The sequence below is a fragment of the Dietzia maris genome, assembly GCF_036287335.1.
In the GTDB taxonomy this organism is placed as follows: Bacteria; Actinomycetota; Actinomycetes; order Mycobacteriales; family Mycobacteriaceae; genus Dietzia; species Dietzia cinnamea.
Genome location: NZ_CP143053.1, coordinates 633,289 through 690,065, shown reverse-complemented (window position 1 = coordinate 690,065; position 56,777 = coordinate 633,289). Strand labels below are relative to the sequence as shown.

51 protein-coding genes and 2 pseudogenes (2 of these 53 only partly in view) are annotated in these 56,777 nt (G+C 71.8%); 20 read left to right on the top strand and 33 right to left on the bottom strand.

Features of this window, described 5'->3' with window-relative positions:
• On the top strand, nt 1–754 hold the 3' portion of the coding sequence (locus VYL96_RS03130) for a maltokinase N-terminal cap-like domain-containing protein (protein WP_131885696.1). Its footprint begins 638 nt before the window's first position; 754 of the gene's 1,392 nt are visible here — the last part of the coding sequence; its start codon lies off the left edge, out of view; it ends in the stop codon at nt 752–754.
• 105 nt (nt 755–859) lie between these two features.
• Here VYL96_RS03130 and VYL96_RS03125 read toward each other — a convergent pair whose 3' ends face one another.
• The gene (locus VYL96_RS03125) at nt 860–2,512 is read right to left on the bottom strand and encodes an AMP-binding protein (protein ID WP_061227435.1); all 1,653 of its coding nucleotides are present in this window, start codon (nt 2,510–2,512) and stop codon (nt 860–862) included.
• Nucleotides 2,513–2,698: 186 nt separating this feature from the next.
• Between VYL96_RS03125 and VYL96_RS03120 the strand changes: the two genes are divergently transcribed.
• The gene (locus tag VYL96_RS03120; RefSeq protein WP_061227436.1) at nt 2,699–3,778 is read left to right on the top strand and encodes an alpha/beta hydrolase; all 1,080 of its coding nucleotides are present in this window, start codon (nt 2,699–2,701) and stop codon (nt 3,776–3,778) included.
• A gap of 20 nt (nt 3,779–3,798) precedes the next feature.
• Here VYL96_RS03120 and VYL96_RS03115 read toward each other — a convergent pair whose 3' ends face one another.
• The 6 genes and pseudogenes from VYL96_RS03115 to VYL96_RS03090 form a co-directional block, all read right to left on the bottom strand.
• Nucleotides 3,799–4,977, bottom strand: coding sequence for a lipid-transfer protein (locus VYL96_RS03115; protein WP_061227437.1), 1,179 nt, complete (start codon nt 4,975–4,977; stop codon nt 3,799–3,801).
• Nucleotides 4,974–5,423 carry a MaoC family dehydratase gene (locus VYL96_RS03110; protein ID WP_061227438.1) on the bottom strand — a complete coding sequence of 150 codons (450 nt, stop codon included), beginning with the start codon at nt 5,421–5,423 and terminating at the stop codon, nt 4,974–4,976. The genes VYL96_RS03115 and VYL96_RS03110 overlap by 4 nt, the downstream gene beginning before the upstream one ends.
• Complete coding sequence (locus VYL96_RS03105; protein WP_131885695.1) at nt 5,420–6,532, bottom strand: bifunctional MaoC family dehydratase N-terminal/OB-fold nucleic acid binding domain-containing protein; 1,113 nt, start codon at nt 6,530–6,532, stop codon at nt 5,420–5,422. The genes VYL96_RS03110 and VYL96_RS03105 overlap by 4 nt, the downstream gene beginning before the upstream one ends.
• 60 nt (nt 6,533–6,592) lie before the next feature.
• Complete coding sequence (locus tag VYL96_RS03100; protein WP_311201439.1) at nt 6,593–7,807, bottom strand: acyl-CoA dehydrogenase family protein; 1,215 nt, start codon at nt 7,805–7,807, stop codon at nt 6,593–6,595.
• Between the two features lie 45 nt (nt 7,808–7,852).
• Nucleotides 7,853–8,896, bottom strand: a pseudogene (locus VYL96_RS03095) (acyl-CoA dehydrogenase family protein); the annotation flags it as partial.
• Nucleotides 8,897–8,998: 102 nt separating this feature from the next.
• A complete protein-coding gene (locus tag VYL96_RS03090; protein WP_131885693.1) occupies nt 8,999–11,170 on the bottom strand; it encodes an acyl-CoA dehydrogenase family protein in 2,172 nt (723 codons plus the stop codon).
• A gap of 215 nt (nt 11,171–11,385) precedes the next feature.
• Between VYL96_RS03090 and kstR the strand changes: the two genes are divergently transcribed.
• Complete coding sequence (gene kstR, locus VYL96_RS03085; protein WP_131885692.1) at nt 11,386–12,105, top strand: cholesterol catabolism transcriptional regulator KstR; 720 nt, start codon at nt 11,386–11,388, stop codon at nt 12,103–12,105.
• Between the two features lie 467 nt (nt 12,106–12,572).
• On the opposite strand, the gene VYL96_RS03080 is transcribed toward kstR, so the two are convergent.
• Nucleotides 12,573–13,946 carry a Glu/Leu/Phe/Val dehydrogenase dimerization domain-containing protein gene (locus VYL96_RS03080; protein WP_243699671.1) on the bottom strand — a complete coding sequence of 458 codons (1,374 nt, stop codon included), beginning with the start codon at nt 13,944–13,946 and terminating at the stop codon, nt 12,573–12,575.
• 94 nt (nt 13,947–14,040) lie between these two features.
• Here VYL96_RS03080 and VYL96_RS03075 point away from each other — a divergent pair, with 94 nt between their 5' ends.
• The gene (locus VYL96_RS03075) at nt 14,041–14,961 is read left to right on the top strand and encodes a LysR substrate-binding domain-containing protein (RefSeq protein WP_131885691.1); all 921 of its coding nucleotides are present in this window, start codon (nt 14,041–14,043) and stop codon (nt 14,959–14,961) included.
• 4 nt (nt 14,962–14,965) lie between these two features.
• Here VYL96_RS03075 and thpD read toward each other — a convergent pair whose 3' ends face one another.
• Both thpD and VYL96_RS03065 read right to left on the bottom strand, forming a co-directional pair.
• The gene (gene thpD, locus VYL96_RS03070) at nt 14,966–15,829 is read right to left on the bottom strand and encodes an ectoine hydroxylase (protein ID WP_131885690.1); all 864 of its coding nucleotides are present in this window, start codon (nt 15,827–15,829) and stop codon (nt 14,966–14,968) included.
• Nucleotides 15,830–15,937: 108 nt separating this feature from the next.
• Nucleotides 15,938–16,930, bottom strand: a complete 993-nt coding sequence (locus tag VYL96_RS03065) for a D-2-hydroxyacid dehydrogenase (protein WP_061227445.1) — start codon at nt 16,928–16,930, stop codon at nt 15,938–15,940.
• 86 nt (nt 16,931–17,016) lie between these two features.
• Between VYL96_RS03065 and VYL96_RS03060 the strand changes: the two genes are divergently transcribed.
• The 3 genes from VYL96_RS03060 to VYL96_RS03050 all read left to right on the top strand — a co-directional run bounded on the left by VYL96_RS03060 (nt 17,017) and on the right by VYL96_RS03050 (nt 22,927).
• Nucleotides 17,017–18,306, top strand: coding sequence for an aspartate aminotransferase family protein (locus tag VYL96_RS03060; RefSeq protein ID WP_061916478.1), 1,290 nt, complete (start codon nt 17,017–17,019; stop codon nt 18,304–18,306).
• Between the two features lie 83 nt (nt 18,307–18,389).
• Nucleotides 18,390–21,467: an FAD-binding and (Fe-S)-binding domain-containing protein gene (locus VYL96_RS03055; protein WP_061916517.1), complete on the top strand. Its 3,078-nt coding sequence runs from the start codon at nt 18,390–18,392 to the stop codon at nt 21,465–21,467.
• Entirely contained in the window at nt 21,464–22,927 is a 1,464-nt protein-coding gene (locus tag VYL96_RS03050; protein ID WP_061916475.1) for an NAD-dependent succinate-semialdehyde dehydrogenase, read from the top strand. Before VYL96_RS03055 ends, VYL96_RS03050 begins: the two co-directional genes overlap by 4 nt.
• A gap of 126 nt (nt 22,928–23,053) precedes the next feature.
• Here the strand turns inward: VYL96_RS03050 and VYL96_RS03045 are convergent, their stop codons facing one another.
• The 7 genes from VYL96_RS03045 to ehuB all read right to left on the bottom strand — a co-directional run bounded on the left by VYL96_RS03045 (nt 23,054) and on the right by ehuB (nt 28,941).
• A complete protein-coding gene (locus VYL96_RS03045; RefSeq protein WP_063935329.1) occupies nt 23,054–23,329 on the bottom strand; it encodes a WhiB family transcriptional regulator in 276 nt (91 codons plus the stop codon).
• Between the two features lie 185 nt (nt 23,330–23,514).
• A complete protein-coding gene (locus tag VYL96_RS03040; protein WP_083961711.1) occupies nt 23,515–24,264 on the bottom strand; it encodes a GntR family transcriptional regulator in 750 nt (249 codons plus the stop codon).
• Nucleotides 24,261–25,733: an amidase gene (locus VYL96_RS03035; protein WP_070722974.1), complete on the bottom strand. Its 1,473-nt coding sequence runs from the start codon at nt 25,731–25,733 to the stop codon at nt 24,261–24,263. Before VYL96_RS03035 ends, VYL96_RS03040 begins: the two co-directional genes overlap by 4 nt.
• A gap of 85 nt (nt 25,734–25,818) precedes the next feature.
• Nucleotides 25,819–26,580 (bottom strand): ectoine/hydroxyectoine ABC transporter ATP-binding protein EhuA, encoded by a 762-nt coding sequence (gene ehuA / locus VYL96_RS03030; RefSeq protein ID WP_061916514.1) that lies wholly within the window; start codon nt 26,578–26,580, stop codon nt 25,819–25,821.
• Nucleotides 26,581–26,665: 85 nt separating this feature from the next.
• Nucleotides 26,666–27,310, bottom strand: coding sequence for an ectoine/hydroxyectoine ABC transporter permease subunit EhuD (ehuD, locus tag VYL96_RS03025; RefSeq protein WP_007628425.1), 645 nt, complete (start codon nt 27,308–27,310; stop codon nt 26,666–26,668).
• The gene (gene ehuC, locus VYL96_RS03020; RefSeq protein WP_007628426.1) at nt 27,307–28,038 is read right to left on the bottom strand and encodes an ectoine/hydroxyectoine ABC transporter permease subunit EhuC; all 732 of its coding nucleotides are present in this window, start codon (nt 28,036–28,038) and stop codon (nt 27,307–27,309) included. The genes ehuD and ehuC overlap by 4 nt, the downstream gene beginning before the upstream one ends.
• A 6-nt stretch (nt 28,039–28,044) precedes the next feature.
• Entirely contained in the window at nt 28,045–28,941 is an 897-nt protein-coding gene (gene ehuB / locus VYL96_RS03015; RefSeq protein WP_063935327.1) for an ectoine/hydroxyectoine ABC transporter substrate-binding protein EhuB, read from the bottom strand.
• 182 nt (nt 28,942–29,123) lie between these two features.
• Between ehuB and otsB the strand changes: the two genes are divergently transcribed.
• The 5 genes and pseudogenes from otsB (at nt 29,124) to VYL96_RS02990 (ending at nt 33,912) form a co-directional block, all read left to right on the top strand.
• Nucleotides 29,124–29,882 carry a trehalose-phosphatase gene (gene otsB / locus VYL96_RS03010; RefSeq protein ID WP_061227453.1) on the top strand — a complete coding sequence of 253 codons (759 nt, stop codon included), beginning with the start codon at nt 29,124–29,126 and terminating at the stop codon, nt 29,880–29,882.
• A gap of 155 nt (nt 29,883–30,037) precedes the next feature.
• Nucleotides 30,038–31,114, top strand: a complete 1,077-nt coding sequence (locus VYL96_RS03005) for a metal ABC transporter solute-binding protein, Zn/Mn family (RefSeq protein ID WP_232303122.1) — start codon at nt 30,038–30,040, stop codon at nt 31,112–31,114.
• A 148-nt stretch (nt 31,115–31,262) separates the two neighbouring features.
• Nucleotides 31,263–32,024: pseudogene (locus tag VYL96_RS03000) on the top strand (metal ABC transporter ATP-binding protein); the annotation flags it as partial.
• On the top strand, nt 32,024–32,872 hold the full coding sequence (locus VYL96_RS02995) for a metal ABC transporter permease (protein ID WP_061227456.1): 849 nt from the start codon (nt 32,024–32,026) through the stop codon (nt 32,870–32,872). The pseudogene VYL96_RS03000 and the gene VYL96_RS02995, both read left to right, overlap by 1 nt.
• A gap of 23 nt (nt 32,873–32,895) precedes the next feature.
• On the top strand, nt 32,896–33,912 hold the full coding sequence (locus VYL96_RS02990) for an aminoglycoside phosphotransferase family protein (protein ID WP_232303121.1): 1,017 nt from the start codon (nt 32,896–32,898) through the stop codon (nt 33,910–33,912).
• Nucleotides 33,913–34,254: 342 nt separating this feature from the next.
• Here VYL96_RS02990 and rlmB read toward each other — a convergent pair whose 3' ends face one another.
• From rlmB to VYL96_RS02965, 5 genes are read right to left on the bottom strand one after another with little or no spacing between them, the layout of a single operon-like run.
• The gene (rlmB, locus tag VYL96_RS02985; protein WP_063935326.1) at nt 34,255–35,223 is read right to left on the bottom strand and encodes a 23S rRNA (guanosine(2251)-2'-O)-methyltransferase RlmB; all 969 of its coding nucleotides are present in this window, start codon (nt 35,221–35,223) and stop codon (nt 34,255–34,257) included.
• Between the two features lies 1 nt (nt 35,224).
• Complete coding sequence (gene cysS / locus VYL96_RS02980; protein WP_061916529.1) at nt 35,225–36,661, bottom strand: cysteine--tRNA ligase; 1,437 nt, start codon at nt 36,659–36,661, stop codon at nt 35,225–35,227.
• 28 nt (nt 36,662–36,689) lie between these two features.
• Nucleotides 36,690–37,172 (bottom strand): 2-C-methyl-D-erythritol 2,4-cyclodiphosphate synthase, encoded by a 483-nt coding sequence (gene ispF, locus VYL96_RS02975; RefSeq protein ID WP_061227459.1) that lies wholly within the window; start codon nt 37,170–37,172, stop codon nt 36,690–36,692.
• A complete protein-coding gene (ispD, locus tag VYL96_RS02970; RefSeq protein WP_232303124.1) occupies nt 37,169–37,987 on the bottom strand; it encodes a 2-C-methyl-D-erythritol 4-phosphate cytidylyltransferase in 819 nt (272 codons plus the stop codon). Before ispD ends, ispF begins: the two co-directional genes overlap by 4 nt.
• A 22-nt stretch (nt 37,988–38,009) precedes the next feature.
• Entirely contained in the window at nt 38,010–38,504 is a 495-nt protein-coding gene (locus tag VYL96_RS02965) for a CarD family transcriptional regulator (protein WP_061916532.1), read from the bottom strand.
• A 197-nt stretch (nt 38,505–38,701) separates the two neighbouring features.
• Between VYL96_RS02965 and VYL96_RS02960 the strand changes: the two genes are divergently transcribed.
• Both VYL96_RS02960 and disA read left to right on the top strand, forming a co-directional pair.
• Nucleotides 38,702–39,271, top strand: a complete 570-nt coding sequence (locus tag VYL96_RS02960; protein WP_061916536.1) for a hypothetical protein — start codon at nt 38,702–38,704, stop codon at nt 39,269–39,271.
• Between the two features lie 52 nt (nt 39,272–39,323).
• The gene (gene disA, locus VYL96_RS02955; RefSeq protein ID WP_061227462.1) at nt 39,324–40,382 is read left to right on the top strand and encodes a DNA integrity scanning diadenylate cyclase DisA; all 1,059 of its coding nucleotides are present in this window, start codon (nt 39,324–39,326) and stop codon (nt 40,380–40,382) included.
• A gap of 12 nt (nt 40,383–40,394) precedes the next feature.
• On the opposite strand, the gene VYL96_RS02950 is transcribed toward disA, so the two are convergent.
• Complete coding sequence (locus VYL96_RS02950) at nt 40,395–41,051, bottom strand: hypothetical protein (RefSeq protein ID WP_061227463.1); 657 nt, start codon at nt 41,049–41,051, stop codon at nt 40,395–40,397.
• Nucleotides 41,052–41,135: 84 nt separating this feature from the next.
• Complete coding sequence (locus VYL96_RS02945; protein ID WP_061916542.1) at nt 41,136–41,789, bottom strand: carbonic anhydrase; 654 nt, start codon at nt 41,787–41,789, stop codon at nt 41,136–41,138.
• Nucleotides 41,790–41,827: 38 nt separating this feature from the next.
• Here VYL96_RS02945 and VYL96_RS02940 point away from each other — a divergent pair, with 38 nt between their 5' ends.
• The 3 genes from VYL96_RS02940 to VYL96_RS02930 are packed head-to-tail and all read left to right on the top strand — an operon-like array spanning nt 41,828 to nt 43,486.
• Nucleotides 41,828–42,712 (top strand): iron-sulfur binding domain-containing protein, encoded by an 885-nt coding sequence (locus VYL96_RS02940; protein WP_131885688.1) that lies wholly within the window; start codon nt 41,828–41,830, stop codon nt 42,710–42,712.
• A 24-nt stretch (nt 42,713–42,736) separates the two neighbouring features.
• Complete coding sequence (locus VYL96_RS02935; protein ID WP_061227465.1) at nt 42,737–43,051, top strand: antibiotic biosynthesis monooxygenase family protein; 315 nt, start codon at nt 42,737–42,739, stop codon at nt 43,049–43,051.
• 42 nt (nt 43,052–43,093) lie between these two features.
• A complete protein-coding gene (locus VYL96_RS02930) occupies nt 43,094–43,486 on the top strand; it encodes a DedA family protein (RefSeq protein ID WP_061916548.1) in 393 nt (130 codons plus the stop codon).
• A gap of 49 nt (nt 43,487–43,535) precedes the next feature.
• Here VYL96_RS02930 and VYL96_RS02925 read toward each other — a convergent pair whose 3' ends face one another.
• Nucleotides 43,536–44,108 carry a type 2 periplasmic-binding domain-containing protein gene (locus tag VYL96_RS02925; protein WP_232303125.1) on the bottom strand — a complete coding sequence of 191 codons (573 nt, stop codon included), beginning with the start codon at nt 44,106–44,108 and terminating at the stop codon, nt 43,536–43,538.
• 174 nt (nt 44,109–44,282) lie between these two features.
• Entirely contained in the window at nt 44,283–46,934 is a 2,652-nt protein-coding gene (locus VYL96_RS02920) for an ATP-dependent Clp protease ATP-binding subunit (protein WP_061227467.1), read from the bottom strand.
• Nucleotides 46,935–47,151: 217 nt separating this feature from the next.
• Between VYL96_RS02920 and hrpB the strand changes: the two genes are divergently transcribed.
• Together hrpB and VYL96_RS02910 are read left to right on the top strand one after the other, a co-directional pair.
• A complete protein-coding gene (gene hrpB / locus VYL96_RS02915; protein WP_061916551.1) occupies nt 47,152–49,731 on the top strand; it encodes an ATP-dependent helicase HrpB in 2,580 nt (859 codons plus the stop codon).
• Nucleotides 49,732–49,898: 167 nt separating this feature from the next.
• On the top strand, nt 49,899–50,381 hold the full coding sequence (locus VYL96_RS02910; protein WP_082767559.1) for a hypothetical protein: 483 nt from the start codon (nt 49,899–49,901) through the stop codon (nt 50,379–50,381).
• A 16-nt stretch (nt 50,382–50,397) separates the two neighbouring features.
• Here VYL96_RS02910 and lysS read toward each other — a convergent pair whose 3' ends face one another.
• Genes lysS through VYL96_RS02895 form a run of 3 tightly spaced genes read right to left on the bottom strand, consistent with a single transcriptional unit; the run spans nt 50,398 to nt 53,484 of the window.
• Nucleotides 50,398–52,032 carry a lysine--tRNA ligase gene (gene lysS, locus VYL96_RS02905; RefSeq protein ID WP_061227470.1) on the bottom strand — a complete coding sequence of 545 codons (1,635 nt, stop codon included), beginning with the start codon at nt 52,030–52,032 and terminating at the stop codon, nt 50,398–50,400.
• 21 nt (nt 52,033–52,053) lie between these two features.
• Complete coding sequence (glsA, locus tag VYL96_RS02900; RefSeq protein ID WP_063935324.1) at nt 52,054–53,013, bottom strand: glutaminase A; 960 nt, start codon at nt 53,011–53,013, stop codon at nt 52,054–52,056.
• Nucleotides 53,014–53,052: 39 nt separating this feature from the next.
• Nucleotides 53,053–53,484 (bottom strand): rhodanese-like domain-containing protein, encoded by a 432-nt coding sequence (locus VYL96_RS02895; protein ID WP_061227472.1) that lies wholly within the window; start codon nt 53,482–53,484, stop codon nt 53,053–53,055.
• Nucleotides 53,485–53,719: 235 nt separating this feature from the next.
• Between VYL96_RS02895 and ygiD the strand changes: the two genes are divergently transcribed.
• On the top strand, nt 53,720–54,511 hold the full coding sequence (gene ygiD / locus VYL96_RS02890) for a 4,5-DOPA-extradiol-dioxygenase (protein WP_061916556.1): 792 nt from the start codon (nt 53,720–53,722) through the stop codon (nt 54,509–54,511).
• A 33-nt stretch (nt 54,512–54,544) separates the two neighbouring features.
• Here the strand turns inward: ygiD and VYL96_RS02885 are convergent, their stop codons facing one another.
• The 4 genes in view from VYL96_RS02885 to VYL96_RS02870 are tightly spaced (at most 17 nt apart) and all read right to left on the bottom strand, a layout consistent with a single transcriptional unit that may run on beyond the window.
• Entirely contained in the window at nt 54,545–55,315 is a 771-nt protein-coding gene (locus tag VYL96_RS02885) for a type III pantothenate kinase (RefSeq protein WP_061227474.1), read from the bottom strand.
• 17 nt (nt 55,316–55,332) lie between these two features.
• Nucleotides 55,333–55,758 (bottom strand): aspartate 1-decarboxylase, encoded by a 426-nt coding sequence (gene panD / locus VYL96_RS02880; protein ID WP_007630228.1) that lies wholly within the window; start codon nt 55,756–55,758, stop codon nt 55,333–55,335.
• The gene (gene panC / locus VYL96_RS02875) at nt 55,759–56,745 is read right to left on the bottom strand and encodes a pantoate--beta-alanine ligase (protein ID WP_061227475.1); all 987 of its coding nucleotides are present in this window, start codon (nt 56,743–56,745) and stop codon (nt 55,759–55,761) included.
• On the bottom strand, nt 56,742–56,777 hold the 3' portion of the coding sequence (locus VYL96_RS02870; protein WP_061227476.1) for a Rossmann-like and DUF2520 domain-containing protein. It continues 918 nt past the right edge of the window; only the last 36 of its 954 coding nucleotides appear in the window; its start codon lies off the right edge, out of view — the gene reads right to left on this strand; it ends in the stop codon at nt 56,742–56,744. Before VYL96_RS02870 ends, panC begins: the two co-directional genes overlap by 4 nt.

The window sequence follows — 56,777 nt, the reverse complement described above, 5'->3', positions numbered from 1 at the left end:
GGCGATGGCCCAGGAGTTCATGGCGGGCGCGGCCGACGGGTGGGCGATGGCCACGGCGAGCGTCCGAGACCTGTTCGCCGAGGCCGATCTGCTGGCCGAGGAGGTGGGCACCGACTTCGCCGACGAGGCCGGCCGGCTCGGGGCGGCCGTGGCGCAGGTGCACGAGGACCTGGCGGCCGCGACCGGAGTGGCGACGCGCGACGGTACGGACCTCGTGGCGTCGATGCGGGCGCGGCTGGACGCGGCGGTGGCCGAGGTACCGGCGCTGGCGGAGTTCGCGGACGCCGCGCGGGCGGTGTTCGACGAGGTCGCCGGCTCCGGCCCGGTACGCGTGCACCGCATCCACGGCGACCTGCACCTCGGCCAGACCCTCCGGGCACCGGACCGCTGGATCGTCATCGACTTCGAGGGGGAGCCGGCCGCACCCCTCGCCGAGCGCCGGGTGCCGGACTCGCCTGCCCGCGACGTGGCGGGCATCCTGCGCAGTCTCGACTACGCGGCCCAGCACACGCTCGTCGGCGTGGAGGACCGGCAGCTGCGCTTCCGGGCCCGCGAGTGGCGTGACCGCAACGTCGACGCCTTCTGCTCGGGGTACGCCGAGGTCAGCGACGCCGATCCTCGCGACTCCGGAGCGCTGCTGCGGGCGTACACACTGGACAAGGCCCTGTACGAGGTGGTCTACGAGTCACGTAATCGACCCGGGTGGGTCCCGGTGCCGATGGGTGCGGTCGAGCGGATCCTCGCCGCCGGCTGACCGGCTACGCACCCCGCGAAGCACGCTCCATGCGACGCACCGCGGCCCGGCCGCTGGTACGGGCCCGGCCGGGGTGGTCACTGCTCGTGCGTCACTGCTCGTGCGTCACTTGGTGGAGATCTGCTCCTTGGCCCACTTGTAGTCGGCTTTGCCCGCGGGCGAGCGGCGGATCTCGGGCACGACGACGATCACCTTGGGCACTTTGTAGTTGGCCAGGGACTCACGCAGGAATGCGGAGAGCTCCTCCGGCTCGGCCGACGTGCCCTCGCGGAAGGACACGACTGCGGCGACCTTCTGTCCGAAGCGCGGGTCGGGGGCGCCGGCGACCAGCGCGTCGTGCACGGCCGGGTGGGCCTTGAGCGCCTGCTCGACCTCCTCGGGGAAGACCTTCTCCCCGCCCGTGTTGATGCAGCCCGAGCCGCGGCCCAGGAACACGATGGAGCCGTCCTCGCGGATCCGGCCCATGTCGCCGAGCACCGCGACCCGCTGACCGTCGACCACGGGGAAGGTTTTGGCGGTCTTCTCCGGGTCGTTCCAGTAGCCGAGCGGGACGTGACCGCGGCGCACGATGTAGCCCACCACGTCTGATCCGGGGGCGACCGGCTGGTTGGACTCGTCGATCAGCCCGAGGCGCGGGGTCGGCGCCAGGACCATCTCGCCGTCCTCGTTGAGGTTCAGCTCGCCGTCGTTGCCGGTCTCGGAGGCGCCGAAGTTGTCGCGGATTATGACGTTCGGGAACTCTTCGTGCAGGCGGTCACGCGAGGACTTGGACCAGATGCCGCCGCCGGAGGCGACCATGAACATCGAGCTGAAGTCCTTGGTTTTCTTGGCCTCGAGCAGGGCGTCGGTGATCGGCACGGCCATGCCGTCGCCGACGAACATCAACAGGCCGGCCTTGTGCTCGGCGGTCGCGTCCACGATGACCTCCGCGTCGAAGTCGCGGAACAGGATCAGGTGGCCACCCATGTTGACGAAGGTCAGCAGCGTGAACAGTCCGGCGCCGTGCATGAGCGGGGCTGAGATGACGACGCGGAATCCGCCGTCGGGCGAGACGTTGTCCGCGACCTCCTGCGGGCTGTGCCGCTTGTCTCCGTAGGGGTTACCGCCGGACAGGCAGGCGTAGTAGTAGTCCGACATCGTCCACTGGACGCCCTTGGGGAACCCGGTGGTGCCGCCGGTGTAGACGATCCAGTGGTCGTCACCGCGGGCCGGCTCGAACCCGCGCTCCGCCGATTGCTGGGGCAGCTCGGCGTCGACGTCGACCAGGGTGAGGCCGGCGGCAGCACACGCGTCCGCGAGGACCTGAGGCGTCCCGCCGACGGCGAGGATCGTGCGCGTGCTGGTCAGTTGCGGCACCGCGGCGGCCATCGTCTCGGCGAACTCGGCGTCGACCATCACGGCGACCGACTGCGAGTCGTTGAACAGGTAGACGAGCTCGGCCGGGGTGTAGCGGTAGTTGACGTTGATCCCGGCCACGCGGATCTTCATGGACGCCACGATGGCGGCCATGTGCTCGGCGCTGTTCTTCATGTACAGCGCGACGTGGCTGAGCGGCTCCGCACCGTGGGCCTTCAGGAGGTGACCCATTCGGTTGGCGAGCTCATCGATCTGCCGGTACGTGTAGTCGACACCGTCCATGGTGAGCAGCGGGTTGTCCGGGATCCTGTCGGCCACGGCCTCGAACACGGCGGCTTCGTTCATGTCCGGGTTGGTTCCGGCGAGGGGATCGGTGGACTGATCGGCAACTGCGTCGGTCATCGGGGCAGGTCCTTAAGAGCGGGGGCTGTGTGTCTTCTCTCACATTGTGGCCTGAACTTGTTCTCATGTCCAGACCCGGTACTGAGCAGCGACAATCGGGCATTACTGCAACAGGTTCCACCTCGCGACGAACCTCCGGGCATGGTTACGGGTGACCACCGTCAGTCGAGCGTCTACATTGCGCACATGAGCGGATCACGGCCCCGACATCCCGGCCCGCCGTACGACGGCGGCCTCCGACTGCCACGCTCGACCGGGTCCGGCGACGTCCCCCAGGACGGCCGCCGTTCGTCCGACCGCGAGGCCGACCGGCCGTCCCGACGCGGGCCCGTCCTCCAGGGGCCCGCCGAACAGGGGACGCTCCGCTCGCGGGGCCTCGCCGAGGCCCTGCGCCTGATCGTGCGCCCCGCCCTGGACCGGATGCCCGCGACCGACGCCTCGCTCGGGCGGCTGCGGGCCCTCACCTCGGGAGCGGGCCGCGCCGCCGCGCTGGAGAGCACCAACGACTGGTCGTGGGACGGGCCGGTGCCCGGCCTGTGGGTGGGCCGCAAGCGGTTCTTCGACTCCGACAAGGTGATCTACCACGTCCACGGTGGCGGCTTCGCGTTCGGATCCCCGTGGTCACACAAGGCGCTCGCGTCCCGGATCGCCAGCGAGACCGGCGTCCCGGTCTTCCTACCGGATTACCGGCTCGCGCCCGAACATCCGCACCCGGCGGCCACCGAGGACACCATCGCCGGCTGGGAGTGGCTGATCGAGATGGGGTTCCCGGCCGCGAACATCGTGGTCGCCGGCGACTCGGCCGGAGGCAACCTCGCCCTGCAGCTGGTGGCCCACCTCGAGAGGACGCGGGCGCCGATGCCTGCAGGCGTCGTGCTGCTCTCCCCCTGGGTCGACCTGGACTTCACGGACATGACCGAGCGGGACCGGGCGCGCAAGGACCCGTTCCTCGCCCTGGGGCTCGCCGAACTGTGCCGACGGCAGTACGCGCCCGGGGTGGACCCGGACGATCCGGCCATCTCCCCGATCAACTACGAGCCGTCCCCGGACTGGCCGCCGTTCCTCATCCAGGCCGGCGGCCAGGAGATCTTCCGGGGCGGGATCGAGCGCATGGCAGAGAACTTCGCCGAGCACGGCGTGCGCCACGAGTTCCAGCTGTGGCCGGACCAGTTCCACGTGTTCCAGGTCTTCCACCCGCTCGTCCCGGAGGCGCGGGTCGCGGTCCGCGACATCGGCTCGTTCGTCCGGGGGTGCCTGCGCCGCTGAGCCGGCGGCGCTGGCGCGTGTCAGGGCTGCGCGGTGAGGACGAGTCCCGAGGTGGGCACGCCGGTCCCTGCGGTGACGACGAGCTTCTCGGCGCCGGCGACCTGGTTGACCGACTCCCCGCGGAGTTGACGCACGCCCTCGGCGATGCCGTTCATACCGTGGATGTACGCCTCGCCGAGCTGGCCGCCGTGGGTGTTGAGCGGCAGCCGGCCGCCCACTTCGAGGGCACCCGGCTCGCGGACGAAGTCCTTGGCCTCGCCGCGCCCGCAGAAGCCGAGCTCCTCGAGCTGCATGAGCACGTACGGCGTGAAGTGGTCGTACAGCACCGCCATGTCCATGTCCTCGGGCCGCAGGCCCGACTGGGACCACAGCTGGTCGCCGACGATCCCCATCTCGGGCAGACCCGCGAGCTCGGGGCGGTAATACGAGGTCATGATGTATTGGTCCGGCCCGGAGCCCGAGGCCGCCGCCGCGATCGAGACCGGCTCGTGCGGCAGGTCGCGGGCCCGCTCGGGCGTGGTCACGACGATCGCCTGGCCGCCGTCCGACTCCTGGCAGCAGTCCAGCAGGTGCAGGGGCTCGGCGATGTAGCGCGAGGCCTGGTGCTCCTCCAGCGTGATGGGCTTGCCATAGAAGAACGCCGCCGGGTTGGCCGCGGCGTGCTTGCGGTCCACCACCGCGACCCGGCCGAAATCCTCGCTCGTGGCGCCGTACTCGTGCATGTAGCGCTGCGCGACCATCGCGACGAACCCGGCCGGGGTGGACAGCCCGTGCGGGTAGGAGAACGCGTTGTCCGTGCCCGAGGAGTTCACCTGGTGCACGAGCGCCGAGTTGACCTGGCCGAAGCGCATCCCCGAGCGCTCGTTGAACGCGCGGTAGCAGACCACGACCTCCGCGACGCCGGTCGCCACGGCCATCGCCGCCTGCTGGACCGTTGCGCACGCCGCGCCGCCGCCGTAGTGGATGCGCGAGAAGAAGTTGAGACCGCCGATACCGGCGGCGCGGGCCACGGCGATCTCGGTGTTGGTGTCCATCGTGAACGACACCAGGCCGTCGACGTCCGACGGCTGCAGACCGGCGTCGGCCACCGCCGCGCGGACGGCCTCGGCGGCCAGCCGGAGCTCGGACCGGCCGGAGTCCTTGGAGAAATCGGTCGCGCCGATGCCGACGATCGACGCCTTGTCCGCGAGGGAGCTCACTGCGGGCCTCCGTTCATGTAGAGGGTCGCGGTCGAGGTGACATGCGCGCCCAGCGAGTCCGTGCCGACGATCTTCAGCGTGACCAGCCCGTCGCCATCGATCCCCGTGACCTCACCCGTGAGGGTCAGGGAGTCGTACGCGTACCAGGGCACGCCGAGGCGCAGCTTGATCGAGGTGATGCGCGCGCGCTGGCCCGCCCAGTCCGTCACGTACCGCTGCACGAGGCCGGTGTCGGTGAGGATGTTGACGAAGATGTCCTTCGAGCCCTTGGCGTGGGCCAGGTCGCGGTCGTGGTGCACGTCCTGGAAGTCCCGCGTCGCCAGGGCGGAGGCCACGATGAACGTCGGCGTCCCCTCGATGGTCAGCTCGGGCAGCCGGTCCCCCACCGTGGCGGCGGGCGGTTCGGCGGGGCAGATCACGTCGGTCACCGCACTGTTCTCGCTCATTTGCCGCCACCTTCCTTGACCTCGGGCATCTGACGGTCGATCGGCGCAGTGCCAGCGGGGCGCCACGCGTAGAGGGTCCACGGCTCGGTGCCGAAGGCCGCGTCCTCGGACTCATCTCCCGGCATGTCGAGGAACTCCACCTCGACCTCCATGCCGATGCGGACCTCCGCCGGGTCGACGTCACGCAGCTCGCCGAGCATGCGCACGCCCTCCTCCAGCTCCACCAGCGCGATGACGAACGGGAACTTGGTGCGGCCCGGCACGCGCGGCGCGTGGTGGACCACGAAGCTGAACACCGTGCCGCGGCCGGAGGACACGACGTAGTCGGTCTGCTCGGACCTCTCCTTCCACAGCGCCGGCACGGGCGGGTGCTGCAGGGAGCCGTCCTCGCGCTTCTGGATGCGCAGCTCGCGGGCGGCGACGCCGTCCCAGAAGAACCGCGTGTCGTGGGAGACCGACGGGCGCAGGACCTCGCCCACCACCAGGTCGTCGGTGGCCGAGCCGGAGCTGGCGACGATCCGCTCCTCCGACGAAGCCGAGCCGGCCGGCTCCGCGGTCTTGGCCGGCGGCCGGAACTTGAGGATCCGGAAGTCCATCTCGGCCACGACCTCATCGCCGACGCGCCAGTAGTTGCGGGTGGTGAAGAACCAGCCCTCGCCCAGGCCCGTGGTCTTGGGGCCCACCACGTCCACCAGCACGGACTCGATGGTCACCTCCTCGCCCGGGCGGGTGTAGCGGTGGTAGACCGAGTCGCAGTTGGTCGCGACGACCGAGGTGAAGCCCTCGGCGTCGAGGATGTCGGTCATGCGGCCCAGCGGGTCGTCGGCCTCGCGGGTCTTGCCGAGCCCGCGCATGGTCCACACCTGCGCCATCGCGGGCGGGGCGACGAGTCCGCCGTGGCCGGCCGCGACGGCCGCCTCCTCGGACTCGTAGATCGGGTTGGTGTCGCCGATCGCCTCGGTCCAGTTGCGGATCATCGGCAGGTTGATGGGGTCGCGGCCCGCGCGGCGGGCGCTGCCGCCGGAGGCCTTGACCTCGTCGGCCGCGGCGAGGATGCGCGAGGTGCGCTCGTCGGTCACTGTGTCGTTGAACACCGTGTCGTCACTCATGGGTGCCTTCTCGTCGGGTTGGGGTGCGCAGCGGGGCTGCGCTGGCGGACGGGGTCGGTGTCAGCGCGCCGTGCGGGGCATGCCGAGGCCGCCCATGCAGACCAGCTCGCGCATGACCTCGTTGACGCCGCCGCCGAAGGTGATCACGACGTTGCGCTTGTTCATCATGTCGAACCAGCGCTGCAGCGCCGCCGTGTCGGGATCGGTGGGGTCGCCGAAGCGGCCGAGCAGCTCCTCGACGATCCGGCCGACGTGCTGGATCTTCTCCGTGGAGAACACCTTCGACGCGGCGGAGTCGCCCATCGACGGATTGTCCCCCGTCGACGAGACCTGCCAGTTGAGCAGCTCGTTGAGTCGGACGATCGCGAAGATCTCCGCGAGACCGCGCCGTACCTCGCGCCGGTCCAGGTGGCGGACGCCGTCGACGCCGGTGCCGCGGGCCCAGGCGGCGAGCTCGTCGTAGTACCCGCCCGGGCGTCCGGACGGCGCGAGCATGACGCGCTCGTGGTTGAGCTGCGTGGTGAGCATCTTCCAGCCCCCGTCGACCTCACCGACCACCATGTCCGCCGGCACGCGCACGTCCGAGTAGTAGGTCGCGTTGACGTGGTGGGCGCCGTCGCAGGTGATGATCGGCGTGAACGAGAAGCCGGGATCGGTGGTGTCCACGATGAAGATCGTCAGCCCGCGGTGCCGGGAATCGGGGGTGCCGGTGCGGGCCGCGAGCCAGATGTAGTCGGCGTGGTGGCCGCCGGTGGTCCACATCTTCTGCCCGTTGATGATCCAGTCGCCGGTCGCCTCGTCCCTGCGCGCCGTGGTGCGCAGCGCGGCGAGGTCGGTGCCGGCGTCGGGCTCGGAGTACCCGATCGCGAAGTGCACGGTCCCGTCGAGGATGCCCGGGAGGAACTTCTCCTTCTGCTTCTCGGTGCCGTACTTCTGCAGCGTCGGGCCGACGGTCTGCAGCGTCACCGACGGCAGCGGCACGTCGGCGCGGGTGGCCTCGTTGGTGAAGATCTGCTGCTCGATGTGGCCGAAGCCCTTGCCGCCGTACTCGGTGGGCCAGCCCACGCCCAGCCAGCCGTCGCGGCCCATCCGCGTGATGATCTGCGCGTAGGTGTCGCCGTGGCGGGTGGTCGAGATGTCGGCGGCCTCCTCCGGCGAGATGAGGGTGGAGAAGTACTCGCGTAGCTCGGCCTGCAGCGCGCGCTGCTCGGCGGTGAGGTCGATGAACGCGCCCTCGGCGTCGGCGGCGTCCGCGTCGCCCGAGGCGGGGGCCACCTGCTCCACCGGGTCGGCGGCGATCGCCGCGCCCAGCGCGTCGAGGTGCAGCTGCGCGCCGCCGACGAAGCGGGCGAGGTCCTTGACCGCCGACGAGTACCTGAACATCGGGTACGTGACATCCACACCGACGCCGCCGTGCAGGTGGTGCAGGAGTTGCACGGCGCGCGGGCCCTCGGTCGCCAGCCAGTACGCGCCGATCGTGGGATCGGTCTCGTAGCGGTCACCGGGCCCGGTCAGCCCCTCGGAGATCCGCCACGCCACCGACTGCGCGATCACGTGCAGCGTCTGCGAGACGATGTAGACGTCCGCCAGCTCCTGCTGCACCGCCTGGAACGAGCCGAGCGGCTTACCGAACTGCACCCGCTCCTTGAGGTAGCCGGCCGTCATGTCCAGCGCGCCGGCCACGAGACCGTCACCGTGGGCGATACAGGCGGCCAGGACGAGACGCCGGAACTCCTCGGGGACCGACCCCGCTCCCGAGCCGCGGAGCACGTCGTCGTCGTCGACCTCGGTGGCCCCGAACCGCATCGCGTACTCGGGCACGCCCAGGGAGCCGAGGGTGGGGGTCAGGGTGACGCCGGGGGCGTCGGGGGCGACGACGACGAGGACGGCACCCTCTGGCGTGGTCGCCGGCACGAGCACGTGACGTGCCTGGGCCGCGTACCGCACCGACGTCGCGGTCCCGGTGAGCTTCCCGCCCTCGAGCCGCACGGTGGGCTCGAGCGGCAGGGGGCTGCCGGGCTCGGCGACGGCGGCGGTGAGGATACGGCCGTCCTCGATGCCGGAGAGCAGTCGCTTCTGCTGGTCCGCGGTGCCGAGGGTGACGATCGGCAGCACGCCCAGGCCCAGCGTCTCCAGGGCGGGGATCACCACGCCCGCACGGCCGACCTCCTCGAGAACCACGGCGATGTCGGCGGGCGTGAGGTCGTCGCCGCCGAGTGCTGCGGGCAGGCCCAGCGAGAGCAACCCGGAGGTGGCGAACGCCGACCAGAGGCGCTCGTCGTAGCCGGCGTCGTCGACACTGCGGCTGGGCAGCGCGGTGAGCAGTTCCTCGGCCGGGGCGGCCGTCGACAGCGCGCCGGCCACCGCCTCGGCGACGGCGGCCTGGGTCTCGGTACGCGTGAAGTCCACGATCAGTCCTGTTCGGATACGGGGGCGGAGAACGGGGCGGGGTGTGGCAGGCGGTGGTCAGTCTCGGGGCAGGCCGAGGATGCGCTCGCCGACCACGTTGAGCAGCACCTGCTCGGTGCCGCCCGCGATCGACAGGCAGCGGACCATGAGGAACTTGCGGCCCTGCTCGGTGAACTCGACGCCGCCGGTGCCGGTGAGCTCCAGGCCGAACTCGGCGATGTCCTGGCGATGGCGCACGCCGACGATCTTGCGGACGCTCGACTCGGCGCCCGGCCCGGAACCGGCGAGGCTGCGCAGCGCGGTGCGCAGGTCCAGCAGGTTGCCCACGACGCCGTCGGCGACGTGCTTGCCGAACTCGTCCAGAACCAGCGCGTCGCCTGAGACCCCGGCCGCGTTGATGAGGCCGATGATCTCCTCCGCGGCGTCACCGAGGGAGGAGCCGCCGCCCATGGCCACGCGCTCGTTGGCGAGTGTCGTGCGGGCGATCTTCCAGCCGTCGTTGACCGTCCCGATCTGGAACTCGTCGGGCACGAACAGGTCCTCGAGGTAGACCTCGTTGAACAGGGCCTCGCCGGTGATCTCGCGCAGCGGCCGGGTCCGGATGCCCTCTGAGCGCATGTCCACCAGGAAGTAGGTGATGCCCTTGTGCTTGGGCGCGCCGGAGTCCGTACGGGCCAGGCACATGGCCCAGTCGGCCTCGCGGGCAAGCGACGTCCACACCTTCTGGCCGTTGAGCTTCCAGCCGCCGTCGACCTTCTCGGCGGTGGTGCGCAGAGCGGCGAGGTCGGAGCCGGCGCCGGGCTCGGAGAACAGCTGGCACCACCTGATTTTCCCGGCCATGGTGTCGCGCACCAGCAGATCGGCGTGCTGGGGGGCGGCCTGCAGGATGGTGGGTACGGCCCAGCCGCCGATCGTGATGTCGTGGCGGGTGACGCCGGCGGCCTCGAGTTCGGAGTCGATGAGCAGCTGCTCGGCCGGGCCGGCGCCCAGGCCCCACGGCTCGGGCAGGTGCGGCATGAACAGGCCGGTGTCGGCCAGGGCCTGCTTGCGCTCGTCGCCCTCCGCGGCGGCGACCTTCGCCACGAGTGCGCGGATCTCCTCGCGCGTGGCGTCCAGCCCGTCGATCTCGGACAGGTCGATGTCGAGGTGGCGGCGCCTGCCGGCGAGGGTGAGCTCGGCCAGGCTGCGTCGCCAGCGGGCGGACCCACCGATGATCTGGCGCAGCGCGCTCGCGCGCCGCATGTAGAAGTGGGCCTCGTGCTCGAAGGTGAAGCCGATGCCGCCGAGGATCTGGATGCAGTCCTGGGAGTTGCGCACGGCGTTGTCGAAGGCCAGCGCCCCGGCGACCGCGGCGGCGACGGGCAGCTCGGAGTCGGAGTCGGTGAGGTCCTCCGCAGCGACGGCGGCGTCCCACGCCAGCGCGCGGACCTGCTCGGTGCGGCAGAGCATGTCGGCGGCGAGGTGCTTGATGGACTGGAACGAGCCGATGGTGCGGCCGAACTGTTCGCGGATCTTTGCGTAGTCCACGGCGGTGGCGAGCGTGTAGTCGGCGACGCCCGCAGCCTCCGCCGCGGCCAGCGTGACGAACAGCTGGTGGACGTGCTCGGTGGTGATGCCCTTGAGGATCCGGTCGGCCGGGATCGTCACGCCCTCCAGGCGAACGCGGCCGATCGAGGCCGAGATGTCGTACGGCGTCGACGGGGTGACCGTCACGCCCGCGGTGCCCGCCTCGAGCAGCGCCCAGCGCGTGGCGCCGTCGATCTCGACGGGCAAGAGCAGTCCTCCGTCGGGGGTGCCGCCGTAGGCGATGCCGGGGTCGCCGGTGACCTCACCCGAGCCGTCCAGCGTCGCGGTGCCGATGCCCAGGCACACGCCCACCGGCAGGCCACCCTCGGCGATGGTCTCCCCCAGCGCCTGCGCCACGGCCCCGCCCGCACGGGAGACCAGCACCCCGGTCAGGGCGGTGGACAGCACCGGGCCCGGCGCCATGTGGGCGGCTGCGGTCTCGAGCATGCAGGCCAGGTCGACGATCTCCGCGCCGGCACCGCCGTGCTCTTCGGCGATCGCGACACCGAACAGCCCCAGCTCGGCGAGTCGGGGCCACACCGCCTTCCAGGCTTCCGGATCCTCCTCCTGAACGCGTACCGTAGCCACGGGATCGGCGGACTTCGCCCAGGCCTTGATCGAACTCTGGATCTCGGTCTGGTCCGGTGTGGTGGCGATACTCACTGCAGGCTCCTCGACTCGGGCGGGGGACGCGTACCCGGCGCGGGACTCGAGGGCCCGCGCGTACACGCCTACAATAGAACGTGTTCTAGGTAACGTGTTCTAGAATGCACCAGTAGGGTCCGATCGGTACACCCGGGTCCCCGCCCGGTACGCCAACCCGAGACCGCCAGCCCGATCAGCAGTCCCGATCCGACCAGCGCAGAAGGTTCGTTGCCATGACCAAGAGCTCGACCGAGACCGGCTCCGCCGCCGCGTCCGCCGCCGCCGCTACCAGAGCCGACGAGCCCAGTACGTCGTCGCAACGCGAGCGCCGTCGCCGGATCCTCGACGCCACGTTGGCCCTGGCCGCCAAGGGCGGGTACGAGGCCGTGCAGATGCGCGCCGTGGCAGAGAAGGCCGAGGTCGCCGTGGGCACCCTCTACCGGTACTTCCCGTCGAAGGTGCACCTGCTCGTCTCGGCGCTCGCCCGCGAGTTCCGCCGGCTCGATCAGCGCACCGAGCGTTCGGCCCCGCCCGGCGACACCGCGCAGGAGCGGATGAAGGTCGTGGTGGAAATGATCACCAAGTCGATGCAGCGCGACCCGAACCTCACCGAGGCCATGACGCGGGCCTTCATGTTCGCCGACGCCACTGTGGCCAACGAGGTCGAGGAGGTCGGCTTCCTCATGGACCGCATCATCGCCCGCGCGCTGGCACAGGGCGAACCGGACGAACTCCAGCTCTCGATCGCGCGCGTGGTCTCGGACGTGTGGATGTCCAACCTTGTCTCGTGGCTCACCCGGCGGTCGTCGGCCGCGGACGTCGCCACCCGGCTGGCGCTGACGATCGACCTGCTGCTGGGCACCGACGATTCGCCCCGCCGCGCGCGCCTACACACGGCGATCGGAAACGGGAACGGCAACGAGGCCGGTGAAGCCGACTCCGCCACCGGATAGGGCCGCACAGTCTGACAGCGCGTTATGTGGCGGGGCCCGTACGCGTTTCCACGCAGCCGCTCCTGACGATGGCGTCTCGCTCCTGTGCGTGTCTGCCCAGCCGCTCCCCCGCCCGGCGGCCCGCTCCTCAACTTGGAGTCTCGCTCCTGCGCCTGGCGTCGCGCTCCCGCGCGTGTCCACGCAGCCGCTCCCGCTCTTGGCGTCTCGCTCCCGCGCCTGTACGCCTGAACCGCAGCCGCGCCTGACGATGGCGTCTCGCCCACCCTTCGGGGCGAGCGAGACGCCATAGAGACGTGCGGCTGTGCGGGCTGCGGCGAGTGCGCTGCGGCGGTCGCGGGAACCGGGAGCCTGGCCGTGCGGGCTGCGGCGGGTGCGCTGCGGGGGTCCCGGGAACGGGGAGCCTGGCCGTGCGGGCTGCGGCGGGTGCGGGGCCCGGGCGCCTCGGGGGCGGGAGCCCGGGCCCGCGGTCAGGGCACGACGACCGGCGGCACCGTCCGGATCGCGCCGGAGACGTCGGCCGCCCACCGCAGCGGGCCGCTGGTCGGGTCCCAGCCGGCGAGTAGGTCCGCCACCTTCGCCGTCATCTCCCGTCCGAGACGTAGGAACGACGTCTCGGGCCGATCGTCGACCTCGCCGAGGATGAGCCACCACGCCCAGGCGACGGCGCCGGCGTTGGCCATGAAGTCCGGCAGCACCGCGATACCGCGGGTCGTGAGGTCGAGCTCCGCATCGGCGGTCGTGGCGGCGTTCGCGGCCTCCACGACGATCGGTGCCGTGACCTGCGCGCAGTTCTCGGCGGTGATCGCGTACGACACGGCGGCGGGAACCAGGACGTCGACGTCCATGCCGAGAATGCTGTCGCGGTCCAGACGCTGCACCCGGGCGGGTACGGCGGCGCGGTCGATCTCGCCGAAGCGGTCGCGGGTCGCCAGCAGCGCCGGGACGTCGAGGCCGGCGGGGTCGTAGAGTGTGCCGGCGGCGTCGGCGAGCGCGACCACCCGCATCCCGGCCTCGTGCAGATACCAGGCGGCGCCACCGCCCATGGTGCCGACGCCCTGGATCGCGACCGACGTGCGCTCGATGTCCCAGCTGCGCACGTGCGCTGCCGCGAGGCACGCCTGCGCGACGCCGTAGCCACCGATCACGTCGCCCAGGAGCCCACCCGGGACCTCGGCGTTGAGCCCGCGGAAGATCCGATCGGCCGTGGCCGCGGGGTCAGCGGACCGCTCGATCGCCGCGTGGTACGACTGCCTCATGCCGAGGCGGCCGAAGACCTCGTCGATGAGGTGCTGCGGCACGCCCAGGTCCTCGGCGGTCACCCAGTGCCGGTCGAGGAACGGGCGCATCGCCTCGCAGAAGCGGCCGAGCACCTCGACGGCTCGCGGGTCCTTGGGGTCGAAGTCGATTCCGCCCTTGGCCCCACCGACGGGTAAGTCGAAGGCCGCGGTCTTGCGGGTCATTCCGCGCGCCAGGTCCTCTACCTCGCGGAGGGTGCATCCGGCGCGCATGCGGGTGCCGCCGGTGGCCAGGCCGCCGACGAGCGTGTCCACGACGAGATAGCCGCGGGCGCAGGTCTGATCGTCCTCCCAGTGCAGGCGCAAGTAGGGTTCGCGGCGGGTACTCGACGTCTCGGCCGGGGCCGTGGCCGGGGTCAGGGCCGGCGCCGTGGCCGGGGTCAGGGCCGGAGCCGTGGCCGGTGCGCAGACGGCCTGTGCGGCGGGCCCGGTCTGCGGGCCGGCCCCCGTGTTGCCGGTCGTGCCCGGGATCTCGATGGATGTCATGGTGCTCGCCTCCTCGGCGACCTCGTCCGTCGGCGGGTCCGGCGGGGGTGTCCCCAGCATGGGTCCGCGTCCCCGGGCGGGTCCAGCGAGACTTCGTGGACCCGACCGTTCACTTTTCCTGCACGTTCGACCCGGGGGCTCCTACTCTCGGGGCATGGAGCCGTCCCTGCACCGCCTGCGGTTGCTCCACGAACTGGAGCGACGGGGCACCGTCACCGCGGTCGCCGCGGGCCTGGGGTACACCGTCTCGGCCGTGTCGCAGCAGCTCTCGCTGCTCGAGCGCGAGGCGGGGACGCCCCTGTTCGAGAAGCGGGGTCGTGGTCTCGCGTTGACGGAGGCGGGACTCGTGTTGGCGGAGCACGCGCGCACGATCCTGTCCGCGGTGGAGGACGCGGGCCACGCGATGGAGTCGGCGAGGGCGGGCGTCGGGACGACGCTCACGGCCGGGGTATGGGCGTCGGTGGCCACCACGCTGCTGCCGGCCGGGATCGCGATCCTGGCCCGCGACCATCCGGGAATCGTCGTGCGCAGCCACGAACTGGCCCCGGAGGACACGGCGGGCGCGGTCCGCGACGGCTCGCTGGACCTGTCGTTCGTGCTGGACTACTCGAGCTACGCGATGGCGGACGTGCCGGACCTCGTGCGGTTGCCGATCGCGCGGGAGGCCCTGCACGCGGTGGTGCCGCGCGGGTCGATGCCGACCGCGCAGGTGTCGTTGTCCGACCTCGCGGGGGCGCCGTGGGTGGTCGCGCACCCGCGCTCGCACTTCGGCCGGGCGGTGCGGATCGCGTGCCGGGAAGCGGGCTTCGAGCCGGAGGTGCGCCACGAGGCGGGTGAGCAGTCCACGGCATTGGCCCTGGTCGCCGCCGGCCTCGGCGTCACGCTCGCCTCCGATCTCGGCCTGACCACGTTCGCTGCCGACGTGGACGTTCTGCCGCTGAGGGACGGGCTCACCAGGACGGTGTCGATCACCCATCGTCGCCGCGACGCCCGGAGGCGCCCGCTCCAGGCGTTCGTCGCGGCGTTCACGGCCGCCGCCCGGGAGGTCGGCCTGGACCCCCCGGGCGGGGCGTGAGACCTCAGGGCCGACGCGCGAGGAAGTCCGGGCGCGGCGGCGTGCCCGCGAACGGCTCGGCGAGCTCGTTCTCGACGCTGTTGAACACGATGAACACGTTGGCGCGCGGCAGCGGGGTGATGTTGCCACCCGAGGCGTGCAGCGCGTTGCAGTCGAACATCGTCATGGAGCCCGCGCCGCCGGTGAGGACGTCGAGTCCGTGCTCGCGGTACATCTCGGTGATGTGCTCCTCGGACGGAACGCCCACCTTCGGCGCGGTCGTCACGAGCGACTCCTTGTAGTAGTCCTCGGGCGTCTCACCGGCGCACTGGACGTAGTACTTGTGCGTGCCCGGCATGATCATCAGCGGACCGTTGTAGGTCTCGTTGGGCGTGAGCGCGATCGAGGCGCTGCAGGCGCGCGGCTTGGGCATGCCGTCCTCGGCGTGCCACGTCTCGAAGTCCGAGTGCCAGTAGAACGCGCCGCCGGCGAAGCCGGGCTTGTAGTTGAGCCGGCTCTGGTGAACGTACACATCGGATCCGAGGATCTGGCGGGCCAGATCGATCGCGCCGGACCGCTCGACGGCCTCCCACACGACCTCACTGAGCTCGTGCACGTCGAAGATCGACCGGACGGCCCGGCCGCCCTCCTCGCGGATGATGCGGGGATCGTCCTTCATCGCGGGGTCGTCCCCGAACCGTCGGAGCTCCTCCCAGCAGGCGTCGATCCGGCTCTGGTCCAGGGCGCCCTCGCGCTGGACGTATCCCTTCTCCTCGAACTCGAGCACCTCGGGATCCTGGCTGCTCCCCCAGATGACGGGGTCCCGGCGCTCGACGATCTCCGGGCGCCCGGTCACGCGGGTCTGGTAGTCATCAACGGCAATGGTCACTACGACTCCTTTCTCTCCTCAGCCTGAAAACCCCGGCTGACTCGGGAAAACGAGGGGTGCCGCCCTCGTGGGGCCGACCGTATCCGTGGCGACGATCTCGGACAACTCTCAGCCGCTGACGTATCCTCGACTCTTGTCCACCGCGGGACCTGGCTCGCCGCCGGCGAGCCACGTGCGCAGGTGATCGCGGAATTGTGCGGAGAGCGTGTCGCGCCAGCCCACGACGTCGCCGGACATGTGCGGGCTGATGTGCACGCCCCCCAACGTCCAGAGCGGGTCGCCCTCGGGGAGAGGTTCGACGACGAGGACGTCCAGATGCGCGGAGAGCCTGCCCGACACGATCTCGGCCGTGAGAGCGTCCTGATCGACCAGCTGTCCGCGACCCACGTTCACCACGTGTGCGCCGTCGGGAAGGGCGGCCAGCTCCGCGGGCCCGAGCATCCCCCGGGTCGCCTCCGTCAGCGGCGCCACCATGACGAGATGGTCCACGTCGCCGAGATGGTCGACCAGGCGGGCCGAGTCCAGGACGCGGCCGAAGTCCTCGTCGTCGTCGCGTGGTCGACGTCCCGCCCCGGCCACGTCGAGCCCGACCGCCCGGAGGAGCCGCGCGGTGGCCCGGCCGATCCCGCCGGTGCCCACGACCAGGGCGCGCCGGCCCGCCACTCGCGTGGTCTCCCGGCGGTGCCACACCCCCGAGCGCTGCAGGGCCTCGGTCTGGTGCAGGAGCTTGTCGTGCGCCAGGACGCAGGCCAGGACGTACTCGGCGATCGGCTCGTCGAACACTCCGCGGGCGTTGGTGACCAGCACGTCCGAGTCGCGGAGTTCGTCGAAGAGCAGCTTGTCGACGCCGGCGGCGGCCACGTGCACCCAGCGCAGCGAGTCGGCGGCGTGCCAGGCGGAGGCCAGCGCCTCCGAGAAGAAGTCCCACAGGAGTAACACCTCGGCGCCCGGGAGCGCGTCGGCGAGGGTGTCGGCCGTGCACTCGCGCACGTCGGCGAGGTCGCGGATCTCCTCGAGGGTGGAGGGCGGGGCGACGCCGTTGGCGGTGAGGACGACGACGGTCGGGCGGGCGGCGCGGTCGGGATCGGGATGCGGCGTCATGGGGACACCGTAACGCGGCCGCGCGGCGGGAATCCGCAATCGTCGGATTGTTGACAATCGACCGGGCGCGGCCACACACTGACCGCATGACCGCGCACCTGTCGCCCCTTCTCAAGCAGGCCACGCCCGTCGTCGTGGACCACGCCCTCGGCTCGTGGATCCACGGCACCGACGGCCGCGACTACCTGGACTTCACCACCGGCATCGGCGTGACCAGCACCGGCCACTGCCACCCCGACGTCGTGGCGGCCGCGCGGGAGCAGTGCGGGAAGATCATCCACGCGCAGTACACGACCGTCATGCACCAGCCGCTGCTCGAGCTCACCGCCAAGCTCGGCGAGCACCTGCCGGCCGGCATCGACTCGGTGTTCTACGCCAACTCGGGTTCCGAGGCCGTCGAGGCCGCCGTGCGGCTGGCGCGGATGGCCACGGGCCGGCCGAACATCGTCACCGTCCAGGGCGGCTTCCACGGCCGCACGGTGGCCGCCGCGAGCCTCACCACCGCCGGGACCCGCTTCTCCGCCGGCTTCTCCCCGCTCATGGGCGGCGTGGTGATGACCCCGTTCCCCCACGCGCTGCGCCACGGGTGGACCACCGACGAGGCCGTGGACTTCGCGCTGGCCGAGCTCGACTACCTCATGGCCACCCGCGTCGATGCCCGCGAGATCGCGGCGTTCCTCATCGAGCCCGTCCTGGGCGACGGCGGGTACATGGCCACTCCCCCGCGCTACCTGCAGGGACTGCGCGAGCGCGCCGACCGGATCGGCGCGCTGCTCGTGCTGGACGAGGTCCAGGCAGGCATCGGGCGCACCGGCCGTTTCTGGGGCCACCAGCACACCGAGGGCCTGGTCCCGGACGTCATCATCACCGCCAAGGGCATCGCCTCCGGCTTCCCCATCTCCGCGATCGCGGCACCCACCGAGCTCATGGCCAAGGCCTGGCCCGGCTCCCAGGGCGGCACCTACGGCGGCAACGCCGTGGCGGCCGCGGCCGGGGTGGCGACGCTCGGCGTGGTCGAGCGCGAGAGCCTCGTGCAGTGCGCGGCCGAGCGCGGAGCCCAGCTCCTCGACGGACTGCGGCGTAGCCTGGCGGACGTGAGCGAGATCTGCGACATCCGCGGTACCGGGCTCATGCTGGGCGTCGAGTTCGGCGACCCGACCGCGCCCGCCGGCAGCGCCGGCGCGCTCGAGGCCGCGCGCCTGGCGACGGCCGTCCAGCAGGCGTGCGTGGACGAGGACCTGCTCACCCTGACGTGTGGGCCGACCGGGTCGGTGGTGCGCCTCATCCCGGCTCTGGTGGTGACCTCCGAGGAAGTCGACGCCGGCGTCGAGCGCTTCACCCAGGCCGTGCACCGGGTGCGCGACGGGGCGGCGTGACCGCCCGCGTCGACGCGACCGCGCCCGGCCGCGCCGGCGGGTCCGGCGGGTCCGGCGGGTCCGGCGGGTCCGGCGGGTCCACGGTGACGGTTGACGAGCTGGTCGACGCGCTCACCGCCGCGGGTTTGGCCCCGGAGGCCGATCGCCGCCGGGTCGCCGAGTACTCCTACGACGCCTCCAACTACCGGGTCACCCCGGCCGCGGTGCTCTTCCCCCGCTCGGAGGCCGAGGTCGCCACCGCGCTCGCCGTGTGCCACCGCCTCGGCGTACCCGCGACCGCCCGCGGCGGCGGTACCTCGATGGCCGGCAACTCCGTCGGCACCGGGCTGGTGCTGGACCTGTCGCGGCACATGCACCGGGTGCTGGCCGTAGACGAGGCTGCGCGGACGGTCACCGCCGAGGCCGGCACCGTCCTCACCGCCCTGCGCGCCGCGGTTCACGCCGCGACCGACTCGCGACTGACCTTCGCCCCCGATCCCTCGAGCCAGTCGCGGGCGTGCCTGGGCGGGGCGATCGGCAACGACGCGTGCGGGAACCACTCCGTGCGTCACGGCCGGACCGCCGACCACGTCGAGGCGCTGCGCCTGGTCACCGCCGACGGCCTGCGCCTCACCGCCACGCGCCGAGGCGTCGAGGCCACCGACGCCGGGGACGCGGCCGCCGCCGCGCGCGCCGAGTACCTCACGGCCGAGCTGCGCGACCTGGCCGCCGCTCATCTGGCCGCGATCCGCACCGAGCTCGGCCGCATCCCCCGCCAGGTCTCCGGCTACCACCTGCGGCACCTGCTGCCGGAGGAGGGCTTCGACGTGGCCCGCGCGCTGGTCGGCTCCGAGGGCACATGCGCGATCGTCACCGCCGCGACCATGCGCGCCGTGCCCCGGGCCGCGCGCACCGGCCTGCTGGTAGTGGGGTACGCCGACGTCGTGGACGCCGCCCGCGACGTCCCGGCGATCCTGCGCCACCGCCCCACGGCGGTGGAGGGGATCGACGAGGTGATCGTGGCGACCATGCGGCAGCGCCGCGGCGCCGACGCCGTGGCCGATCTGCCCTCCGGGCGCGCGTGGCTTTTCGTGGAACTCGACGACGACGGGAACGACGACGAGCACGACGACGAGGCGGGCGGCGCCGGTGGTGGGCTCGGGGCCCGGATGACGCGCGTGGCCGACGAGCTGGCCGGGGACGGTCACGCCCTCGAGGCCCTCGTCGTGACGGATCCGGTGACCCGCGCCGACCTGTGGCGGGTCCGCGAGGACGGCGCCGGCCTGAGCTCCCGGCTCACCGATCCCGCCACCGGCGCCACCATCGAGTCCTGGCCCGGCTGGGAGGACTCGGCCGTGCCGCCCGAGAGGCTGGCCGACTACCTGGCCGAGTTCCGCGAACTGCTCGCACGGCACGGGCTCGCCGGCGTGATGTACGGCCATTTCGGCGCCGGATGCATGCACATCCGGATCACCTTCGACCTGCGCTCGGACGCCGGGCGGGCGGTCTTCCGCGCCTTCTGCACCGACGCCGCCCACCTCGCCGTGCGCCACGGCGGCTCCCTGTCCGGTGAACACGGGGACGGCCGCGCCCGTTCGGAACTGCTGCCGCTGATGTACTCGCCGGAGATGCTGGGCGCGTTCGAGGGTTTCGCGCGCATCTGGGACCCCGCGGGGCTGCTCGCACCCGGTGGCCTCACCGCCACCCGGCCGGTCGACGCCGACCTCGCCCTGGCCGGCGTCGGGCCCGGGATCGGCCGGCGTGACCTGGGACTGCTCACCTCCGCCGACGGTGCTCACCCCGTGCAGGCCTGCATCGGGGTCGGCCGCTGCCGCACGTCGACCGGCGGCGTGATGTGTCCGTCCTTCCGCGCGACCGGCGACGAGAAGGACTCCACCCGCGGTCGGGCCCGCGTCCTGCAGGAGGTCGTGCGTGGCACGATCGGCGTGGACGACCCGGCTGTCGAGGAGTCGCTCGAGCTGTGTCTGGCCTGCAAGGCGTGCTCCTCGGACTGCCCCACCGGCGTCGACATGGCCACGTTCAAGGCCGAGGCGCTGCACCGCCGCTATCGCCGACGCGTCCGGCCGCGCGTCCACTACTCCCTCGGCCTGCTCCCGCTGTGGCTGCGCGGGACCACCCGCGCCGCGGGGCCGCTCAACGCCCTGCTCGCCACCCCGCTCGGGCGGGCCGGCGCCCGGCTCGGGGGGATCACCGGCGAGCGCGCGCTGCCGCGGTTCGCCTCGGCCCGGCAGCTCCGCGACGAGCTCGCCCGGGTCCCGGCCAGCGTGTGGCACGTGCGCGACCTGGCCCGGCGATCGGGCAAGGGATCCGCTGCCGGTACGGGCGCGGTCGCCGGTTCGGGCGGCCGGGCGGTTGCGCGGACCTCGGCCGAGGTCGTGCTGTTCCTCGACTCGTTCACCCGGGGACTGCGCCCGCACGTCGCCGGCGCCGCCGCCCGCGTCCTGGGCGGCTCGCACACCTCCGTCGCCTGCTCGGCCGGCCACTGCTGCGGCCTCACCCACGTCACGACCGGCCGACTGGACGCCGCCCGACGCACCATGCGCGCGACCACGCGTCACCTCGACGCGATCCGCGGGCCGGACGGGGCGGAAGTGCCCGTCGTCGTCGTCGAACCGTCCTGCGCGGCCACGCTGCGCGGCGACCTCCCCCACCTCCTCGCCGACACCCCCGACGCCGACGCGGCCCGGCGCGTCGCGGCGCGGATCCGCTCCTCGGCCGACCACCTCGGCCGCCTCGCCTCCGAGGGCCGGGCGCCCGCCTGGCCCGGCGGCACCGCGCCCGACCGCGTCACCGTGCAGACCCACTGCCACGAATACGCGACGTTCGGCAACCGCGTGCAACGCGCGACGCTCACCGCCCTCGGCGTGGGCTCGGTCCGCGAGGCCACCGGCTGCTGCGGCGTCGCCGGCGACTTCGGCTTCACCGCCGGCCACGAGGCCGTCACCGCCGCCGTCGCCGAACAGGCCCTCGCACCCGCCCTGCGCGCCGACCCCGACGCGCCGGTCCTCACCGACGGGTTCTCGTGCGCCACCCAGACCGGTGAACTCGGCCGTACCGGGCGACACCTCTTCGAACTCCTCGATCCCGATCCCGCCGATTCCGACCCCTCCAGCCCCGATCCCGACGCCACCGTCCCGCCCACCACCAGGAGGCCCCAATGACCCGCTCCGTCACCGACATCATCGCCGGACTCGGCACCGGCGTGTACGTGGACGGGCAGTGGCGCGACGCCGCCTCCGGCGCCACGTTCGACGTGGTCAACCCGGCCACCGGCGAGGCCATCGCCACCCTCGCCGACGGCGGGGCCGACGACGCCACCGCCGCGATCGCCGCTGCCGGGCGGGCGCAGGAGAGCTGGGCCGCCGTCCCCGCGCGCGAGCGCGCCGAGATCCTGCGCCGGGCCTACGAGCTGCTGGTGTACCGCGCCGACGAGATCGCCCTCCTCATGACCACCGAGATGGGCAAGCCGCTGGCCGAGGCGCGCGGCGAGGTCAGCTACGGCGCCGAATTCTTCCGCTGGTTCTCCGAGGAGGCCTCCCGCATCCACGGCGACGCCCGCCGCTCCCCCGACGGCAAGACCCGACTCATGGTGACGCAGGAGCCGGTGGGCCCGTCCATCCTCATCACCCCGTGGAACTTCCCTCTGGCCATGGCCACCCGCAAGATCGGCCCGGCCGTGGCCGCCGGCTGCACCATGGTGTTCAAACCCGCCAACCTCACGCCGCTGACCTCCCTGTACGTGGTGGACGTCCTGCGCGAGGCCGGTCTGCCCGAGGGCGTGCTCAACGTGGTGTGCACGACCGACGCCGGCGGCGTGGTGGAGCCGTGGATCGACTCCGGGATCGCCCGCAAGCTCTCCTTCACCGGCTCCACACCCGTAGGCCGGAAGCTGCTCGAGCAGTGCTCGCGCGGCGTGCTGCGCACCTCCATGGAGCTCGGCGGGAACGCCCCGTTCGTGGTCTGCGAGGACGCGGACATGGACACCGCCGTCGACGCCGCCATGGCCGCCAAGATGCGCAACATGGGCGAGGCGTGCACGTCCGCCAACCGGATCCTCGTGCACCGGTCGGTGCTGGACGAGTTCGGTCGCCGACTGACCGAGCGGATGGCCTCCCTCACCGTGGGCGACGGCACCGCCGAGGGCACCGACGTGGGACCGCTGGTCGAGGAAAAGGCCGTCGACAAGGTCGCCGAGCTGGTCGACGACGCCGTGAGCCGCGGTGCCGCGGTGCTTACCGGCGGCACCCGCGGCGAGGGCCCCGGCTTCTTCTACCCGCCCACCGTCCTCACCGGCGTCACCCCGGACGCCAGGTTGATGTCCACCGAGATCTTCGGCCCCGTCGCCGCGCTCGTGCCGTTCGACACCGATGACGAGGCCGTCGCGCTGGCCAACGACACCGAGTACGGGCTGGTCTCGTACGTCATGACCGAGAATCTCGACCGCGCGATGACGATGTCCGAGCGGCTCCAGGCCGGCATGGTCGGCATCAACGTGGGCGTCGTCTCCAACCCGGCAGCGCCGTTCGGCGGGATCAAGCAGTCCGGGCTCGGCCGCGAGGGCGGGACGACGGGGATCGAGGAATTCCTCGAGACCAAGCTCGTCGCGATCCCCGTGCGCTGACAGGGCGACCGGGGGCGAGAGCGAAGAAAATCCGCTACCCCGGCACCGGATCCGCTACCTCCACAGGGGTAGCGGATCAGGCGTCCGAGTAGCGAATTTCGGGTGTCGCGCGAACACAGGGAGGGTCTAGCCGGTGCGCACCCGGCCGGCCTGGCGGTGGCGCTCGGCCTCGGTCATCCCGCCCCACACGCCGTACAGCTCACGGTTGTACGTGGCGTGGCGGCGGCAGGCGTCGATGACGGGGCATTGCGCGCAGAGCTTCTTGGCCGCGGTCTCCTTGCGGCGCCGCGTCGCCTTGGCCTCATCCTCCCCGTTGTAGAACAGGTCCGGAATGTCCCGACACCGACCGAGATCTGCCCACGCCCACTGCTCGTCGGTCTTGGTCAACACGCTGTGCTGCATCTTTCCCTCCCACCGTCCGTTCCAGCTTCCGTCACATCGGAGGTGATTCGGCACACCCCCACGGGTGGGATGGGTCGGCACCGCTAAAGTTCCTTCATGCGCGTGACGATCACGGCCATCAACGCCTTTCCGCTGGTCATCGCCGGTGTCGAGGTGCGCGTCAGACGGCCGCGCGCCGGGGGTGGTCAGACGGCCGGGCCGGATCCGAGGACCCGCGCGAGACCGTCCCTCATGTGGTCGACCAGCAGCGCGCGGGCCGGGCCCGGGTTGGCCGCGCGTACCGCGTCGGCGATCGCGCGATGCTCGGCGAGCCGCGACGCGGCGTCCGAATAGGTACCCCGCATGGCGTGTAGGCACATGCTCGTCTCGACCAGCACCGTCTCGTGCACGCGCGACAGTCGCGGGCTCCGCGCGGCCTCGACGAGGGCGTGGTGGAAGTCCAGATCCGCCGCGACCATGGCCGCCGATCGCGGCTCGGCGGCGAGGGCGGCCATCGCGTCGACGGCGGCGTCGAGCGCGTCGGCCGTGTCGGCCCCCAGTCCCAGGTCGAGTACGCGGTCGAGGGCGGCCGTCTCCACCGTCGTGCGCAGCAGGTACATGTCCTCGACGGCCTCGGGGGTCAGGTCGGCGACGAACAGCCCGCGGTTGCGGTGGGAGACCAGGAGGCCCTCCTGCGTCAACCGCTGCATGGCCTCGCGCAGGGGGCCGCGGCTCACGCCGAGCGAACGCGCCAACGCGGCCTCGCCGAGCTGGGTGCCCGGGCCGAACGTGCCGTCGGAGATCGCACGACGGAGCGTGCGCGCGATGAGCGACGGAGTCGACTCGCGGACGACGGGGGCCAGGCCCGGGGCGGACTCCGCGGCGGGTGCTGCGGCCGGCCCGGTGGCGGATGCTGCGGCCGGCCCGGTGGCCGACTCCGGGACGGGTGTCGTCATCGGTCATCGCCCCCGGCACCGCCGGCGTGGACCCGGGGCGTGGGCACCACCCTGCCCAGCGCGACCTCGAGGGCGGCGCCGACCCGGACGACGAGCCGGTCCTCGAAGCGGGCCCCCACCACCTGCAGACCCACCGGCAGCCCGGAGTCGGTCGTCCCGCACGGAACGCTCAGCGCCGGCTGCTGGGTCATGTTGAACGGATAGGTGTAGGGCGTCCACGAGGTCCAGTCCGGGCTGTGCCAACCCGGCGGCACGTCCGACCCCACGTCGAAGGCCGGGATCGGGGTGGTGGGCGTGATGAGGATGTCGTACCGCTGGTGGAAATCGGCCATCCTCGCCCCCAGCGCCATGCGGACGGCGACCGCGTCGAGGTAGTCGGCGGCGGAGTAGTCGTGATACCGGCCCAGGGCCTCGCGCATCGACGGGTCAACGCGCTCGATCGCGTCCGGCCCGTGCGGCGCGAGGACCGCGGCCAGGCCCGCGAACCACAGGACGTGGAACGCGTCGACGGGGTCGGTCACGCCCGGGTCGGCGGTGTCGACGTGCGCCCCGAGCTCGGAGAGGACGCCGACCGCGCGGGTGACCTCGCGCTCGACGTCGGCATCGTTCCGACCGAAGCCCAGCGTGGGACTGTAGGCGACCCGCAGGCCCTCGAGCGGGCGGTCGCCCCGCGTCCCCTCGGTCGCCGCGGCCAGATACCCGCCCGGGCCGGGCGTGGTGGCGCGCGCGGGGACGGCGGACCAGTCCCGCGGGTCGGGGCGCAGCAGAGCGTCCATGAACGCGGCGGCGTCGGACACCGTGCGGGTCATCGGCCCGGCGTGCGCGAGCGTGCCGAACGGGCTCGACGGGAACATCGGGATGACCCCGTAGGTGGGCTTGAGCGCGACGATCGCGCAGAACGCGGCGGGGATCCGGACCGAGCCGCCGCCGTCGGTGCCCAGTGCGAGCTGCCCGAGCCCGGCGGCGACCGCCGACGCCGCCCCACCGCTCGAACCGCCCGGGGTCAGGGCCGGGTCATGCGGGTTGCGGGTGATCCCGGTGAGCGTGTTGTCGGTGACGCCCTTCCACGCGAACTCCGGGGTCGTGGTCTTGCCGATCACCACGCATCCGGCCTCGTGGACCGCGGAGGTCACCGGGGCGTCGTCGGGCCAGGACGCCGGATCGGTGGCGCCCGGTTTGTCGGCCAGCAGGTGGGAGCCCCGCAGGGTCGGGACGCCCCGGGTGTAGAAAATGTCCTTGATCGACGTGGGTACCCCGTCGAGCGGACCGAGCGGCGCGCCGCTCCTGTACCGCTCCTCGGAACGCCCGGCCTCGGCGAGGGTCGCCTCGCGGTCGACGTGGCAGAAGGCGTTGATCCTCCCGTCCACCCGCTCGATGGCGTCGAGCGCCTCCTCGGCCGACTCCACCGGGGAGTACGCGCCGTCCCGGAAACACTCGGCGAGCTCAAGCGCCGTCAGGGTGACTGTCATGCGGGCACCTTCCACCGAACCGTCTGATTGTCGACAATCGTACAGTGCGGCGGCGCCCGGTCAAGGTCCGGTCGGCCCGCGGGACTCAGCGGTCGAGGACGGCCTTGAGGAACGTGCGGGTCCGCTCCTGCTGCGGGTCCGTGAAGATCGCCTCCGGCGTCCCCTCCTCGACGATCTTGCCCTTGTCGAACACGAGGACGCGGTCGGCGACGTCGCGGGCGAAGCCCATCTCGTGGGTGACGATGAGCATCGTGATGTCGGTGGACTCGGCGATCATCCGGAGGACCCCGAGCACGTCCGCGACCAGCTCCGGGTCGAGGGCCGAGGTGACCTCGTCGAGCAACAGGATGTCCGGGTCCATCGCGAGCGCGCGGGCGATGGCGACCCGCTGCTGCTGGCCGCCCGAGAGCGTGGTGGGGTGGGCGTTCTCCTTGTCCGAGAGCCCCACGGTGGCCAGGAGTTCCCGCGCCCGCGCCTCCGCCTCCTCCTTCGATCTGCCCAGGACGTGGATGGGCGCCTCGGTGATGTTCCTCAGCACCGTCATGTTGGGGAACAGGTTGAACTGCTGGAACACCATGCCGATCTTCGATCGGACGGCGCGCAGATGCTTCTGAGAGGGCTTGACCAGCTTGCCGTCCCTGAGCTGGTGGGTCAGCGGCTCGCCCTCCACCCAGATCACGCCGTCGTCCACCGACTCGATCGTCATCAGCAGCCGCAGGATCGTCGTCTTGCCCGATCCGCTCGGTCCGATCAGTGCCACGCGCTCGCCGCGCCGCACGGTGAAGTCGAGGTGGTCCAGGACGGTGTGGTCGCCGAACTTCTTGACCACCTTCTCGAACACCACCATCGGGGCGTCGTCGGCGCCCGTGGACCCCGGCCCGGCCGATGGCGTGTGACCGGCGGGGGCGGCGTCGCCGGCCGGGGTGGTGTCGTCAGTAGGCAAGGGACTTCTCCAGTCTCCGGATGAGAATCGATGTCGGGTAGCTCGCGAGCAGGAAGATCACGCCGGCGAGCGTGATCGGCTCGAGGTACTGGAAGTTCCGGGCGCCGTACTGCTGCGCTGCCGTGACCATCTCCACCACGGTGATGGCGAAGAGGAACGGGGTGTCCTTGAACAGCGAGATCGCATAGTTGCCGAGCGCCGGGACGGTGTTGCGGATCGCCTGCGGGAGCACGACCGCCCGCCACGTCCGGCCCGCGGGCAGGGACAGCGCCTGCGCGGCCTCCCACTGCCCCCGCGGCACGGCGTCGATGCCCGCGCGGTACACCTCGGCCATGTAGGTCGCGTAATGCACGCCGATCACGCCGATGCCGATCTGCAGCGCGGTGAACTGTGGGAGCAGGAAGTAGGCGAACAGCAGCTGAACCACGAGCGGGGTGAGCCGGATGAACTCGGTCACCATCCGCAGGGGCACCGTGATCACCGCGGGCGCGGCCCGACGGAGCACCGCCACGACCAGTCCCAGTGCGGCGGCGATGAGGAATCCGACCACGGTGGCGAGCAGCGTGATCCTGAAGCCCTCGAGCAGGACGGGCACGGCCTCGGCGGCGCGTTCCCAACTCCAGTCGACACTCATCGTCCGACCCCCACTGCCTCGTCGACCCGTTCGGGACGCAGACTCAGGACCTCACGCATCGACGGCCCGACACCGAGTCGGGACTTCGCGCCGACCTCCAGCATGTTCATGAACAGGGTGAGCACGTAGGCGATGAGGAAGTACAGCACCAGCCCGATCCCGAAGGCGAAGACGGTGTCACCGGTGACCCGCCGCAGCTCGCCGATGTGGAAGGTCAGATCCTGGAGCAGGATGAAGCTGGCCAGTGCGCTGCCCTTGAGCAGCTGGATCAGCAGATTGTTGAGCGGCGGGATCATCTGCACCCACGCCTGCGGGAAGACGATCCGGTACAGGCGCTGCCACGACGTGAAGTTGAGGGCCAGCGCGGCCTCCCACTGCGGGGCCGGCACGGCCGCCAGCGACCCGCGCACCACCTCGGCCGCATACGCCCCGTAGTTGAGCCCCAACGCGAGGATCCCGCAGAAGAGCGGGTCGAGCTCGTAGCCGAGCAGCGGCAGGACGAAGAACAGCCAGAACAGCTGCACCAGGAGGGAGGTCCCGCGGAAGAACTCGACGATCGTCCTCGACACCCCGCGGATGAGCATGGAGCGGGAGCCCGCCGCGACACCCAACACGAGCGCCAACGCGAACGCCAGGGCCGCGCCACCGAGAGTGAGGTAGATGGTGGTGACGATGCCTTCCTGGAAACGCGGCCACGCCTCCAGGAAGGCATCGATATTACTGTCCACCGCCGGCTACTCGACCCCGGCGCACAGGTCGGCGGTCGTCAGTTCGGGATCGGGCAGCTCCTCTTCAGTGAACCCGAACTCGCCCACGATGGAGAGGTACTTCTCCGGGTCGGAGGTGATCTTCGCCAGTTCCTCGTTGTAGGCGTCCAGCAGTTCCTTGTCGTCGGTACGGAACACGGTGCCGCCGGCCCCGACCTGCGGCACCCCGTTGATCTCGGCGACGAACGACTGGGTGACCTCGACGGGCGCGTCGGGGTTGTTGTTCTTCATCCAGTTGAGCGAGATCCCGGTCAGCGCGAAGACGTCGGCGCGCCCGGACGTCACCGCGTCCATCCCGTCCTGCGGCGTGGCGACCTGCATCGAGTCGATGCCCAGCTCGGTCGCGTAGTCGGACTCGATCGCGCCCGTCATGGTCGCCAGCCGCGCCCCGCTGTCCGCCACCGACTGCATGTCGGTGAGGTTCATCGGGTTGCCCTCCTCGACCATGAGCGCGGTGGTGTAGTTGAACTCCGGCTCGCTGAACGCGGCCTGCTCGCAGCGCTCCGGCAGGATCGACATCCCCGCGCTGACCACGTCGAAGCGGTTGGCCTGCAGGCCGGGGATCAGGGCGCCGAAGTCGGCGTTCACGCCCTCGACGGTCTCGATGCCCAGGTTGCCGAAGATCTCCCGGTGCAGCGCGACGGTGGCGCCGGTCAGCTCTCCGTTCTCCATGAACGAGTACGGTGCCTCCCCTGCGAAGCCGACGGTCACGCTGCCGCGCTCCTGCAGCGTCTGCAGCAGGCTGGAGTCGTCATCGGTGTTCGTCGAGGTACACCCCGTGAGCGCCAGCCCGGCCACCACGACGGCGGCGACCACGCCCTTCGAACGACGGCGGACGGATGTTCTCAGCGCTGATGGTGCCATGGTCTTCAACCTTCCGATCGCGGTCGGACACCAGGCTCACCCGTGTGCCCGAATCCTCGTGCGCTCTCCGGTGCGTGATCGCCACGCCCGACTGGTGGTTCCTATGGGTTTTCTTAACGTAGCACGCGTCACATCGCCAGTAGAGGGTTTTTCGCTTCGCCACCGCGCCTATCCTGAGCCACATGACGCCACCCGAGACGCTCGACGAGGCCCTCCGACGCGCTGCCGCGGCGCCCACCCTGGTGGTGGCGTGCGACTACGACGGCACGCTCGCGCCGTTCGTCGACGACCCCACCAGCGCTGTGCCCGCGCCCGGTGCCGTGGACGCGCTGGCGCGCCTCGCGGACCTGCCCCGCACGACGGTGGCGCTGCTGTCGGGCCGCAACCGCGCCGCACTGTCCGAGGTGAGCGGCGCGGGCGCGCCGGTGGTGCTGGTGGGGAGCCACGGGTCGGAGTGGGAGGGCGGTTTCGACTCGCCCCTCGACGACGACGAGGTGGCGCTGCTCGAGCGGGTGCGCTCCGAGCTGGAGGACATCGTCTCCCGCACCCCCGGCGCCCACGTCGAGACCAAGCCCACCGCCGCCGTCCTGCACGTCCGGCCGGTGCCGGATCCCGCTGCTCGCGACCGTGCGCAGTCCGAGGCCATGGCCGGGCCGGCCGCTCTCGACGGGGTGTTCGTCACCGAGGGCAAGAACGTGGTCGAGATCGCCGTCCGCGAGGCGAGCAAGGGCGCGGCCATCGAGAAGATGGTCGAGCAGACCGGCGCCGAGGTCGCGCTGTTCATCGGCGACGACGTCACGGACGAGCGCGGTTTCGCACGCCTACGCCCGCAGGACGTGGGCATCAAGGTCGGGGAAGGCGAGACCGCGGCCGCCCACCGCGTGGCCGACATCCCCGCGGTCGTCGAGCTGCTCGGTACCCTCGCCGACCTGCGCAGCTGACATCGCGGCGTGCGCGGCCGCCCTCGCCGCAGGCGTCGACGACGTCCCGTCACGCACCGGCCCACACGCGTCTCGCACCCCCGGATTCACACGCCGCGGCCTCCGCGGTTCTACACTTAACGACAACGGTTCCCATTACTACGAGAGTGGTGCTCGTGTCGTCGACCCCCCGCCAGAAGCGCATCCCCCCACGCCGAGCGCTGGCCGCGCTCGCGGTGACCCTGCTCGGCGCGGGCACGCTCGCCGCCTGCGGCGCCGACGGTCAGGCCGCCACCGACGACGGCGACCGCCCCCAGGTGGTCGCCTCGACGACCGTGTACGCCGACATCGCCGAGCAGGTGGCCGGCGACAACGCGACGGTGGAGTCCGTCATCTCCGACCCGGCGGCCGATCCCCACTCCTACGAGGCCAGCCCGGCGGACGCGGCGTCCGTCGGCACCGCCGACCTGGTGATCTACAACGGCGCCGGATACGACGGATTCGTGGACCTCGCGCTCGAGAACGCCGACGACGTGCCGGTCGTGCGGGCCGTCGACGAGTTCACGCGCGTCACCGGGGGCGTCGTTGCCGGCCACGACCACGCCGGCCACAACCACGCCGGCCACGACCACTCCGACGACGAGCACGCCGGCGAGGAGCACGGCGACGACCACGGAGAAGGGGGCCACGAGCACGGTGGCGCCGACGAGAACGAGCACGTGTGGTTCAGCCTGCCCACCGTCGCGGCCGTCGCCGAGCGCGTCGGCGAGGAACTCGCCGCGATCGACGCCGAGCACGCCGAGGAGTACCGCGCCAACGCCCGCGCCTTCGCCGACGCCCTGGGGCCACTCGAGGCCGAGCTCGAGGAGATCCACGACCGCGGCCACTTCCCGTACGCCCAGACCGAGCGGGTCGGCGCGCACCTGTTCGACGCCGCACACCTGACCGACCTGACGCCGCGCGGGTTCCTCGCCTCCGTCGAGAACGACACCGACCCGTCCGCCGTCGACCTCGCCGCCCTGCTCGATCTGCTCGCCGAGCGACGGGTCGCCTTCCTGGCCTTCAACACCCAGACCGAGACCTCCGTGACCGCCCGCGTCCGCGACGCCGCGGAGGAGGCGGACCTCGTCGTCGTCGACCTCACCGAGACCCTCCCCGAGGGCACCGACTACCTGAGCTGGATAACCGGGATCGTCGACCGGGTGGCCGGCGCGCTCGCCGACGCCGCCCCTGTGGCCGACGTCGGGCACTGATCGGATGGAGACCGACCCGACGGGCACCGACCCCGCCGCCGACCCGTCCGCCGACCACGAGCGCGGCGCCCCCGGGCCCGGTCCGGTCGTCTCCTTGCGGGGCGTCACCGTCTCGCGCGGCGGCCGCACCCTCATCCGCGACCTCGACCTCGATGTGCGGCCCGGCGAGTTCGTCGCCGTCCTCGGGCCCAACGGCGCCGGCAAGACCACCCTGCTCAAAGTCCTGCTCGGCGAGCACCGCCCCGACGCCGGAAGCGTCCTCGTCGACGGCCGGCCGCCGGGCGACCGCGCCACCCACCTCGGCTACGTCCCGCAGCAACGCGCGTTCGACCCCGGCATCACCCTGCGCGGCCGCGACCTCGTCGCCCTCGGGATCGACGGCACCCGCTGGGGACCCGGCCGGCCGTCCCGGCGCGCCGACAAGCGCCGCATCGTCGCCGACTCCCTCGCCCGCCTCGAGGCCACGACATTGTCCGACAAGCCGCTCGGGCGGATGTCCGGAGGCGAACAACAGCGTGTGCGCGTCGCCCAGGCCATCGCCGCCGACCCGTGTGTCATGCTCTGCGACGAACCGCTGCTCAGCCTGGACCTCACCGGTCAGCGCACCGTCGCCTCCGTCCTCGATCACCGACGCCGCGAGCACGACACGGCGGTCGTGTTCGTCACCCACGAGATCAACCCGGTCCTGCCGATGGTCGACCGGATCGTCTACCTCGTCGACGGGCGGCACCGCATCGGCACTCCCGACGAGGTGTTCACCAGCGAGGTCCTGTCCGAGCTGTACTCCTCCCCCGTCGAGGTGTTGCGCGTGCGCGGACAGATCATCGTGGTGGGCGACACCCAGCACCTGTGTACCGAGCCCTGGACCACGGGACACCACCACGACCACACCGGGGACGGAGCGCACTGATGGACCGCCTGCTCGAGATCGTCGAGTCCATCGCCGACACCGAGACCACCGCCTACCTGCTGCAGCAGGACTTCGTGATCTTCGGTCTCGCCGCGATCGCGCTGCTCGGCCTGCTCTCCGGCGCGATCGGACCGTTCATCATCATGCGGCAGATGTCGTTCTCCGTCCACGGCGCCAGCGAGCTCGCCTTGACCGGTGCCGCCGCCGCGCTGCTGTTCGGGCTCAACCTCGGCCTGGGGGCCATCGTGGGGTCGGTGATCGCGGCGCTGATGTTCGGGATCATGGGCTCGCGGGCCTCCCAACGAGACTCCTCGATCGGGGTCGTGCTGGCGTTCGGCCTCGGGCTCGCGGTGCTGTTCATCCACCTCTATCCCGGGCGGTCCGGCACCAGTTTCTCCCTGCTCACCGGGCAGATCGTCGGTGTCTCCGAGAACGGCCTCGTGCAGATGGCGGTGGTCGCGGCAATCATCTGCGTGGCGCTCATCGCGCTGTACCGGCCGCTCGTGTTCTCCTCCGCCGACCCCGAGGTGGCCGCGGCGCGCGGTGTGCCCGTGCGGGCGCTCAACATGATCTTCGCCGTGCTCGTGGGGCTCGCGGCGGCGCAGGCCGTACAGGTGGTGGGCGCGCTGCTCGTGCTCTCCCTGCTCATCACCCCCGCCGCCGCGGCGGCCGCCGTCACCTCCAGCCCCGCGAAGGCCATCGGGCTGACGATCCTCTTCGCCGAGCTCGCCGCCGTGGGCGGGATGTTGCTCTCGCTCGCCCCCGGCGTGCCCGTCTCGGTGTTCGTCACCACCGTCTCGTTCGTCATCTACCTGGCATGTCGCGCGGTGGCGGCGGTCCGGCGCTGACCCCCGGTACTAGCGTGTGAGCCGTGAACAGCGACCACAGTGCTCACCCCGATGGTGGCCCCGCGGGCGCCGGCTCTCCGGTTACCGGCCCGGGTGCTCATCCTGATGGTGGCCCCGGTGCTCATCCCGCCGCCGCCGGGCTCGCGGCCATCCGCGCCGACTACCCCACACTGAGCTGGGACCGCGCCGAGCGGGTCGACGAGGGCTGGGACCACGTCGTGGTGATCTGCCACGGCTGCCACGGAGACGACGCCCTCGGGCACCGCGATCTGGTCTTCCGTTTCCCCGACGACGAGCAGGCGCTCACCCAGCTGCCCACCGAGATCGCGGTCCTGGAGCACCTCGCCGGGCGTGTGGAGGCGGCACTCCCCCGCTACTCGCACGCTCCCGAACACGGGCGGTTCGCCGGCTACCCGCTGGTGCGCGGTCAGCGCCTCACCCCGGAACTGCTGCACAGCCTGCCCCACCCTGAGAAGACGGTCATCGCGGGCCAGCTGGGCGCACTCCTGTCCGCGCTGCACATCCAGGACGTCTCGGGCCCGCCGCTCGACCGGGTCCCGTACTCCTACCAACCCGAGAACCTGGACTTCGTGCGCGGCATCGTCGCCCACGACCTGCCGTCGGTGTTCACCCCCGACGAGATGCGCACCGCCCACGAGATCTGCGACGAGGTCGGCGCGTTACAGTCCACCCTGCTGCCGCGGGTGTTCCTCCACAACGACGTCTACTCGCGCCACCTGTACTGGGACCGGGACTCCGCCCCCGGCCAGCTGGGGCTCATCGACTTCACCGACATGTGCCTGGGAGACCCGGCCGTGGACTTCGCCGAACTGTACGAATACGGCCCGCGCTTCGTCGAGGGCGTCCTGGCCCGGTACGTCGGCCGGGTCGACGACACCTTTCTCGACCGGGCGTGGACGTACCAGCGGCTCGCCGCGCTCTACATGATCGCGGGCCACCTCTACTACGGGGTCGAGACGTGGGAGTACGCGCGCGCGGCGTTCGACCGCTGCCGGTCACCCCACCGCCCGCGGGCCTGAGCACGAAACAGGGCCCGCGCCACTCGCAGCCGCTCCCCGACATGGCGTCTCGCACCCGAAACTACCCGGCCAGAACACAGCCGCGCGTCGGCATGGCGTCTCGCTCCCGAAACTGCCCGGCCAGAACACAGCCGCGCGTCGGCATGGCGTCTCGCCAGCCCCGATGCCCGAGCGAGACGCCATGCCGACGGGCCGCGTGACATCCGCGGACGCGAGACGCCATGCCGACGGGCGGGGTGACATGTACAGGCGCGGCTGCCCGTGAACCGCAGTGGAGGGTCCGAGCGCACAGGTCAGCCGGCGACCGCGAGTCCGGTCAGCCGGTCAGCCGGCCAGCCGGCGTCAGCCCTTGACGCGCCGCTGCCGCGCGAACTCCGACAGCACCACGCCCGCCGCGACGGAGGCGTTGAGGCTCTCCACCTCCGAGGCGATCGGGATCGACAGGATCGAATCGCAGTTCTCACGCACCAACCGGGACAGACCCTTGCCCTCGGAGCCCACCACGATGACCGTGGGCCCGGTGCCGTCGTAGTCGTCCAGCGAGACGTCACCGCCGGCGTCGAGACCGACGAGCTGCACCCCGGCCTTGGCCCAGTCGAGCAGCGTCCGGTTGAGGTTGGTTGCCCTGGCGACGGGGAGCCGGGCGGCGGCACCGGCGGAGGTCCGCCACGCGACGGCCGTGATGGAGGCACTGCGACGCTCGGGGATGAGGACCCCGTGCCCGCCGAAGGCCGCGACCGAGCGGATGACGGCGCCGAGGTTGCGCGTATCCGTGATGTTGTCCAAGGCCACGAGCAGCGCGGGCTCGGAGGAACCCATCGCCATGTCCAGCAGGTCAGCGGGGTCGGTGTACTGGTAAGGCGGCACCTGGAGGCCGACGCCCTGGTGCATGCCGTTCGACACCATGCGGTCGAGGTCGGTGCGCGGCACCTCGAGGATGGAGATGCCCTTGCCGGCGGCGAGGTGGACGGCCTCGGTCAGCCGCTCGTCAGCGTCCGAGCCGATCGCGACGTACAGCGCGGTCGCGGGAACGCCGGCTCGGAGGCATTCGACCACCGGGTTGCGGCCCACCACGTACTCGGGGCCGTCGGCCTGCTTCTGTGCCTGGCGGCGGCGCTGCTGCGCGCCCTCGGCCTTGCGGTTGGCGGCCTTGGCCCGGCGGTGTGCCGGGTGGTAGGTCCGGTCCTCCGCCTTGGGGGTGGCGCCGCGCGCCTCCAGCCCCCGGCGCCGTTGGCCGCCCGACCCGACGACCTGGCCCTTCTTGGTGCCGGACTTGCGGATGGCTCCGCGCCGACTCGAGTTACCTGCCATGTCAGTCCTTCCGGTGGGCGAGCGACCACTTCTGGCCGTCCGCGGTGTCGGCCACCTCGATACCCGCCGCGACCAGTCGGTCACGGATGGCGTCGGCGGTGGCGAAATCCTTGTCGGCCCGTGCCTGAGCGCGGGCCTCGAGCTCCGCGCGGACGAGGAGGTCGAGGGCGGTGAGGGCGGCGTCATCGCCGCCCGCGGCGGAGGTCCACTGCGGGTCGAGCGGGTCGACACCGAGTACCGCGGTCATCGCCCGGACGGACGAGGCTGCAGCGAGCGCCGCTTCCGTGTCTCCCGCCGACAGCGCGGTGTTGCCGGCCCGCACCCGACCGTGGATCTCCGCCAGCGCGGCGGGCACCCCCAGATCGTCGTCCATCGCGGCGGCGAACGCCTCCGTCCACTCACCGACGGGCACCCCGGCGTCCGGCCCCGTGCCCGACTTGACGGCCTCGTCCACCCGCTGCACGAACGCCTCGATCCGCCGGTACGCGGCGGCCGCCTCCTGCAGTGCTTCGGGAGAGTATTCCAGCATCGAGCGGTAATGCGCACTTCCGAGGTAGTAGCGCAGTTCCACCGGCCGGACGGCGGTGAGGATGTTCGGCACGCTGAGCACGTTGCCGAGCGACTTGCTCATCTTCTCGCCGGCCATCGTCACCCAGCCGTTGTGCAGCCAGTAGCGGGCGAATCCGTCGCCGGCGGCGTGGGACTGCGCGGCCTCGTTCTCGTGGTGCGGGAACTGCAGGTCGAGCCCGCCGCCGTGGATGTCGAAAGTGCCGCCCAGGTACCAGGTGGCCATGGCCGAGCACTCGAGGTGCCAGCCGGGCCGACCGTCGCCCCAGGGTGTGGGCCAACTGGGTTCGCCCGGCTTGGCGGCCTTCCACAGCGCGAAGTCGCGGGGGTCCCGCTTGCCGCGCAGGTCGGCGGCCTCTCCCTGGTCGACCTCGTCGAGCCGGTGGCCGGACAGGTGCCCGTAGTCGCCCTCGGGCGCGGCCGACCACGCCGCGACGTCGAAGTAGACGCTGCCCTCGGCCGGGTAGGCGTACCCGCGCTCGATGAGGCGTTCCATGTACTCGATCATCTGGGTCATGTGCCCGGTGGCGCGGGGTTCGGTGGACGGCGGTAGCACGCCGAGCGCGTCGTAGGCGCGGGTGAACTCGCGTTCGTGGGTTGCGGCCCACTCCCACCAGGGGCGGCCGTTCTCCGCGGCTTTGGTGAGGATCTTGTCGTCGATGTCCGTGACGTTGCGCACGAACGCGACGTCGTAGCCGGTGGCGATCAGCCAGCGGCGCAGGACGTCGAACGCGACGCCGGAGCGGACGTGACCGATGTGGGGTATGGCCTGGGGGGTGGCTCCACAGAGGTAGACCGACGCGTGCCCTTCCCGGACGGGGGTGAACTCCCGGAGGGAGCGGGTGGCGGTGTCGTAGAGATGGAGCGTCACGGGGCCCGAGTCTACCGGTGCGCCCGCGTCAGGCCCGGTAGACCAGCGCCGTGGCGGCGGCGGAGACCCCCTCGCCGCGTCCCGTGAAGCCCATTCCGTCAGTGGTGGTGGCGGAGACGGAGACGGGTGCGCCGATGATCTCACCGAGCCGTCGTTCGGCCTCGACGCGTCGGGGGCCCATCTTGGGGCGGTTGCCGACCATCTGGACGGCGGCGTTGCCGATGATCCATCCGTGCCGAGCCAGTTCGTCGCACGCCTCGCGCAGCAGTCGTTCGCCGGAGACGTCGTCGTACTCGGGCCGCCCGGTTCCGACGAGAGCACCGAGGTCGCCGAGCCCGGCGGCCGACAGCAGGGCGTCGATCAGGGAGTGGGCCACGACGTCGCCGTCGGAGTGCCCCTCGCAGCCGTGGTCGTCGGGGAAGTGCAGGCAGGCCATCATGCAGGGCTTGCCCGGTTCGACGCGGTGGGCGTCGGTGCCGATCCCGACTCGGGGGATGACGGGTCCGGTCATTTCTCCTCCTGGGGGCCGACGTGGACGAGCGCGCCGGGGGCGGGCGCACCGGGGTCGAGTTCGGCGAGGGCCCGGGCGTGGTCATCGGCGGTGGTGATCTTGAACGCGAGCGGGTCGCCGGGGACCGTGGCGACGCGGTCGCCGGTCCGCTCGACGAGTCCTGCGTCGTCGGTGGTCACGTCCCCGGCGGCGTCGTAGGCGGCGAGCAGGACGTCGGGCGCGAAGCCCTGGGGCGTCTGAACGGCGCGGAGGGCGGCACGGTCGGGAGTGCCGACGACGTAGCCGTCAGCGTCGACCTGCTTGACGGTGTCGACGACCGGGAGGACGGGGACCACCGCGACCGCGCCGCCGCGAACGGCCGTCACCACGCGCCGGATCGCGTCGGGGGGCGTGAGGCAGCGCGCCGCGTCGTGCACGAGCAGGACGTCGTAGACCGCCGCGCGGGGGCGGCGTCGGTGGGCGGTCAGCGCCGCGAGACCGTTGCGCACCGAGTCGGTGCGCTCCGCGCCCCCGGTGGTGACGACGACGAGGTGGTCGTCGTCCCGGAGGTGGGCCAGCTCCGACTCGGCCTGTGCGACGCGGTCCGCGGGGACCACGGCGACGACGTCGTCGACGGCACCGGAGGTCAGCAGGCCGGCGACGGCCCGCTCGAGCATGGTGCGACCGTGTAGCTCGACGAACGCCTTGGGCAGTCCTGCTCCGAGCCGGACGCCGGATCCGGCCGCGGGGACGACGGCGGCCACCCTGCCCGTGCGGGCGGGGTGGCCGCCGATACCGTGTCCGGGCGCGTCCCCGGGCGTGCGCTGACCCGTCATGCCGTCTGGTGGGCGGCGGGTGTCACGCCGGGGCGGCGGAGCCCAGCACCTCGTCGAGGAGGGCGTCCGCACGCTCCTCGTCGGAGCGCTCGGCGAGCGCCAGCTCACCGACGAGCACCTGGCGCGCCTTGGCGAGCATCCGCTTCTCGCCGGCGGACAGGCCGCGGTCGAGGTCGCGGCGCCAGAGGTCACGGACGACCTCGGCCACCTTGTTGACGTCGCCGGAGGCGAGCTTCTCGCCGTTGGCCTTGTAGCGGCGGGACCAGTTGGTGGGCTCCTCCGCGTGCTCGGTGCGCAGGACCTCGAAGACCTTGTCGAGACCCGCCTGGTCCACGACGTCGCGCACGCCCACGTACTCGGCGTTCTCGGCCGGTACCTTCACCGTGAGGTCGCCCTGTGAGACCTTGAGGACGAGGTATTCCTTCTCGGTGCCCTTGACCGTCCGCATCTCGATCGCCTGAATGGTGGCGGCGCCGTGATGCGGGTAGACGACGGTGTCGCCGACCTTGAACTCCATGAGTGGCTTTCCCCTTTCGACTTACCTATCTTAGCACGCCCTCAGTGCAGGCGTTTTCCGTTTGCGCAGGTCAGCAACCTGCCGGGCGTGACGGCACGTTCGCGGGGGCGGGAACGGGATACTCTGCCGCAGGTCCGGACCCGCAGTGGACTACGATGAGACCGGCCTGAGAGACGACCATCCCCGAGGAGCCTGACGTGACTTCACCGAACACCGGCCTGCGCCGCACCGCGCTCGTAGTCCTGGCCGTGGGCGCCGCCCTCGGGGCGTCGGCCTGCAGCGCCGGCCAGGTCTCGCAGACGGCCAACCAGGTCGCCGCGGTCGACGGTGGACGCGGTGAGGCCGGCGACCTCGCGGTCAACGACCTGCAGGTGGTCGTCCCCGAGAACGGCGGGGAGGCCCGCGTCGGTTTCGTCGCCTCCTTCAGCGGCCACGGCCTGGGTGAGCCCGTCTCCCTGGACAGCGTCCAGATCGACGGGACCCCCGTCCAACTCGGTGAGACTCAGACGCTCGAGCGTGGCTGCTCGATCGTGGTCGACGCCCGCGAGAACGCCGAGCCCGTCCCGGTCGAGGGCGTGTGCGTCGAGCAGACCACCGCCACCCTGCCGTCGGCGGAGGACCTGCACATCGGCACCTCGGTGCCCGCCACCGTCTCCTTCTCGAACGGCGACCGCATCGAGACCAGGGCCGCCGTCGTCGGTGAGATCCTCGAGGCTGGCGAGTACACCCGTCCGGCGGAGTTCGTCGGCGAGTCCGAGGGGCACTGACACGTCCGCCCTCTCCGCCCGCTCGGCTGACGGTTCGTCGGTCGACCCCGAGATGCGCGCCGTGCTGCGCCGTCTCGCCCCGGGCACGGCGCTGCGTGACGCACTCGACCGGATCCGTCGCAGCGGCACCGGTGGCCTCGTGGTGCTCGGCGACGACCCGGTCGTCCGGGCCGTCTGCGACGGCGGCGTGGAACTCGACGTCGAGTTCACCCCGGCCCGCCTGCGAGAACTGAGCAAGATGGACGGCGCGGTCGTGCTCTCCACCGATGGTTCCCGCATCACCCGTGCCAACGTCCATCTCGTGCCGGATCCTTCGCTGCCCGCCGTCGAGACGGGCACCCGACACCGCGCCGCGGAGCGGACGGCCGCGCACACCGGCGTGCCCACCGTCGCCGTTTCGGCGTCGATGACCACGGTCACCGTCTACGCTGGCGGTCTGGCCCGCGTGCTCGCGGACCCGGTCGTGCTGCTCGCGCGCGCCGACCAGACGGTCGCGACCATGGAGCGTCACGGTGCCCACGCCGCCCGCGCCCGCGCCCGACTCGACCGGGCGGAGATGGGCGACTACGCCTCCGTCCGCGACGTGGTGGCCATGGCCCAGCGATTGCTCCGCCTCGAGCGCCTGGGCGCCGAGCTCGCCGAGCTCACCGTGGAGATGGGCGAGTACGGCCGGCAGACCGCTCTCCAGCTGGAGGAGCTGCTCTCCGACACCCCGGATGAACTGCGGGGTCTCGTGGCCGACCACCTGCGGGTCGAGCCTGTCGACGGTGATCGCCGCCCCGTCCCGACCGCCGAGCAGATCGAGGTCGGGCTCGAGCGGCTGGCCGCACTCTCCGACGCCGACCTCCTCCTGCCCGCTCCGGTGGCGCGCTGCCTGGGGCTGCCGGCCGAGCCCGAGGATCTCGACGACCACGTGACCGCCCGGGGGTACCGCATGCTGACGCACATCCCGCGCCTGCGGCCGGTGCAGATCACGGCCCTCGTCGAGCGCTTCGGCTCGGTCCCGGCGCTGCTCTCGGCCGAGCAGTCGGACTTCGCGGACGTCGAGGGCGTCGGCGCGCTGTGGGCGCGGCACGTCCACCAGCGCCTCACGGGCCTGGGCATCGTCTGACCCGGGCGCGGCTCAGGACTCGGGGGCCTCGACGACGTTGAACGTGGCCGCCGGGCTGAAGACGTTCCCGACCAGTGCGTACACCTGGTACGCGCCCACCTCGACGGGCGTGCGGTCCGCCTCGGAGCAGGCGCCCTCCGCCGAGCGGCGGCCGGTCCAGTCGATCTGACGCGGCTCGGGCTCGTCGGGACGCAACTCGACCTCGTCCTCGTCACGCGGGGTCGTGCAGTCGATGCTCGACCACACCTTGGAGTTGTCATCCAGGCGGTACACCTCGAACGACAGCGGCGCCTCCGCCAGGTCCCGGTCGCAGGTGGTGTCCGAGACGTTGACGATGTTCACGAAGAACCGCACGTCCTGCCCCACCGCCACGTTCGGCTCGGCGGGCCAGACGTCCAGGCGCAGGTCCTCGTCCGCGCACCGGCCCCGCGAGGCACCACCGTCGTCGTCGCGCGACGAGGTCTCGGTGGTCGACGTCTCCGAGGTGGCCACCGGCTCAGTGGAGCCCGCGTCGCCGGTGGCGGTCTCCTGGGTGTCCGTGCCGGTGTCCCGCGAGGCGAGGAAGAGCGCGAGCACCACGACCAGGGCGGCGACGACCGCGACGACCACCGCGGCGACGCGGCGACGCACATAGACTTCACGCGGAAGGGGGCCCTGGGGTTCGTGCACGTGCCCAACTCTAGAGCCGAGCCCGCGCCCCGTCGGACCTGCGGCGCGGCGTGTCCCCCAGACGGCACCGCCGGTGGGTGGCCGCTAGACCGCGACCATCTCCTCGCCCGGGCCGTGCGGGACGTCCTGGACGTCTCCGATGGCGCTGCGGAGGTACGCGTGACCGTCGGAGAGCTTGTAGGTGACCCCGACGATCGCCAGACGGCCCTCGTCGATCCGGTCGCTGATGATCTTGGACCGCTGCTTGAGCAGTTCGCCCGTCTCCAGCACGTGGCGCGCCTCGAAGTCGTCTGTCGTGCTCAGTCCCTCGCGACGGCCGTTGAGGATCGACGGCGACACCTTCTCGACCACGTCACGCAGGAAACCGGGCGGGATCTCCCCGGTCGCCAACGCGTCCGTGGTGGCCTTCACCGCGCCACAGCTGTCGTGGCCCAGCACGACGATCAGAGGGGTGTCGAGCACGTGCACGGCGTACTCGATGGACCCGAGCACCGCGGTGTCGATGATGTGACCCGCCGTGCGGATGACGAACAGGTCACCGAGACCCTGGTCGAAGATGATCTCGGCCGCCACCCGCGAGTCGGAGCACCCGAACAGCACCGCCTTGGGGTGCTGCGCGGCGACGAGCTTCTCGCGCCGCTCGGTATTCTGACTCGGATGACGCATCTGGCCCTCGACGAACCGGTGGTTGCCGTCGCGCAGCGAGGCCCAGGCACTGATCGGGTTGGTATGAGGCATGTCTCACATTGTGCACGTACCTTCCGGAGGGATCATCGGTGACCTCCCCCGGGGCCCACGGCATCGACACTCCCTCCCTGCTCTCCTGGTTCTCCGGTGCCGGCCGTCCCCTGCCTTGGCGCGAGGACGGCGTGAGCGCCTGGGAGATCCTGTTGTGTGAGGTGATGAGTCAGCAGACGCCCGTCGCCCGGGTCGAGCCGGTCTGGCGCGACTGGCTCGCGCGGTGGCCGGGCCCGGCCGAACTCGCCGCCGCCGCCCCCGCGGACGTGATCCGCATGTGGGGAAAACTCGGCTATCCGCGCCGTGCATTGCGGCTGCGGGAGTGCGCTGCCGTCGTCGTCGAGAAGTTCCACGGCGAGGTCCCCACCGAGGTCGAGGACCTCCTCACGCTCCCCGGTGTCGGCGACTACACCGCGCGCGCCGTCGCCTGCTTCGCCCACGGGCAGGCGGTACCGGTGGTCGACACCAACGTGCGGCGCGTCGTCGCCCGGGCGGTCAACGGGGTCGCCGAGGCCGGGCCGCCGTCGATCCGGCGCGACCTCGCCGCCGTGGAGGCGCTGCTCCCCGACGAATGCCAGGAGGCGGTGGCGTTCTCGGTCGCGATGATGGAACTGGGCGCGCTCGTGTGCACCGCGCGGAGCCCCGACTGCGACGCCTGTCCGCTCGCCGCATCGTGCGCGTGGGTCGCCGCCGGCAGACCCGCGTGGGACGGGCCCCGCCGCAAGGCGCAGACGTACGCGGGCACCGACCGGCAGGTGCGCGGCCTACTGCTGGACGTGCTGCGCGACGGCGACGGCACCGCCACCTCCGCGCGCCTGGACGCCGTGTGGCCGGACACGGTCCAACGCGACCGCGCGCTGGACTCCCTGTTGGCCGACGGACTCGTGGTGCGGACCGGGGAACGGTACTCACTGCCCGCGTAGCCGACTGAGGGTAGGCTCACCTGCATGGCCGTCGTGAAGATCAACGCCCTCAACGTCCCGCCGCAGGCCGGTGCCGAGCTCGAGCGCCGCTTCTCCGAGCGCGCCCACACGGTGGAGAACTCCCCCGGTTTCCTCGGCTTCCAGCTGCTGCGTCCCACCGGCGGGGAGACCCGCTACTTCGTGGTGACCATGTGGGAGGACGACGAATCGTTCGCCGCCTGGCGCGACGGGGACGCCCGCGCCGCCCACGCCGGCCAGCGGGGCGAGCCCGTCGCCGAGGGTGCCAACCTGCTGGAGTTCGACGTCGTGATGGACGTCAAGCCCTCCGCCTCCGCCTGATACCAGCCGCGCCTTCCGCACCGCACGCCGCACATCCCTCGTATGGACCGGATCGCCGAGCAGCCCTTCGCCCTCGCGTTCAGCACGCTGTTCGTGATCGTCATGCTGCGCGCCAACGCCACCTACTGGCTCGGCCGGGGCGCGCTACGTGGTGGCCGGCTCAGCGGGCGGTTCGCCCACCGGCTCGAGGGACCGACCATGCAGCGCGCCCAGCGGCTGTCCGCCCGCTACGGCGTAATCGCGGTACCACTGTCCTTCCTCACGGTGGGAGTGCAGACCGCCATCAACTTCAGCGCCGGCTTCACCGTGATGCCACTGCGCAGGTACCTGCCCGCAGTCACCGTCGGGTGCGTGCTGTGGGCCCTGCTGTATTCCACCGTCGGCATGGTCGGCTGGGCAGCGATCGCCCCCCTCTGGCACCGCGTCACCGCCTGACCGGGTCCGCGGATGTGCGGCCGGTGCGGCGGCCGGTGCGGCGGCGGGCTCAGGGCAGCGGTCCGACCACCGGAGCGAGGTCCTCGGCGAAGCGGTCGTCAGCGAGTGCCGCGACCTCCACCGGATCGATCTGACCGTCCTCGGTGAACACGTCCGCGAGTGCCTGCTCGCGGGCGAGCGTGTCCGCGAGCGCCACCGGCTGTCGCGTGCTGCGGCCCTGGGACAGCTCCGCCGCCTCCGGGGTCAGGCCCACCGCCTCGCCGTAGAACCGCGCCCACTCCTGCGGGTGCTCGGCGGTCCACGTGCCCGCCTCGGCGAGGCGGACGAGCGGGTCCGCTATCGCCGTCTGGCGGCGGGAGTCGCCGAGCGCGTCATGCGAGGCCAGGCTGAACCAGAAGCCGTTGCCCGCGCCCGCCGCGGACGCGAGCGTCCTCGTCTCGGACGTCGTCTGTGCGATCGCGGTGTAGGGATCCCAGATCGCCCACGCGTCGGCGTCGCCGCGCGCGAAGGCCGAACCCGCCTCGGCGGGCTGGAGGAAGACGAAGGTGGAGAATTCGTTCTCGTACGGGAGGTCCTGCAGCTGTCCGGCCGCGGTGAGGATCCCGCGTTGCTGAGCTTTCAACGTGGGGATCTCCTCGTCGAGCCCTGGGCGCCGTCCTCGAGGCGGGAGACCACGTGCTGGTGATCGCCCGATTGCTGGACGCCTGGTTCCGCGCCACCGGCGTGGACACCCGCAGACGCAGGAAGGCCCCCGCCGTGTGGCGGGGGCCTTCACTATGTCAGGCGCCGGAGGCGATCAGGTGGTGGCCGGAGCAGCGCCGCCGCCGCTGCCCGAGGGGCCTCCGGTGGCGCCGCCACCGAAGCCGGAGCTCGGCGGCAGGGAGTCGCCCGGGCCGGCCTCGCCGGTGGGCGCCACGCTCGCCGAGATCTCCTCGCCCTGGCGGTCCTGCGGGGCGTCCGGGCGGGGAGCACCGGTGAAGGTGAACTTGGCGTCCTCGGTGCGCTCGGACTCGCCGTCCCAGCCCTCGACGTCGACCTTCACCAGCTCGCCGGCCGCGACCTCGCCGAAGAGGATCTTCTCCGAGAGGGTGTCCTCGATCTCGCGCTGGATCGTGCGACGCAACGGCCGCGCGCCCAGGACCGGGTCGAACCCGCGCTTGGCGAGCAGGCTCTTGGCCCGATCGGAGACCTCGATGTCCATGTCCTTGGTCTTCAGGGCGTCCCGGACACGGCCGATCATGAGGTCGACCATCTGGACGATCTGCTCCTGCGTGAGCTGGTGGAACACCACGATCTCGTCGATGCGGTTGAGGAACTCCGGGCGGAAGTGCTTCTTCAGCTCGTCGTTGACCTTCTGCTTCATCCGCTCGTAGGCGTCCTCGGTGTTGTCGGAGGACTGGAAGCCCATCCCGACGGCCTTGGAGATGTCCTTGGTCCCGAGGTTCGAGGTGAAGATCAGCACGGTGTTCTTGAAGTCCACCATGCGTCCCTGACCGTCGGTGAGACGGCCGTCCTCCAGCACCTGGAGGAGGGTGTTGTAGATCTCGGAGTGCGCCTTCTCGATCTCGTCGAACAGGACGACCGAGAACGGCTTGCGCCGCACCTTCTCCGTGAGCTGGCCACCCTCCTCGTAACCGACGTACCCGGGGGGCGCACCGAAGAGCCGCGAGGCGGTGAAGCGGTCGTGGAACTCGCCCATGTCGATCTGGATGAGCGCGTCGTCCTCACCGAACAGGAAGTTCGCGAGCGCCTTGGACAGCTCCGTCTTACCCACGCCGGACGGGCCGGCGAAGATGAACGAGCCCGAGGGACGCTTGGGATCCTTGAGCCCGGCACGCGTCCGGCGGATCGCCCGGGAGACGGCCTTGATGGCGTCCTCCTGGCCGATGATCCGCTTGTGCAGCTCGTCCTCCATGCGGAGCAGACGGGTGGTCTCCTCCTCGGTGAGCTTGAAGACGGGGATGCCGGTCCAGTTGCCCAGGACCTCGGCGATCTGCTCTTCGTCCACCACGGCGGCCACGTCCATGTCACCGGCGCGCCACTGCTTCTCGCGCTCGGCGCGCTCGGCGATGAGCTTCTTCTCCGTGTCGCGCAGGCCGGCGGCCTTCTCGAAGTCCTGCGCGTCGATCGCGGACTCCTTCTCGCGGCGGGTCTCGGCGATCTTCTCGTCGAACTCGCGCAGGTCCGGCGGAGCCGTCATCCGCTTGATGCGCATGCGGGCACCGGCCTCGTCGATGAGGTCGATCGCCTTGTCCGGCAGGAAGCGGTCGTTGATGTACCGGTCCGCGAGCTGGGCGGCGGCGGCCAGCGCCGCGTCGGTGATCGTGACGCGGTGGTGCGCCTCGTAGCGGTCCCGCAGACCCTTGAGGATCTCGATGGACAGCTCGACGCCCGGCTCGGGAACCTGAACGGGCTGGAAGCGCCGCTCGAGGGCCGCGTCCTTCTCGATGTGCTTGCGGTACTCCTCGAGCGTGGTGGCACCGATGGTCTGCAGCTCACCGCGGGCCAGCTTGGGCTTGAGGATCGACGCGGCATCGATCGCGCCCTCCGCGGCTCCCGCGCCGACGAGCGTGTGGATCTCGTCGATGAACAGGATGATGTCGCCGCGCTGGTTGATCTCCTTGAGCACCTTCTTCAGACGCTCCTCGAAGTCACCGCGGTAGCGGGAACCGGCCACGAGTGAGCCCAGGTCCAGCGAGTAGAGCTGCTTGTCCTTGAGGGTCTCGGGGACCTCGTTGTTGACGATGGCCTGCGCGAGGCCCTCGACGACCGCGGTCTTACCGACGCCGGGCTCACCGATGAGCACCGGGTTGTTCTTGGTGCGCCGGGAGAGCACCTGCATGATGCGCTCCACCTCCTTGGCGCGACCGACGACCGGGTCGAGCTTGCCCTCCATGGCGGCCTGGGTGAGGTTGCGGCCGAACTGGTCCAGGACCGTCGACGAGGACGGGGTCCCGGACTCGCGGCCACCGGTGCCCGCGGGTGTCCCGGAGGCCTCGGCCTCCTTACCCTGGTAACCGGAGAGAAGCTGGATGACCTGCTGGCGGACCCGCGTGAGGTCGGCGCCGAGCTTGACCAGCACCTGGGCGGCCACGCCCTCGCCCTCGCGGATCAGGCCGAGCAGGATGTGCTCGGTGCCGATGTAGTTGTGGCCGAGCTGGAGCGCCTCCCGCAGGCTCAGTTCCAGCACCTTCTTGGCGCGCGGCGTGAACGGGATGTGCCCGCTGGGCGCCTGCTGGCCCTGGCCGATGATCTCCTCGACCTGACTCCGCACCGCTTCCAGCGAGATCCCGAGGGACTCGAGGGCCTTGGCGGCCACTCCCTCACCCTCATGGATGAGACCCAGCAGGATGTGCTCGGTGCCGATGTAATTGTGGTTGAGCATCCTGGCCTCTTCCTGGGCCAGGACGACGACGCGACGCGCGCGGTCGGTAAACCGTTCGAACATCGTGCTACCTCACATTCCTCGGTTTTTCACCACTGTAGTGGCCGGTTCTGGCGCTCTGCACCGCAGGAGCAGCACGAGGCCCGTCACCAGTGTTCAACGCGGCAGGTCGGGGATCGATTGCATGATCGTGTACGCCGTCAGCGAACGCCACGCATCGGGCCGGTTCGCCGGCCACTAGGGTCATCTCCATGAGCTACGCGATCGGCGGCGAGGCCCCGTGAGCGCGTTCGATCTCGACCGCATCGGCCGCGGTCTGCCGTTCGCCCGGGCTCTTCCGGCCCTGCGGGACGCCCTCGCCACGGCGGGTACCGCGGTGGTGCAGGCACCGCCCGGCACCGGCAAGACGACCCTCGTCCCGCCCGCGGTCGCCGTCGCCGACGGGGTGTCGGGACGGGTGATCGTCACCCAGCCCCGTCGGGTCGCCGCCCGCTCGGCGGCGCGGCGGCTGGCTGCACTCACGGGGACCGGACCCGGGGGCGTGGTGGGCTACACGGTCCGTGGGGACTCGCGCGTCGGCAGGGACGCCCTCGTCGAGTTCGTCACTCCGGGGGTACTGGTGCGTCGGTTGATCGCCGATCCCGACCTGCCCGGCGTCGGGGCCGTGGTGCTCGACGAGGTCCACGAACGCGACGTCGAGTCCGACCTGGCCTTCGCACTGCTGTGTGAGGTGCGGCAGCTGCGCGACGACCTGCCGGTGGTGGCGATGTCCGCGACGGTCGAGGCGGGACGCTTCGCCCGGCTGCTCGGCGGCGGGACCGCGGCCGAGGAGCCCGGGGCGGGTTCCGCGGCGCCCGTCGTCGACGTGCCTGCGGAATCGCACCCCCTGGAGATCCGGTACGCCCCACCGCCGACCGCCCGCCTGGCCGCCCGCGGGGTCGCCGACGGCTTTCTCGATCACGTGGCGGCGGTGACGGCACACGAGGTGACCGTGAGCGGGGTCGACGCCCTGGTGTTCCTGCCGGGTGTGCGCGAGATCGAGCGCGTGGTGCGGTCGCTCGCCGCGCGGCTGGGGGACGCGGTCGAGGTTCTACCTCTGCACGGCGGGCTGGACGCCGCCGCCCAGGACCGGGCGGTGTCCGGTTCCCGGAGCCGGAGCGGCGAAGGCGACACGGCGCTGCCGCGGATCGTGGTGTCGACCGACCTGGCGGAGTCCTCACTGACTGTGGCCGGGGTGCGGCTGGTGGTGGACGCGTGCCTGAGCCGCGAGCCGCGGCGAGACATCGCACGGGACATGACGGGGCTGGTGACGGTGTCGGCGTCGCGCGACTCGTGCGTGCAGCGCGCGGGCCGCGCCGCCCGCCTCGGCCCCGGGCTCGCGGTGCGCTGCCTGACCGAGCAGGAGTACGCGGGACTGGCCGCCCACCGCACGGCGGCGATCGCGACGTCGGACCTGACGACCTTCGCGCTGGACGTGGCCTGCTGGGGCGCGCCCCGGGCGGAGGGCCTGGCGCTGCCCGATCAGCCGCCGGCCGGGGAGATCACCCGCGCCGAGAGCGTGTTGCGCGGGCTCGGGGCGCTCGACGCCGACGGACGCGCCACGGACCGCGGGCGCGACCTCGCGCGGGTGCCCGCCGATCCCCGTCACGCCCGCGCACTGCTGGACGGCGCGGGACTCGTCGGTGCGGAGGTGGCCGCCGAGGTGGTCGCGCTGCTCGCGTCGGGTCGCCGTTCCCCCGGCGGCGACCTGACGGCGGATCTGCGTGCACTGCGCGCGGGGCGGGCGCCGGACGCGGCGACGTGGGAGCGCGAGGCCCGGCGACTGGAGCGGATGGTCAGCGGAAGATCCGGCGGCGCGGACCCGGCCGGGATGGAGTCGGACGACGCCGTCGGGACGGTCGTGGCGCTCGCCCACCCGGACCGCATCGCGCGCCGACGCGGCGACCAGTACACCTTCACCTCCGGGACCGGCGCGGTGTTGCCGCCGGGTTCCGGGCTGGCGGGCCACGACTGGCTCGCCGTCGCCGAGGTGGGACGTGCGGCCGGGCGCGCGGCCGGCGAGGCCGGCGCGGTGATCCGCGCCGCCGCCCCGTTGGACCGGGAGGGCGCGGAGCGTGCGGCCTCGCACCTCCTCGACGACGACGAGACGGCCGTCTTCGACCGGGGCGCGGTCACGGGTCGACGCATCCGCCGGCTCGGGGCGATCGAACTCTCCTCCACTCCGGTGCGGCCCTCCCCCGCGGCCGCCCGGGAGGCGGTGTCGGCGGCGATCCGGGCCCGCGGGTTCGCCGCACTCGATCCCGACGACGACACCGTCCGCCTGTGGTGCCGCCTCGCGCTGGTACGCCGCGAGCTCGGCGCGCCGTGGCCGGACGTGTCCGCGGCAGGACTGACCGGTCGGCTGGACGACTGGCTCGCCGCGGAGATCGACGCCCTCGCCCACGGCTCCCGCTTGGCGGGACGGGACCTCGGCCCGGCCCTACGACGCCTGCTGCCGTGGCCCGAGGCCGGTCGGCTCGACGAGCTGGTGCCCGACCGCCTGGAGGTGCCCTCCTCGTCGTCGTACCGCGTCGACTACCCCGCCGTCGGGACCGACGACCCACCGGTGCTCGCAGTGAAACTGCAGGAGTGCTTCGGCTGGACCGCCTCGCCGCGCATCTGTGACGGCCGCGTCCCGGTGACGGTCCACCTGCTCTCGCCCGCCGGACGGCCGCTCGCGGTGACGCGCGATCTCGCATTCTTCTGGCGGGAGGCCTACCCCGCGGTCCGGGCCGAGATGCGCGGCCGTTATCCGCGGCACCCGTGGCCGGAGGACCCGATGACGGCCGAGCCGACGCGGCGCACCAACCGGCGCCGCTGACCCCGCGCAAGGTGGCTATCCAGCGGTTTCCCGGTTAATATGTGATGGGCACCACACACGCGATCCGCGCCGGAAGGGTGATAACAGTGACCGCGTATACGCCCCCCTCCCCACACCGCTCCCCGCTGCCCACCCGGACCCCGTCCCGGACGAAGGTCGTTCCGCACGTGAGGAACCGCGTCGGCGCCCTCATCGCCGTCGCCGGCCTCGCCCTCGCACTGGTCAGCCTCTACCTGCCGTGGTTGCACACGGACGGCGGTGACCAGATCACCGCACTGGGCATCACGGAGATCATCGACGTGCGCAGTGTCGCCCCGGTGCTCTTCCTCGGCCTCGTCGTGCTGTTGTTCCTGGTGGGGGTCACCGCCGTGACGCGGCTCGGGGCTTTCGCCGCCGCGGGCGCCGTCGTCTCGTTGGTGGTGCTCGCCGCTCATCTCGCCTTCGTGTGGACACTCATGTCCTCCACCGGAAACGACGAACCGACCCTGTCCGGCCTCCCGACCGGCGCGTCAGTCACGTTCGGGCCGTGGGTCGCCGCGCTCGGGTTCGTCCTGGTGGCCGCCGGCTCGGCGTGGGCCGCACGCGCGGCTGACTACGTCTTCCCCGACGTCGAAGCCCACGGGGCTCACGGGACGCACGCAGACGAATGAGCAGCCGCCGCGCCGATCAGTCGCGCGGGAGCGGCTTGACCATCGGGAAAAGGATCGTCTCGCGGATGCCCAGCCCGGTCAGGGCCATGAGCAGCCGGTCGATCCCCATGCCGAGCCCGGTCGTCGGCGGCATGCCCTGCTCCATCGCGGCGAGGAAGTCCTCGTCGAGCACCATCGCCTCGTCGTCGCCGGCCGCGGCCAGGCGGGCCTGGTCCTCGAAGCGCTGTCGCTGGATCACCGGATCCACCAGCTCGGAGTAGCCGGTGGCCAACTCGAACCCGCGGACGTAGAGGTCCCACTTCTCCGTGACCCCGCGGTCGGTGCGGTGGTCGCGCGTCAGCGGGGAGGTCTCGACGGGGAAGTCACGGACGAACACGGGCCCCTCGAGCTGGTCAGCACACAGGTGCTCCCACAGTTCCTCGACGAGCTTGCCGTGTAGCCACCCCTTGCCACCGGGGACCTCCAGCCCGACCTTCCCGGCCAGTTCCGTGAGCTCGTCGACGGTCGACTCGACGGTGACGAGGTCCTCGTCGTCGTCACCGACCAGGTCCGGGTGCTTCGCCCGCAGCGCCTCGTTGAGGGACGGGTACATGCGCATCTCGCGCCACTGACCGCCCAGGTCGTACTCCGTGCCGTCGGCGAGCGTGACCGTGGTCGAGCCGAACACCGCGGTCGCGACCTCCTGGATGACCTCGCGGATCATCGTGGCCGAGGTGTCGTAGTCGCCGTACGCCTGATACGTCTCCAACATCGCGAACTCCGGGCTGTGGGAGGAGTCCACGCCCTCGTTGCGGAAGTTGCGGTTGATCTCGAAGACGCGCTCGATCCCGCCCACCACGCAACGCTTGAGGTACAGCTCGGGCGCGATGCGCAGGTACAGGTCCAGGTCCAGCGCGTTGGAGTGGGTGACGAACGGCCGGGCCGCGGCGCCGCCGTGCAGCGTCTGCAGCATCGGCGTCTCCACCTCGAGAAAGCCGCGCTTCTCCAGCGCGTCACGCAGCGCGCGCACGACCTTGATCCGCGTCAGCGCGTTGCGGCGCGCCGTGTCGCGCATGATGAGGTCGGTGTAGCGCTGGCGGACGCGCGTGTCCTCGCTCAGTTCCCTGTGCGCGACCGGAAGCGGGCGCAGCGCCTTGGACGCCAGCACCCACTCGTCGGCCATCACCGACAGCTCCCCGCGCTTGGACCGCACCACACGGCCCGTCACCGAGACGTGGTCGCCGAGGTCGACGTCCTGCTTCCACGCGTCGAGCCGCTCCTGACCCACGTTGGCCAGCGACAGCATGGCCTGCAGCTGCGGGGTCAGCGGCCCGGATCCGCTCTCCGGCACCGTGGTGGACAGGTCCGCCGACGGGTCGACCCCGTCCTGGAGCCGGACGAAGCACAGCTTCCCGGTGTTGCGGATGAACAGCACCCGGCCGGCCACCGACACCACGACGTCGGTCTCCTCCCCCGGCTCCAACGCGGCGAAGCGCGGGTCCGAGGCGATCTCGGCGAGCCCGTGGGTGCGGGGGACCTCGACGGGGTACGCCTGCTCTCCGGAGTCGAGGAGGCGCTGCCGCTTGTCGCGGCGGATACGCAGCTGCTCAGGGGTGTCGTCGGCGGGCTCACCGGTGGCGGCCCCGGGCGCGGCGGGAGTCGAGTCGGTCACGACTGACGAGGATAGTCGTCCCTACGCGGCGGGATCGAACCCGTAGCCACCCACCTCGTCCAACACGTGCAGGTGCAGTCGGTCCGAGAGCTCCTCGATCGCGGCCGCCGCCCGCACACTGTTGCCGTGCTCGTCCAGCCGCGGCGAGAAGGCCGCGACCCCGAGCCGACCGGGTACCACGGCGAACAGGCAGCCCGAGACGCCACTCTTGGCCGGCAGCCCCACCTGGTAGACCCAGTCGCCGGCCGCGTCGTACATCCCGCAGGTGAACATCACGCTGTTGGCGTAGCGCGTCGCCCGGTGCCCCAGGATCTGCTCGTCGCCGTCCAGTGCCCGTCCCCGGTTCGCGAGCACCGCGGCCATGTGGGCCAGCTCGCGAGTGTCGACCCGGATCGCGCACTGACGGCTGTAGCCCGCGACCACCTCGTGAGGGTCTTGCACCAGACTGCCCGCCTCCGCCAGCAGATGCGCCAGCGCCTGGTTACGGTTTGCGCTCCGGGACTCGATCTCGAGAATCTCCTCGTCCACCTCGACCTCCCGGCCCACAAGGCGGGAGAACAACCCCCTGATCTGTTCGAAACGGGACTCCTCGTCGTCGTCCTCGTCCCCCACCAGCGCGTGCGCCGCCAGCGCGCCGGCGTTGACCAGGGCGTTGGGCGCGCGGCCCGTGCCCGCCTCCAGCGAGATCTCGTTGAACGCCTCGCCCGACGGTTCCACGCCGATCCGGGCGGCGACCTCGTCGACGCCCTTCTGGTCCAGCGCGAGCGCGTAGACGAACGGTTTGGAGGCGGACTGCAGGTCGAACAGGAACTCGTCGTCACCGGCCGAGATGATCCGGCCGCCCATGTCGCAGACCGCCAGTGCGAGGGCGTCAGGGCTGGGGTGCTCGTAGTCGCCGAGGTGCGGCACCAACTCACCGGAGGTGTCGTCGCGGACCTCGTCCAGGATCTCGGTGAGAAGGTCGGCGGAGATGTCCGTCATGCTGCGACCGTACCGGCGCGCGCCCTCGGGCGCCGCCGGTCAGTGCGCGGAGATGGCGGAGCGCTCGCGCAGCAGGTGTTCGGCGTCCGAGAGCAGGGCGAGCGCCCGGGCGGCGCGCAGCGCGTCGTGGCCGCCGTCCACCGCACGGACCCCGCGAACACCGCGCGAGTGGAGCTCGAGGGCGAACAGTTCCGCGTCCAGGCCGTCGTCGCTGACGAGGACCACCTCGCGACCCTCACCGACGGCCGCGAGGGGCGCCGCCGAGCGGGGGTCGATCAGGTCCACGGCGGGCCGGGCCTCGACGGCGATCGCGCCGGCGAGGACGCCCTGGCGCTCGCGCTGCGCGCGGGAGCGGATGTCCACGACCAGCGCGCCCGCCCGCACGGCGGCAGGGTACTCGACGGCGGTGAGGACCGTGTCGCCGGTGGCGGCGGAACGGGTGGCGGTGGCGGCGCGGGCGGGTGAAGTCATCTGGTGCTCCCGGGAGGGGTGTCGGCGTGGACTGGCTGAGGGGCTGCCGGCCGGGAACACCAGTGCTGAACCCGCACGGATGGCGCCGGACCGGCCGGGGGCATTCGTCGCGCGTTCATGTCGGCAATATTAGACAGACCGGTCTATCTACCGCAAGGGCGGAGGCACGGACGAGGGGCCACTGGCGCCGACAGAGGTAGTTGATGCATCATGTACAGAGATCGAAGGAGTAGCGATGACCCCCTCACCCGCCCGCCAGCCCGCCGTCTTCATCGGCCACGGCGTCCCCCTCAACGCCCTCGAGGTCAACGAGTGGACCCGCCACTGGGCCGCGCTCGGCGACTCGCTCCCCGAGCGCCCCCGGGCGGTGCTGGCCGTCTCGGCGCACTGGTACATCAACGCCACGGCCGTCACCGCGATGAAGTCACCGCGCACCATCCACGACTCCTTCGGCTTCCCCCGCGAGCTCAACGAGTTCGAGTACCCCGCCACGGGCGCGCCCGAGCTCGCGACCGAGGTGGCCGAGGTCGCCAAGCCGACCTGGGTGGGCGCCGACCTGGACTCGTGGGGCCTCGACCACGGGACGTGGTCAGTGCTCGCGCACGTCTTCCCCGATGCCGACGTCCCGGTCGCCCAGCTGTCGGTCGACGCCACCAAGCCCCCGAGCTACCACTTCAACCTGGGCACCAAGCTCGCCGCGCTCCGCGACTCGGGCGTCCTGGTCCTGGCCAGCGGCAACGTGGTGCACAACCTCGGCGCTGTCGATCCGTCCCGCGGCAACGCCGGCACCGACTGGGCGCACCGCTTCGACGACCACGCCCAGGAGCTGCTGACCTCGCGGCCCGAGGACGCCCTGGCGTTACTGGAGCATCCGGACGCGCAGGCGTCCGTGCCGACAGCCGACCACTTCCTGCCCCTGCTGTACACGGCCGGGATGGCGGCCGGGACCGGCGAGACTCTCGACGCTTTCAGTAAGGGCTACGCGTGGGGCTCGGTGTCCATGACCAGCTACCGCTCCGCGGCCTGACGGGGCCGCGGCCGGGTTCGCGCGACCGGGCGGTCAGCAGTTGCGGTCGAACACAAGCCGCAGCCCCTCGAGCGCCAACTCGGGCTCGACGTCGGTGATGGTCCGCGACTCCTCCGCGACGACGTCCGCGCGCAGCCCGGTGAGCACGACCGACGCGTCGGCCAGCTCGTCGACGTCGGTACGAAGACGGTCGACGAGGGCGTCGATCTGGCCGGCGAACCCGATCACGATGCCCGCCTGCAGTGCGGCGACGGTGTTCTTACCCAGCGCGCCCCGCGGCCGCACGACCTCGATCTTGCGCAGAAGGGCCGTGCGGTCGGCGAGGGCGTCGACGGAGATGTCGATGCCCGGCGCGATCGCCCCGCCGAGCAGCTCGCCGTGCGCGGAGACCGCGTCGACGGTGGTCGCCGTGTCGACGTCGACGACGACGACGGGCCCGTCGAACAGGTGGTGGGCGGCCAGCGCGTTGACCACGCGGTCCGAGCCCACCTCCCGCGGGTTGTCGACCTTGAGCGGCACCCCGGTCTTCACCCCGGGCGCGACGACGACGGCCGGCAGCTGCGGCCAGTAGTCGGCGGCCATCCTCCGGAGTTCGCCCGTGACCGACGGGACCACCGACATCGCGGCGATGCCGGTGAGCTGCCGGGCGCAGCCCCCCAGCAGTCCGCGGATCGTCAGGGCGAGCTCGTCGGACGTCACCGCCGGGGAGGTGCGCATGCTCCAGGTGCGCTCGAGCCGGCCGCCGCCTGGTTGGAAGACGCCGAGTCGGATGTGGGTGTTACCGACGTCGACGGTGAGCAGCATGTCCTGTCCGTGCCGGGTCAGACAGCGGCCGGCTCGGGCACGCGCGGGTTCTTCAGGCCCGACCCCTCGGGGACGTCCGCCGGGTCGGTGCCCTCGGTGAGCATGCGGTTCTCGCCGTCGACGAACACGACGCGGGGCTTGTAGGCGCGGGCCTCGGCGTCGTCCATCTGGGCGTAGGCGATGATGATGACCAGGTCGCCGGGGTGGACGAGATGCGCGGCGGCGCCGTTGATGCTGATGACCCCCGAGCCGCGCTCACCGGTGATGGCGTAGGTGGTCAGGCGGCTGCCGTTGTCGATGTCGACGATGTCAATCTGCTGGCCCTCGAGCAGGTCGGCGGCGTCCATGAGGTCGGCGTCGATGGTGCAGGAGCCGACGTAGTGCAGGTCGGCCTGGGTGACGGTGGCACGGTGGATCTTGGAGTGGAGCATGGTGCGCTGCATCTACAGGCCTTCCTTCAGGTCTTCGGCCATCTCGGCCTGCTGGGCGGCGACGGTGGCCTCGGCGGCGGCGAGGAAGCCGGTGCCGATGGCCACGCCGACGTTGTCGATGAGTCTGGTGGTCCCGATACGGGCCGCGACGAGAAGTCGGCCGGGGCCCTCCTCCGGCGGTTCGCCGAGGTCGGCTCCCCGCAGCTCGAGGTAGTCCACGGAGATCTGGGGGCGTTCGCTCAGGACCGCGCGGGCGGCGTCGACGACGGCCTCCCGTCCGCCCTTCGCCGCGAACGTCCCGGCGACCAGGGCGGCGTTGAGAACGGTGGCGAGTTCCCGCTCGTCGGCGGAGAGGTAGCGGTTGCGGGAGCTCATGGCCAGGCCGTCGGACTCGCGGACGGTGGGTACTCCGACGATGCGGACGTCCATGTCGAGGTCCGCGACCATCTGGCGGATGAGCACGAGTTGCTGGTAGTCCTTCTCGCCGAAGAACGCCTGGTGCGGTCGGACGATGTTGAACAGCTTGTTCACCACGGTAAGCATCCCGGCGAAGTGGCCGGGGCGGGCCGCGCCGTCGAGGATCTCACCCGTCGGTCCCGGCTGCAGTGTCGTCCGCGGGCCCTCGGGGTACATGGCGGCGGCGCTGGGCGCGAAGACCAGCTCGACGCCGGCATCGGCGAGGCGGGCCACATCCTCGTCCAGCGTCCGCGGGTAGGCGTCGAGGTCCTCGCCGGGGCCGAACTGCAGCGGGTTGACGAAGATCGACACGACCACGACCGAGCCGGGGGTCCGGCGGGCGGTCTCGACCAGCGCGAGGTGGCCCTCGTGGAGCGCACCCATGGTGGGCACGAACGTGACCTGCCTGCCGACCTTGCGGAGGGACTCGGTGACGGTGCTCAGGGTGGCCGGGTCGTGGTGGACGGTCAGCTCACCGCGGTTGTAGCCGGTGGCGGGACGGCCGGGCACCGCGGTGCGCACCGGGTACGTCGTGGAGGTCATCGAAGCTGCTCCGTGAGGTCGGGGGCCAACAG

Bases quoted from the DNA above. Each gene is read 5' to 3' on its own strand.
- VYL96_RS03125 (WP_061227435.1), bottom strand. From the start codon at position 2,512: ATGACCGACGCAGTTGCCGATCAGTCCACCGATCCCCTCGCCGGAACC.
- VYL96_RS03120 (WP_061227436.1), top strand. From the start codon at position 2,699: ATGAGCGGATCACGGCCCCGACATCCCGGCCCGCCGTACGACGGCGGC.
- VYL96_RS03110 (WP_061227438.1), bottom strand. From the start codon at position 5,423: ATGAGCGAGAACAGTGCGGTGACCGACGTGATCTGCCCCGCCGAACCG.
- VYL96_RS03105 (WP_131885695.1), bottom strand. From the start codon at position 6,532: ATGAGTGACGACACGGTGTTCAACGACACAGTGACCGACGAGCGCACC.
- kstR (WP_131885692.1), top strand. From the start codon at position 11,386: ATGACCAAGAGCTCGACCGAGACCGGCTCCGCCGCCGCGTCCGCCGCC.
- VYL96_RS03080 (WP_243699671.1), bottom strand. From the start codon at position 13,946: ATGCTGGGGACACCCCCGCCGGACCCGCCGACGGACGAGGTCGCCGAG.
- VYL96_RS03075 (WP_131885691.1), top strand. From the start codon at position 14,041: ATGGAGCCGTCCCTGCACCGCCTGCGGTTGCTCCACGAACTGGAGCGA.
- VYL96_RS03065 (WP_061227445.1), bottom strand. From the start codon at position 16,930: ATGACGCCGCATCCCGATCCCGACCGCGCCGCCCGCCCGACCGTCGTC.
- VYL96_RS03060 (WP_061916478.1), top strand. From the start codon at position 17,017: ATGACCGCGCACCTGTCGCCCCTTCTCAAGCAGGCCACGCCCGTCGTC.
- VYL96_RS03050 (WP_061916475.1), top strand. From the start codon at position 21,464: ATGACCCGCTCCGTCACCGACATCATCGCCGGACTCGGCACCGGCGTG.
- VYL96_RS03045 (WP_063935329.1), bottom strand. From the start codon at position 23,329: ATGCAGCACAGCGTGTTGACCAAGACCGACGAGCAGTGGGCGTGGGCA.
- VYL96_RS03040 (WP_083961711.1), bottom strand. From the start codon at position 24,264: ATGACGACACCCGTCCCGGAGTCGGCCACCGGGCCGGCCGCAGCATCC.
- VYL96_RS03035 (WP_070722974.1), bottom strand. From the start codon at position 25,733: ATGACAGTCACCCTGACGGCGCTTGAGCTCGCCGAGTGTTTCCGGGAC.
- ehuA (WP_061916514.1), bottom strand. From the start codon at position 26,580: ATGGTGGTGTTCGAGAAGGTGGTCAAGAAGTTCGGCGACCACACCGTC.
- ehuD (WP_007628425.1), bottom strand. From the start codon at position 27,310: ATGAGTGTCGACTGGAGTTGGGAACGCGCCGCCGAGGCCGTGCCCGTC.
- ehuB (WP_063935327.1), bottom strand. From the start codon at position 28,941: ATGGCACCATCAGCGCTGAGAACATCCGTCCGCCGTCGTTCGAAGGGC.
- otsB (WP_061227453.1), top strand. From the start codon at position 29,124: ATGACGCCACCCGAGACGCTCGACGAGGCCCTCCGACGCGCTGCCGCG.
- VYL96_RS02995 (WP_061227456.1), top strand. From the start codon at position 32,024: ATGGACCGCCTGCTCGAGATCGTCGAGTCCATCGCCGACACCGAGACC.
- rlmB (WP_063935326.1), bottom strand. From the start codon at position 35,223: ATGGCAGGTAACTCGAGTCGGCGCGGAGCCATCCGCAAGTCCGGCACC.
- ispF (WP_061227459.1), bottom strand. From the start codon at position 37,172: ATGACCGGACCCGTCATCCCCCGAGTCGGGATCGGCACCGACGCCCAC.
- ispD (WP_232303124.1), bottom strand. From the start codon at position 37,987: ATGACGGGTCAGCGCACGCCCGGGGACGCGCCCGGACACGGTATCGGC.
- VYL96_RS02965 (WP_061916532.1), bottom strand. From the start codon at position 38,504: ATGGAGTTCAAGGTCGGCGACACCGTCGTCTACCCGCATCACGGCGCC.
- disA (WP_061227462.1), top strand. From the start codon at position 39,324: ATGCGCGCCGTGCTGCGCCGTCTCGCCCCGGGCACGGCGCTGCGTGAC.
- VYL96_RS02945 (WP_061916542.1), bottom strand. From the start codon at position 41,789: ATGCCTCATACCAACCCGATCAGTGCCTGGGCCTCGCTGCGCGACGGC.
- VYL96_RS02935 (WP_061227465.1), top strand. From the start codon at position 42,737: ATGGCCGTCGTGAAGATCAACGCCCTCAACGTCCCGCCGCAGGCCGGT.
- VYL96_RS02930 (WP_061916548.1), top strand. From the start codon at position 43,094: ATGGACCGGATCGCCGAGCAGCCCTTCGCCCTCGCGTTCAGCACGCTG.
- VYL96_RS02920 (WP_061227467.1), bottom strand. From the start codon at position 46,934: ATGTTCGAACGGTTTACCGACCGCGCGCGTCGCGTCGTCGTCCTGGCC.
- glsA (WP_063935324.1), bottom strand. From the start codon at position 53,013: ATGACGGACATCTCCGCCGACCTTCTCACCGAGATCCTGGACGAGGTC.
- VYL96_RS02895 (WP_061227472.1), bottom strand. From the start codon at position 53,484: ATGACTTCACCCGCCCGCGCCGCCACCGCCACCCGTTCCGCCGCCACC.
- ygiD (WP_061916556.1), top strand. From the start codon at position 53,720: ATGACCCCCTCACCCGCCCGCCAGCCCGCCGTCTTCATCGGCCACGGC.
- VYL96_RS02885 (WP_061227474.1), bottom strand. From the start codon at position 55,315: ATGCTGCTCACCGTCGACGTCGGTAACACCCACATCCGACTCGGCGTC.
- panD (WP_007630228.1), bottom strand. From the start codon at position 55,758: ATGCAGCGCACCATGCTCCACTCCAAGATCCACCGTGCCACCGTCACC.
- panC (WP_061227475.1), bottom strand. From the start codon at position 56,745: ATGACCTCCACGACGTACCCGGTGCGCACCGCGGTGCCCGGCCGTCCC.